This is a genomic window from Vibrio sp. 2CM40D (assembly GCF_023161825.1).
GTDB lineage: Bacteria > Pseudomonadota > Gammaproteobacteria > Enterobacterales > Vibrionaceae > Vibrio > Vibrio alginolyticus.
In genome coordinates this window covers 229,571-278,075 of the sequence record NZ_JALNTL010000007.1, presented here as the reverse complement: position 1 = coordinate 278,075, position 48,505 = coordinate 229,571, and the positions used below count along the sequence as shown (strand labels likewise).

Below are 48,505 nucleotides of genomic sequence, written 5' to 3'. Positions count from 1 at the left end.
AATTGACGTAAACACTCTCAATCTAAACAACACGTGGACCATTGAAGCAGAAGTGTTGGATGCCGCCGGCAACCACGTGGTCGATACCATGCCGACAATAGTGCTACCCGGTTCAACGGTATTTTCTGAAAACATCGTTGGATTTTTTGGTGAGCAAAGCAGCTCGGCAGCCATCAACATAGAAAATGGTGTGCCAGCACTGCATGCAGAGCAGCCAAGTTTGAGCGCGCTTACATCGGTCGGTCAATCTATAAATGTTGTTGTTGCAGAAGATGGGTTGAGCTTACAAGGAACATCGACTGACGACCGATTAGTTTTCTCTGCAGAGGTCAATGATGATGGTACGGTTCAAATTACTTTTTATGAAGCGATTGATCATGGTGTAGGTCAAGATGAGCTGGTGACTAACGTATTGGTTGAAAGCATTCAAAGTGATGCTGACGGTACACAAGAGACGGTTGTGGCACCGTTAACGATTACTATTTATGACTCTGATCCGGTGATTAGAGATGACACATACTCAGTCGTAGAAGATCAAACAATTACGGGCAATCTACTTGAAAATGATATTGATCTTGATGGAACACTTTATGTGAAATTTGTAGAGGCTGGCGGGGAGCAGAAGTCAATTCTAGAGGGGGGATCCGTAAGTTTTAGTTTAGAAAAAGGCGAATTAACCGTATTTTCTGATGGCTCTTGGCAGTTTGATGCAGGTCGAAACCTAGATCATTCGGTCGAGCAAAGTGTTTCTTTCAGCTATTTAGCTGCAGATGACTCCCAAGACTATGGCTTGGCTAACGCGACGATTGATATTAGTGATGGACAAGCAGGTTACGTAGGCAATGCGACTATAGACGTAACAGAAGTCCCTTTGGATGGCCCGATATTGAACTTTGAAGGAACTGTTAATATTGTCGCGGGATCTGACAATCCGGATCCGAGTAGTTTGTATTTCGGTGGGTCATCTATTACTAAGTTAGAAGCATTAGGGCTTACAAGCTCAGTCTCTGATAATGAGCTTAGCTACACGTTAAGCTCTAGTGGAAAGCAAATTACAGCATTTGCCAATGGTGTCACTGTATTTACGTTAACATTGAGTGGCGTTGAATCGGGTAACGATGTATTAGCTTCAATTTCGCTTACTCTTGAGCACCCTATCGATCAATTCAATAGCAGTGATACGGTCACTTTCCCGTTGACCATTGGTGGCGTAGATTTAGATGCCACACCGCTTGTAGAGAATGAAATTGACTATGTTCTAAAGGATGGCGCAGACCCAACTTTAAATAATTTGAATGGGGTAGAAGTAAAAGAATCTGATCTCGCAAATGGAGGTGTGTTGAGCTCAGGGAATTTTCAAGTTGAGGTTGGCAGCGATTACCTCGAATCTTTGTCGTTCATCGTCTCTGAACAACCCTTGTTGACGAGTGGTGAACAAGTTGTGCTTTATCAAGTCTCTGCGGATGGCAAAACACTTGATGGTTATATTCTTGACGAAGATGGGCAAACTCAGATTCCCATCTTTCAAGCTATCCTCAATGCTTCATTACCTATTGATGCAAATGGCGACATTACCTACTCCTTTGAGCTTTTTCAGGCTCTCGACCAACAAGAAAATACTGATCCAAACGTACCTCTCGTTGTTACTGCAATGGACTCAGACCAAGATAACACGTCGGTCGTTTTAGACATTAATGTGATAGATAACGACAATGGACAAGCGCTAATCAATAGTGGCAATGTCGAGTTGACCGAAACACCTGTCGATACAAACATTGCTCCTGATGGTGTTTCAGCCATAGCGAATACGGATGTGATAGTTACGTCATCATTCGATCCGATTGTGTATCTGGGTGTTGACATAAATGATGGAGATACTGTCAAAACTACGCTTGGTGATGCTGTTACTTATAACGGAGAGGCTGTCACTTGGTACGATAACAATGATGGAAGCTTTGACGCAATTTCAGACACTGGAGACGTTGTATTTAGGGTCACGTTACCTAGTGACTTCTCTTTGCCATCAAATGATACGTCTACCGTTAATGTAACTGTAGAGCTTTATCACTCGCTTGACCATGTTTTAGGTGATGGGACGCAATTGTCGATCTCTATGCCCATCGTGGCGAGAGATTCTGATGGAAGCGAGATCTCTACGGAGTCCAACATACTGGTCTATGATGGCTTGTTTCCGGAACTAGTAATTACAGAGGGAATCACAGTCAATGAAAGTGGGTTGAATGATGATTCGCTTGATTCTGGCATCGAGGGCTCGTCACCATCCATTACGCTATTACAAGGTTCAGACTCTATCGCCAGTGTGAGCGTGAATATCGATATGTTCAATGTGCTCGGCTATAAAACAAGTAGTGGTAGCTTGGTTTCGCTTGATTCACCGGACTCGAATGGTTGGTTATATGCAAGAGATGAAAGCGAGCAAGACGTCTTTAGAATTAGATTTAATACCGATGGGACTGTCGAGTTTGATCTATACCGTGCACTTGAACACGATGAACCTGACGGTGTTCCAGCGGACGAGAACACATTAGAACTCAGTTTTTCAATTTATGCCGTTGATAAGGATGGCGACCAGTCTGAAGCTGAGACATATACCGTTAGTGTAGTAGATGATATCCCTGAAGACACAAGCTCACCAATAGAAATTGAACTTACCGAGGGGGATGAGTTTTCGGGAAACTGGTTTAGCAATAATGCCGACTTAATCAGTTCAGATGGCACGTTGATTTCAAGTTTGACCTATGTAGGTGAAACATACGATACGGCGAGTTCGGTATTTAGCAATGATGCTTGGACCATCGATTTAATCAATAGTAGTGATGGTAACTTAAAATATGGAACGCTGACTATTGCTCAAGATGGGACATTTACGCTAACTACCGAGCTTATTGTTAATACGCCTGTAGGTGGTTTGCTTGATGATCTAACGATAACTGTGACGGATGCAGACGGTGACCAAGCAAGCAGTGAAGCTCAATTAATTCTTGATGATGCTAGGGGCTTTATTCGAACCGTTAATGTAGATACGTTAGAAGATAATGGCGCGAATAATAGTGGAGACCCTACGCCAGTCGCGTTACCGATTAGAGTTTCTCCTGGGGATACGGAGAATAATGAGCGTGTTGAAGCGATAAGGATCTCTGTTGAATCTCTACAAGGAGGGGCTCTGTTTTTAGACGGAGCGCGCCTTGAAGATGATGATAATGACGGATTTATTAGTCTTTCTGGTACAGAGCTAATGGGGGTGGGTATATTCACTGTTCCAAATGGTGATCTTACTTATCAACCAGCACTAAACCTGTCGGGCAACACTATCAAAGTTTCGTTAGCAGTGTCTGCATTAATCGTATCTGATGTCGAACCAGATGGTTTTGTATTACAAGGCAATAACACGTTAAATGTTAACGTTTTACCGGTTGCAGATTTGCCAGAGTGGTCTAATGATTCGGACTTTTCTTATCAAAGTGTTGAAGATTCCGCTGAATCACTTTCACTCAATATTGTTGCTGAAAAGTTTGACCAAGACGGTTCTGAAACGCTCCACTACCAAATTTCGAATATTCCAGATGGACTTGTATTAACACTTAACGGAAGTGCTATTGAGGAAGGGAAAGCGTATAGCCAATCCGAGTTAGATCAAATTGAAATCACATCTAACGAAAACTTGGCCGGAAGATTTACTTTTGATGTAACGGCAGTAACGACTGAGTCGGGTAGTGTGTTTGCCGATGAGCAAGATAAAACAGCGGAGATCACTGAGCAAGTTGTTATCGATATATCTCCAGATGCCGATGTGCCAACGCTGACCGTTAAAAACATTCAGGGGCTTGAAGACCAAGCGATTGACTTAAAAGAGTACATCCTAGGGCGGCTCACTGACACAGATGGCTCGGAGTCTCTGTCTTATCGCATAGAAGTTCAAGATGGTTGGACACTGCCTGTCGGAGCTGGGATCACGCTTATCGGTATTAATACCTACCTAGTGACCTCCAATGCTCTAGCCAATTCAGAGGCGTTACTTCAACCAAAATCGGATATCAGCTCATTTACTGAATCTCTATCCCTTCAAGTAACCGCCATTTCAACAGAGTCGACTATTGATGGCTTAGCACCTCTTAATGAAACCGCCGAGAGCCAATCTGCAACCATTGACATTAAGCTAAAAGGTGTGGTCGATGAACCAATTGTCCTAGATGGTGGACAGGGGAATTGGCAATATGATCAAGCGACTAAAGTAATTAGTAATCTCTCTACGTTAGACGAAGATAACCTGATACAACTGGATTTTATCATCCAGACATCAGATGACGATCTATCAGAAGAAATTAATATCTTGCTTCAGAACATCCCTTTGGGAACACAACTGACAGATGTAAATGGTGACCCTATTGTTCTTCCAATTGCTTACGTGGACCCAATAACGGGGCCAGTTTATCAGGTCTCAAACGCTGTTCTTGAAAACACTTACCTCAAAACAGAGCAAGATTTTAGTGGAACACTGAGCATGGATGTTATCGTCGTTTCAACAGAGCCGGATGGTGATTCTGCTGAAACCCCTCTTAAAGTGGAAATGGAAATCTCACCTATTGTTGATCAAACTGACGGTCAAGAATTACAAAGCAATGGTATTGAGGACAATTTCATCACACTAAATCTTGAGCCTGTCGTTAATCAAGATATAGATTCTAGTGAGTCCTTGACAGGATACACCATTGTATCCATTCCAGATGGCTTAACGCTTTACTTTGATGGTAATGCAGTAGAGGAAAGTAACTTACCGTTAGAACTCAATGAACTACTTGATGGTAGCTCGGCAACATTATCTGAGTTGTTAAACAGTGGACGAATCACTGTAAAAGCTAATGAAGACCTAAGTGGGACATTTAGCCTGGAAGTTCAGTACGAAGTGACAGACACGTCTCCGACGATGGAGACTGATGTAAAGGCAATCAATGGCTCTTTGAGCGTCGTGGTTTCTGGCAAAGTGGATATTGGTAATGAAGATATTGACAAAACACGTTTAGAAGGTGCGACTGAAGTATTCACAAGTACCGATGGGTCTGCTGTCGACGTGAGTGGAGGCATTACATTTACAGAAGCGGATATTGATGGTTCAGAGTATCTCGATTACATCGTTTTACAGATACCGCAGGGTCAAGACCTCATTGTTACTCATCCGAATGGTGCTTCTCAAGATGCCGATGGGAACTGGCTGATTCCAATGGAAGGAATCACAAGTGATAGCGTGTTGGAAACCGCTCAAGATTTGCTTGCTAGCGCATCGATTTATAGCCCATCTAACACAGAGATACTTGATGTGAATGTGTTAGCGTATGTTCGAGATGAAACGGATGCTCAATACATCACAGGTCAGTTCCAAATTCAAATTACTGGCCATGAAGGAGATGGAGACCAGTGTGCTGATCCTGGTGAACCAGGAAGCGTTCAAAGTGGGGATATTGTAGGTAAAGAAGGTGAAGATGTCTCAATTGGGGCGTTTTTAAACCCTGATGTGGCGAGTAGTGATGATAACTTAGTTTCCTTCTTTGTCGCCGCAGATTCTTTACCTGAAGGAGTCGAGCTTACTGGCGAAGGGGTGATACCTGCTTATGATAATGCGGGCAATCTGTTGGGTTATTCAATTTCTAGCGCTGGATTGTCTTCCTTGACGCTTACTGGCGTGGATGAGGACTTTGCTGGATGCATTACTTTCAATTTAGAAGTGACAGAAACGGCCCCATGCGATGGTGACTCGAAAACAACCTCTCAGACCATTACGGTACAAATCTCTCCTGCTGTCGATGATATCGCGATAGCACCAAGCCAAGTTACGGTTCAAGAAGATACTATAACCAACCTGAATCTTGCTCTTGTATTGGGCGATAGTGAAGGGCCAATGCAGTCCATTACTGGAGAAGGTGACGCAGCGACTGGTCTTGAAAGTGTCAATTGGGTTTCTTTATCGGTGTCTGACGAGAATGCGCGGTTTACTGCCGTGGACCCGAGCCTACTCATTGACAACGGTGATGGAACATGGGTAGTGACAGATGTTACGCGTCTAAACGAAATTCAGCTAATCCCACCTGAAAACTACAGTGGAGAGCTTGTTATTTCCGTTGACGCAAACATTACTGATGAAGTCACGGGAAGTTGTTTAAGTACTGACAGTGCGAAAGATACTCAAACTAAATCAACAGAAGTTACCGTTACCGTTGCCCCAGTGGTTGATAAAGCGGTTCTGGAAACAGAAGACGTAGTTGGTGATGAAGATAATTATATTTATTTAGGAAACTTATCTGCATCATTAATCGATCAAGATGGTTCTGAGTCGATGTCTTTGGTCATGACAGGAGTGCCAGACGGAGCCGTGTTGGTTTGGGACAATAATGGGACGTTCGAATTACTCCCTGATAACGGTTCAACGGATGGTGAGAGCAAGGAGTGGCAGCTAACTCAAGCACAACTTGATAAGGTTTACTTTCTACCGCCACTAGATTTTAGTGGGGATATTTCACTAACACTGCAAGCTATTACCCAAGAGTCTGGATCAAACGACTATAACTATACCACTTCTCAGTTCAACGTCGGCGTAAAACCGATTGGCGATGATGTATCGTTGAATACAACCTCTAACACGTTCACTGGAGATGAAGGTGATTCCATTTCGATTGACTTTTTAGCGAGCGGTTTTGAAACAAATAGCAACGAATATATAGAAGTGTCGATGTTGATCAAAGCAAGCTCTGAACCCTCTGCATTGGAAGGCTTAGGTAGGATTCGTATTGGAACTCAATTCTCATCCTTTACCTTCGATGACGCGGGCAATGCCGTGGCGACGGTATTAGTGCGAGCAAATGAAGTGTCAGGTTTGGAGTTCGTTCCGAAGGATGCATTTGGAACGATGGGTGTTGCTCTCAATGTTAGAACGTTTGATCAAGCGATAGTGTCAGGGACACTCGAAACCGATTTTGGAGATGTGCAAACCACCGATCTAACCATTGTTGTTACCCCTGAAGCTGATGAGCCAACACTAACGGCCGATTATCAGTCTATTGTGTCTGAAGCGTCTGGGAGTATTCCTTTAGGGTTGAGCATGAATTTAGTCAACCCTGCACCCGAAGAGTTTGGAAGTGTGGAGATTCGCGGATTACCAACAGATCTAGAGTTGAGTCATGGTGAAAGATTGAACGGCATTTATGCTGTTGATCAAGAGGATGTCGCTGATCTTTCCATCGTTGGCGGGTTTAGCGGTGCAAGTGATTTTACGTTGTCGATAAAACCGATTGCAACACTGGGCGCCACTGTCGCAGAAGGTTCTGCTCAGGTAGTCAATGTTGCCTTAGTGGAAGAGGGGGGCCAAACATTACTTGCGACAGATGCTAATGATTTGCTTATTGGAGGAAGTGGCAGCGATGTATTCCAGTTTGACAGTTCAGGGCTCGGTAACGAGTTAAAGCCCTCGTACGATGTGATCAACGATTTCCAAATATCCGTTATTGGTGATGATAATGACACAATTGACATCGCCTCGATAATCACCGCTACCTCGATAACAGAAGTCGATAATAAGCTCGATTTAACAGAGAATGATGATGGCGTAACGCTTCACATAAAACCAGAAGAGACGGGGACAAAACAACAGATTCTTATGCAGGGCGTCACTCTCGATCAGCTTTACAAAGGTGACTCGACTGGCGTAGCCGAAGAAAATGTCTTACAGAAGATGATTGATGACAACAACTTGCTAGTAGGTGGTATGTCATGAAGCATCACTCATCCTCATCAAGTGAGCTAACTAACGATCCTTGGGGGCAATCGTTAACTTGGTTGATGCGTTATTTTGAGGTTAGACACCATACAAAAAAGGTGCTTTCTGGATTACCTCTTGTTGAGGGTAGATTGGATAGTGACTTATTCATCAGAGCCGCTGAGCGAGCCGATCTTGAACTCACATTAATCGATTTAAAATCCACCGCAATGTTGAGCTTTCCATTGGTGGTAATCAATAGGAAGACGTTACAACCCGCTATTATATCTGAGCGACATAACAGCGATTATCAAGTCACGTTATTTAGTGAAGATCAAGGTGAAACGCAATACGTCACGAGCGAGGAACTGCATAATCAATTCCAGCCTCAAGCATGGCAAGTTTCTATGCGTCCAGAGCTGGACAAACGGATAAGTTCTATTCAAGCGGATTATAATGAACATTGGCTTTTCGCCGTAGTGAAAGAAATGTCTCCGTGGTATCGAGATCTTTTGATTGCCTCTTTCCTTATCAATACGCTAGCGCTAGTTATTCCGCTTTTCACTATGAACGTTTACGATCGTGTAGTGCCTAATCAAGCTTTCAGTACATTATGGGTTTTGGTCGCTGGTGTCTCCGTCATCATTATTTTTGATTGGCTATTGCGTAAAGCAAGGGGAGTTGTCACTGATACCGCGGGTAAGTACATCGATAACAAGCTTTCTTCGATACTTTTTTCTAAAGTTATGGGGATGAAACTTGAACACCGTCCTGCATCAGTCGGTGCATTCGCTCGACAACTACAAGATTTTGATAGTGTTCGCGATTTTTTTACTTCTGCATCTCTTGTGACCTTAGTTGATCTCCCATTTACGTTGTTATTTTTAGTCTTAATAGGTTGGCTAGGTGGGGCAATGATGTTCATACCTATTGCCGTCATGTTTACCCTGCTGATCCTTGGCTTTGCGGTAAAAACAAAAATAGAACAATCACATACGGAAAGTGCTGCACTATCCATGAAGCGACAAGCTCACTTGTTTGATTCATTGTCCTCTTTAAAAGAGATTAAGCAAAATAACGCTACGGGAGAAGCACAAAAGCGTTGGGAGCAAACGGTATCCATGCTTTCTGATTGGCAAAATCAATCGCGAAACTATTCGAATATCGTTGCTTACTCCATTCAATCTAGCCAGCAGATAATTACCGTAATGTTACTTGTAACAGGCGTGTACAGAATTTCTGAGGGATTGCTCAGCATGGGGGGGCTCATTGCTATTGTCATGCTTAGCGGTCGTGCTGCAGGGGCGATTAACCAGTTAGCTATGCTGTTACTTCGCTATCAACAGACAAAAACAGCGGTTGAAGGCTTAAATTCTATCATGTCTTTACCTCAGGAGGTGCAACGCAGTCAGGTCATTACGTCTGCCGAATTTACAGGGAATATACGTTTAGAAAACGTGAGCTTCCAATACCCAGATGTTGATATGCCATGTTTGAGAGATATTAATCTTACTATCAAGCAAGGCGAACGCGTTGGCGTTATTGGTAGTGCAGGAGCCGGAAAGTCTACACTCCTTTCTATTATTACCAATCAACTCAGTACCTTACAGGGTAGCGTTTATTTTGATGACATTGACAGTCAGCTTTGGCCCGCCGAATTGATAAGAGAGAAAACGGGTTGGGTTGGCCAAGATTCGCATCTTATATACGGCAGCATTATGGAAAACATAGTATTAGGACATCATGTTATTGATCAAGAACGTTTACGCCGTGCGATAGAATTATCGGGTTTGAACCAGTACATGAGTCGCCTTCCTCATGGTCTAGAAACGCAAGTCGGAGAAGGAGGGCGTTATTTGTCGGGGGGGCAAAGGCAAGCTGTAGCGATTTCAAGAGCTTTTTATCGAAACCCAGCAGCATTAATTTTAGACGAGCCAACCAGTTCCTTAGACCAGCCTGCTGAGAATGCATTGTTTAATGCTCTCAAATCGTTGCCGCACTCGACGACGATGATTATTAGCTCTCATAAACATTCCTTATTATCGCTTTGTGATCGAATTGTTGTGCTTGATAAAGGCACAATTTTGAGGGAAGGATCGCCCCAAGAAATTTTTGCTAAACAACAGTCTAACGCGAAAACGAACAGAGTACGCGCAGTATCAATTGTACGCGAAGGAGGTCAATGATGAGCACAGTTCGTTGGAGTAATGCTCATTTAGCAAACCGTTCGAGAACGTTGATTTGGTTGTCTGCCGCGTTAGTGCTAAGTGTGATTATTTGGGCCTCGTGGGCGAGGTTAGACGAAGTGGTTGTCGGCGAAGGAAAGGTTGTTCCTACTTTGTCTGTTCAGACGATTCAGAGCTTAGAGGGAGGCATTCTAAAGGAGTTACTTGTCATGCCTGGTGAAAGCGTCACTAAGGGGCAAACCATCGCTATTCTGGATGATACAAGGTTTAAGTCGACCTATTCGGAGACCTCTGAACAAGTTGAATCTTTGCTCGCCAGAAAGCAGAGGCTTCAAATTGAATTAGAAACGGTAAAAGTGAATAGCCTCCAACTGGATTGGAAACAACAAGTGAGTATCGAGCCTCAGACATTTGATATTTCGATGACCGGCCACTCTGCCTATCTGAATGCCAAAGCAAACTATCTTGAGCGGTTGAGCCAACTGGAGTCTGAGCTGGAGGAGGCTAAATTGCGAATTGAGCAACAATCGCAAGCTTATCTAGATACCTTGAATACCATTCAAACACTAAAAAGCAGTCTGGTTATTGTCTCGAAAGAGCGAGATATGCTGAGAGAGGTGGTTTCTAGTGGCGCGGTAGCTGAAGTGGAATTATTAAAACTGAATAGAGACGTTATAAAGCTCAAAGGAGACATCGCGAGTTCACAAGCTGCTGTCCAAAAGCAAAGGGCTGTGTATTCTGAATCCATCGCAGATTATCGTGGTACTGCGCTTGCTTTTAGGGCAGAGGCACAAGGGCAGCTCAATGAAGTTGTGACGCAACTAGCGCAGCTCAATGAAAGTCGTCAGGCGATTGCGGATCAGTTGAATCGAACGCAGTTACTTTCTCCGGTCGATGGAACCATCAAAGATGTTTTTGTCAGAACCATCGGAGGTGTGGTTAAGCCGGGTGAGCCTATTTTAGAAATAGTCCCTCGTAATAGCACGTTAATCGTTGAAGCGAGAATTTCTCCTCAGAATATCGCCTTCATAAGGCCTGGCCTGCCGGCAACGGTAAAGTTGTCTGCCTATGACTTTGTCATTTACGGAGGCCTAGAAGGAGAAGTGACCTACGTAAGCGCCGATGCACTTCAAAATGAAGAGGGCAATGCCTACTACCGTGCCAACGTTACTTTCAAGGTTGATGATAAGTTTACGATCATCCCGGGAATGCAGGTTGTGGTAGACATTCTTACAGGAGAAAAAACAGTACTGAATTATTGGTTAAAACCTATATTACGTGCGAAAGAGAATTCGCTCAGAGAAAGATAGACATAAGGATATAAGATGCGGCTTAAATCAACGTTATTGGTCTTGTTTGCAGTATCATCGTCGCCAAACGCTTTGACTTTAGAAGAGTCAGTTACGTTATCTCTCGATAGCTCCCCCAGTTTGCTTGCTCGCTATTCTCGCTATGAGTCGATGGTACGAGACCGAAATGCCATAAATGGTTCATTTCTTCCTCAGGTTAATTTGTATGCAGCAGCAGGGTACGAAGGTACTCGATATAACAACGGAAACTACATCGACAGTGAAGATAGAACATTAGAAAGAACGGAGATGGGCGTAAGAATCTCCCAACTGTTATTTGATGGATTTAAAACAAGTGCTGATGTTGATCGCCTATCTTACGAGGCTGAAGCTGAACGCTTAGGCTTATTGGCATCTGCGGAAAATGTCGCATTAGATACTGTCAGAGCGTATGTGGACGTTTTACATGCCCGAGAGTTGATGAAACTGACAGAAAGAAACCTAAGTGAACACCAAGAGATCTACCGTTTCATTCTAGATAAAAAAGAAAAAGGTTTAACCAGCAACTCCGATTTAGCACAGGTTTCTTCGCGTGTCGCGACAACACAGTCCTCATTGATTGCCGCCCAAAACAATCTTTCCGATGCTAGAACAAGATTTGTACGTTTAGTTGGTCGAGCGCCGCAAAACTTAGTTGAGCCTGTTTACCCGCAGGAATTGCTTCCGAATAAGCTTGACGAAGCACTCAAACAAGCGGTTAGGCTGCACCCATCCATACAGTCGGCGATGAAAGATTTAGAGGCGGCTCGACATGAAGTAAAAAGAGAAAAGGGGGATTACTACCCAGAGCTCAAGCTTGAGCTGTCAGCCAACAAAACAGACAACGTGGATAATATTGAAGGCATTAACGAAGATGCAAAGGTTATGCTGACGGTCAACTACGATCTTTTTAACGGCTTTTCTACAGACTCCCGAGTGGAGTCATCTGCCTGGCGAGTAGAGGAGGCGAGGGCTATTCGAGCAAATGCAGAACTAGATGCGAATGAAGGTGTAAGGCTGGCATGGGACGCACATACATTGCTTCAACAGCAAATGGAGTTTTTAAAAGTCAACGTTGATGCGGCGAAAGTAACTGAATTAGGGTACATCCAGCAGTTCAATGTAGGGCGACGCAGTTTGTTAGATGTATTAGATGCCAAAGTTGAAACGTTTGTTGCGAGACGGAACTACACCCGAACAAAGTACGATCATTTGGTTGCCACTTACCGTTTATTCAACTCGATGGGGATTCTGACTTATGCGTTGCGAGTTGAGTATCCAGAGAACTGGAAGGAGAACAATAATGGATAAATTCGCAGTGACGAGTCTTCTAGTTTTCATGTTAGCAGGCTGTGCTGAATCACCGAATACGACGTTGACCACATACCAGTACAACGACCTTAAAGATAATGATAGTGATGGCGTGATAAACCAACGAGATAACTGCGCAGATACGCCAAAAGGTGTGGTTGTTGACAGTGAAGGCTGTGCGAATTGGGTCAACGACTCGCAGACACACCTGATCAGCTTTTTCTTTGCGATGGATGAGCATCAGGTAACGCCATCTCATGATATGCCGCTAAGCGAGTTGAAAGCACTGCTTCAGAGTAACCCAAATGCGCAAGTCATACTGATAGGAGACACAAGCCCTGAAGCGTCACTCGAATACAACAAAGCGTTGGCAAAGAAAAGGACGGCAGCTATACGAGAATTGCTAGTGAGAAACGGCATTCAAGATAATCGAATTGAAGAGCAAGAGTTTTATCAGAATACGGCATTGACGGTACAACTAAAAAAACGGGAAAGGCGCACAATTGCTGTTGTAAACACGAAAGCTGAAAGTACTGAACAAGCGTGGACTATATTTAGTTCGGACAGCGAGTTGACACCTAATTCGAAGTTGGAGCTGAATTATGAAAATTAAAGTCTTGCCTTTCCTTGCTCTAACTTCATGTTTGATTTCACCGCTGGCATTTTCTGACTCTGAGGCTCGAACATCGATTTTTGTCGAGCCAGAGATACTAGAAACGATAGAAACATTGATAGATGAGCCAAGTGTAAATGTAGCGCTTGCATCTCAGTCTGTTGGTTTTAACGACATGCTAAATGACGGAACCTCTATTGCGATCACATCTAAGAAATGGTCAGATGAAAACATCTCCCGATTTCAACGAGAAAGAGGCCACAGGCCTACACGTTTGTTTTTAATGGCAAACGCTATTGTCGTAATCAATAGTCAAAAGAGTACGGTAGATAGTGTTTCCGTTAGTGAATTGAAACGCTGTGATGCAAATACGTATGCTTTCGGGGAGATGCGTTTAAGTAACCCAGATGTGAGCTCTAATGGTTGTCAATTATCGATTCAAATGCTTGATGAAGACCGATTGAAACGGGCTTTAAGCGACGACTTGTCAGCCAAAGCTTATATGCGATACTCCGATTTTAAATACTCAGAACAGTGGTCGAGCTACAAGGCTCTCTCTGTTCATCATAACGATGACTCATGCTCTTTGAGCACAGATTGCATCTATTCTCTTCGCTATCCATTTTCCGTGGTCTATTACGTTTATATAAATAAACAATTCGACACTAATCAGAAGATCAAAAAATCAAAGCTATTTGAACTCCTTACAACCGACAACAATACACAACAGGTACGAAATGCTGGGTTTATTCCACTACCAAAAGCGCTTATTAAAATAAATAGGGTGAAGTTAGGGCTAGATGAGCCAGTTGTTTTAAACGGGTATAAATAAACTTCATACGCCTAACTATGTGGGCTTGAGTGAACGTACCGCTCTAGGAAGTTTGCCTTGCTGCTCATTTATCTTTGGTTAACCTTTGGTCAATTGAGTTGGTTGTAAGTGGTTTTGTTGGTAATTTTTCTATCATTGTGGCAAGTTTACTTAAAACTACTTAAGTGAATTTAAGTTATGACACAAGAAGAAAGACTCGTAGCGCTCAGAGCGAAGCTGGAGCAGCAAAACAAAGTAACGTTGTCTGAAGTTTGTGAGTACTTTGGTATCTCGCGAGATTCAGCTCGCCGAGACTTAGTTAAGTTGAGTCAGCAACCTGGGTTACAAAGAATACGAGGTGGTGTCATGCTTGCGCCGATCTCTTCCCATACCGAGGCATACGCGAGTCGACCCGTGAGTGACGTTAAACATCGACTAGCTCAAGCTGCCACAGCGTTGTTGGATGAGCGCGACCATCTTGTTATTGATACCAGCACCATTTTGTCTCTGCTCCCACTCTATGCAGGAAAAGCGCGTTGTGGAGAAAACAAGCTCAACGTCGTTACTAACAGCATTGATGTACTGACCGCTGCTGAAACAAACGACACAATGGACGTTCATTTCTTAGGCGGACACTTTGACCCTTATGCCAGAGCAGTTTTAGGGGCGCAAGCAGAGCAGCAAATGCAGCAGTATCACGTGAACAAAGCGTTCATTGGCGTGTGTGCATTGACATCCCGAGGGCTGACAACAAATAGTTTGTTAGAAGCTACAATGAAACAAGCGATGATTGCTCAAGCTCAGCAGGTCATCGTCGTTTGTGAATCCCGAAAAATTGGTAGCGACAATTTCCACCACGTATGTGATTTGTCAAAGATCGACATCATTATTACCGATCATCCCCCTCAATCAGATTTTCAACAACTCCTCGATCACAATGATATTGAATGTATTGTTGTGTCACCGAAATAAGGAATCTTAGAATGGCTTACGATCCCGTAAAAACCGCTGTGATTGGTTACGGATATTCAGCAAAAACGTTTCATTTACCCTTCATTAAAGCGCTACCAAATTTAACGCTGAGCGCGATAAGCTCTCGTCAACAGGAGGCGGTTCAAAATGATTGGCCAGATGCCAAGTGGTTTTCTGATGCGAATACTTTACTCGATGATAGTGATGCAGAGCTCGTAATCATTACTGCGCCAAATGACGTACATTACGAACTTGCAAAGCGTGCGTTGAACAATGGGAAACACGTCATCGTCGAGAAACCGTTTGTTACTCGTATAGAAGACGGTAATGAACTTATCGCCTTGGCGGAAGAGAAAGGTCTAGTGCTGAGCGTTTTTCACAATAGACGTTGGGATGGAGATTTTCTCACGGTTAAATCTCTTATCGAACAAGGTAAGTTAGGTGATATAAAGCTGTTTGAGTCACACTTTGACCGTTACCGCCCTGAAGTTCGTCAACGATGGCGAGAGCTAGCTCAAGATGGTGGTGGTATTTTATTCGACCTTGCTCCTCATCTTCTCGATCAAGCATTGGTGTTGTTTGGCTTGCCAGATGCGATAGACGCACAATGTCGAATGATGCGTCCGGGCGCGACGACGATTGATTACTACAACTTGGTGCTTCATTACCCAGACCATATTGTGCATTTACATTCAAACTTGTATAGCCCAGAGCCGAACCTCCGTTACAAAGTATTGGGTACGGAAGCTAAATATGAAAAGTTCGGATTAGATCCTCAAGAGGGCTACTTAAAAGAAGGCCGTTTGCCGGAAAACGATGCTTGGTCGGAAGAAGATGAGGCGTTATACGGCGTCCGTTACGACGAAGACGGTGCGCAAACTATCAAAACGGAGAGAGGCGCGTACCAAGCTTACTTTGTTGGTGTGGCAGATGCCATTCGTTTGGGTACTGATAACCCGGTTCCTGCCGCTCAAGCAGTACAGAATATCGCTTTGATTGAGATGGCATTGGAAAGCAGTAAAACGGGTAAAACGATTCAGGTGAAACCATGAGTTTGACGCTTGAACTCGTGGCCCGGCAAGAGCATGAACTTCAGTTGGCGGAATTTAATCACCATATTGCGTGGTCTATCGGCCTTGCTCTAAAAGAAGAGGCTGAAGCTCGCGGCGCGGCTGTTGCTATTGAGGTTTACGGCTTTGGACAAACGCTATTTCAATACGCGATGGCAGGAACCTGTGCTGATCATGTAGATTGGGTCCGTAGGAAGCGAAACTCAGTATTAAGGTATGGCCACAGCTCTTATTATCTTTCTCTGTACAACAAGCAAAAGCAACGTGATTTCGAAAATCAGCCTCATCTCGATGCTCGTGAGTACTGTGCTCATGGTGGCGCGTTCCCAATTCGGCTTTCTGGGTCTGGTTTGGTTGGGGTTGTGACGGTATCGGGTTTACCGCAGTTAGATGATCATCAGCTAGTTGTGGATATATTAAAAACGATGACAGAGACAAAACCCTCTTAAACGCCAAATATGAAAGTAGCACGGTTCTTTATCGTGCTACTGAATTCTCTTTTTAGCTCATAAAGTGTTCTTTAATGTGAGCAAATATTAACATTGATCCCAACTTACTACCTGAAAATCAAATCAATTTCATATAACCTATACGCTCATTCATATAGAAAGCCTTCAAAGTTGGCCATTGGCAATGTCTTTTAGAAGAAAAGAAAAACTCAATCTTAGAAATCTTATTGTCACCCTATGTGTGTTCAGTGTGCTTGTCACTTTGATCAACGCATTCTACTCGATTTATCGTGTTCAAAGGGATCTCATCATCAATAACACGTTAGAATCAAACCGTGTTTACGCCCAAAAAATGTCTGAAATGACAGACTCTTTCATAGAAAGCTCAATGTCGCAGCTAAAATACAGTGCGAACGTGCTAAAAGACAAGATGCATGACGCTCAGCTTCTTGATAAAGAGGCTGAGAGATTAAGAACGCAAACCAAATCATTTAACTCTGTGGTTGTCGTTAATGCAAAAGGGGTTATTATTTCTGTATCCCCTGAAACACTTCAGGTGAAAGGTGTAAGGTTAGTGGGTGAAAGAAAACGCCAGTCTTTAAACGCTCAAGCACCGGTTGTTACTGAACCATTTATATCGCCAGCTGGAAATTACTTGTTAACCATCTCATACCCTATATTTTCTCAATCTAATGAATATTTAGGTTATATCGGCGGCACTATTTATCTAGAAAAAGAAAATATTCTTGCAGAGTTACTCAGCCAGCACGCATACAAAGATGGTTCTTTCCTTTACGTTGTCGATGAGAGTAACACTCTGATTTATCACCCAGATCAGTCGAGAGTTGGTGAAGTAATCGACGATAATGAGGCAATCAAAGCGGTGACGATGGGGCAGAGCGGTAACAAAGAAATTGTTAACTCTCGCGGCGTCGAAATGCTTGCTGGTTATGCACCAGTAAAGTCATCAGGATGGGGAATTGTTGCTCAGCGCCCGAAATCGATGACGTTATCTGTGCTAGATGAACAGATGTGGAATGTTTTCCTTAAGTCGATTCCAATTGGTTTATTAACTTTGTTACTAATTTGGTTCTTGTCCCTTCTTATTTCTAGACCACTTTGGCAGTTAGCTGGTGCTGTGCGAGGTGTCGAAGAACATTCATCATCTATCGATGACCTCAAACTGGTTAAGTCTTGGTATTTTGAGGTCTCACATTTGAAGCTTAGTTTTCTTAAAGCATTTGGTATCGTGTCAAAAACCATTGATAAGCTGCAACTGGATACATTAACAGATTCGATGACTGGATTATTGAATCGACGTGGATTAGATAAAGTGCTTGGTTTGTTTAAGCAGGAAAATACCGCGTTCTCTGTTTTGGCGCTAGATATTGACCACTTTAAGAGCGTAAACGATAACTATGGCCATGACGTGGGTGACAATTTACTTAGAGAGTTTGCGCAGTTAATGAAAGACCAAGCTCGCTCTAATGATCACCTGTGTCGTTCTGGCGGTGAAGAGTTTATGATGTTTTTGGAAAAAACAGACGTAAACCACGCTATGGATGTTGCAGAGCGTATTAGACACAACGTGGAACAACATGACTTCCAGGTGGTTGGTAAGGTCACGGTTTCGTTGGGCGTTTCTCACTGGAAAGGCAATGACACACCAATTGAAGCGGTAATGAAAGACGCCGATAATGCACTGTATAAAGCGAAACATAATGGAAGAAATAGAACGGAGTTGGGTGACGACGCACAATAGATATTGCGCTTTATGCTGAACATAAAACGAGCCAGTGACTAATCTTTGCTGTTAATCGCTGGCGTAACCGCTACCAATTGCGCGAAACGGCAAGTTAAGCTCTAATTCTGGAATTTGTTTACCCACCCAAGCCGGGAATGTATTGCTATTTGGCCCTGGAAACAGCGTATATTCTTCAGCCCAAGGGTATTGGCTAATAACACTTTGTATTTTAGGGATAAGCTGGCGGGCCTTTTCACCTTGTATGGAGAGGATCTTTTCTGGTTTTGCACCATACCAATATCGATCTGGCGTCCCAGTTTGGTACTGATATAGAGCGGGTTGTCCGCGATTCACTCTCCAGCCGACTACTTCATACACTGTATATTCGTTCGCATTTTCAGGCTTTATTGCAAACCATGTATGAACGGCAAACCAGCCTCGCCAACCAAACGCGTCTGCGGCGTAAAACTCAATCACAGCATGCTTAACATTGGAAGGATCGGGTGCGATACCCGCAGGTTCTCTGCTAGCGGTATGCCAATCTCCTTGAGTGCATCCACCCAGCATAACCGCGATTGACATGAACCCAATTTTTACAAGGTGAGTAAAGTTGAGAAGGTCTTTCATTTATTGCTCCTAGACCAACCGATGTTGGTAACGCTCTACTGATTTTAGCTATAAAAACGTGGCAAGCCTGATTGTTGAAATCCTCTCCTTATTAAAAGAGAGAGGGAAGTTAGTGCCATAATTCCAGTTCATACGTAATAATAAGGTAAGCCGATTTGTAACATGTGGCATAGACGATGCCGTATTTCTCGAACGATTCGTCTAGTTGCGTATGAAAAAGTAAGAGGTTGTATGTATTCCTTACACGGCTACATAAATTAAAAGCATTAAAAACAGAGGTTTACAGTGGGTTTTGACTGATTGAGTGAGTTTGGGACCCTCACATTGCCTCACATTTGCTTGTTTTGGGCGGAATTTTCATCGCTCATCTTTTTGCGCGTTTAGAGTCAGCGTTCAGCTATGGCACAATAGGCGCTCACAGAACAAGTGCTGTTTGGTCATGCAAATAGCAGAAAAATAACTAGAAATAGAATAATTAATGTTTAAATCAAAAAGTATACTCGCATTAAGCGTGTTCGCATTTGGCTGTTTTGCCAATCAAGATAGCGAACCAACGTCCGTTGTGCTGAACTATGGTGATTCCTCCATCAGTACTGATATTCAAGCCAATCGAAAATTTCATGTTGTCCGAGACAATGAAAGTGAGCACGTAGAATTTTCCGGCGGAATCACAAAGGAGTATTCCGATTATATTGTGAATATTCATATCATAAGAAAAAGCAATATACGCAGATCAAGCCGTGAGCTGAATACTACCGTATTGATGAACAGTGATCAGATTGGGAAGCCTTTAGTGATTGGCATTGAAAATGATGAGTTCACTAGTATCACTTTGCGTTAATGCTTAGTATTTATTGAATAGGAATGAGGAAATTGATGCTCTCAATACGCTGCTATCGCACCGAGGATGCCCCAACACTGTGGGCACTCTTTTACCATACTGTGCGAATCATTAATCGTCGCGATTATACGGAATCACAAGTTTCCGCTTGGGCACCATCAGATTTTGACCTCGATGTGTGGCAACGAAAAATGGACGATATTCAACCATACGTCGCGGAGATAGAAGGGCAGGTCGTTGGCTATTGTGATTTGCAAGGTGGCGGCTTGATTGATCATTTCTTTTGCCATCATGAATACCAAGGACAAGGTGTTGGTCGTGATTTGATGTCTTTTCTTTTTTCACAGGCGAAAGTACAGGGGATAAAACGACTGTATTCTGAAGTGAGTATTACCGCCCGACCTTTTTACGAGAAAATGGGTTTCACAGTTAAGTCTCGACAACATGTTGAGGTTAGGGGAGAAACCTTAACTAACTTTATGATGGAAAAGTATATTTAACTTAAATAGTGAGCATTTAGTGAGCTTGAACACAGATATAAAATGTTTTCCAATGTGAAAACGAGTTCATTGATCTCGCACCAACGTTTTGTTTGAAAACAGTGTACATAATCTTCTCTGGAACGCCATTACCGCATTTCGTCTCTGAAGGCTTAAAAACAGTCTGAAAGTTTTGGTTTTGCGGCGGGTAATAGCGTTCCAAACGCCAAATGTGTCTGGCTAACCATCTCAGGAAGAGAAGTAGTACTATGCGCCCTTATCTCAAATACGTTGTTCCAACATTGATACCATTGCTTGTTTGGTTAATGCCTCTCTCTGCGTTCCCATTTGATGGCATTACTATCGTCCAGCAAAGAGTGATTGCAATCTTCTTGCTTGCCGCACTTTGCTGGGTATTCGAGCCAATTCCAATCTACGCCACTTCGGTTGTGATCATTGTCCTAGAGCTATTGCTTGTATCAAATAAAGGTATTGTGCTCTTTCGTTTGCAAGAAGGGCAGCCACATTTTGGTGAGCTATTACAATACAACGAGATAATGGCGACCTTCGCTAGTCCGATTATCATGCTCTTCCTCGGCGGTTTCTTTTTGGCTATGGCGGCGACAAAGTACAGGTTAGATGTCAACTTAGCCCGAGTGTTACTCAAACCATTTGGACAAAAACCAAAGTTCGTTATGCTGGGGTTGATGCTGATCACCGCTGTTTTTTCCATGTTTATGTCAAACACCGCAACAACAGCGATGATGTTGTCCATTTTAACCCCTGTGATAGCGGTTTTCGGGCCTAAAGACCCAGGTCGAATTGCATTCGCCTTGTGTATTCCTGTTGCAGCCAACATTGGTGGCATTGGTACTCCAATCGGCACGCCACCGAATGCCATCGCCCTAAAATATTTGGTTGGTGACAACTTAATTACGTTTGGTGAATGGATGGTATTTGGTGTGCCATTCGTTATTGTGATGATGGCGTTAGCTTGGTTTCTGATTGGCTTTTTATATAAAGCCGAACAAACCACCATCGATCTGAACATTAAAAGCAAGTTTTTGAAAACACCCAAAGCAATAATGGTTTACGTCACCTTTGCCGGCACGATTATTCTTTGGTTGATGGGTTCTGCACATGGAATGAATTCTTACACAGTAGCATTAATTCCGGTCGCAGTGTTCTCATTGACGGGCATCATCAACAAAGAAGACTTGAAGAAAATCTCTTGGGATGTGCTTTGGTTGGTGTCAGGCGGTATTGCTCTGGGCCTTGCTCTAGATAAAACCGGGCTTGCGAAGCTGGTGGTACACAGCATTCCGTTTGATCAGTTCTCGCCATATGTTGTCTTGTTTGGTGCGGCTTTCTTGTGCTTGTTAATGGCAAACTTTATGTCGCATACAGCCACCGCAAACTTGCTGATGCCGATTATGGCTGCGCTGGGTACTTCTATGGCTTCGCTAACGCCTCTCGGCGGTGAAGTTACTCTGATCTTAGTCGTGACATTTGCTGCTTCACTCGGTATGTCGTTACCAATCAGTACGCCACCAAACGCGTTAGCTCATGCAACAGGGCATGTCGAGAGTGGCCAAATGGCTCGTATCGGTGCCGTGCTAGGCGTGATTGGCGTATTACTCAGTTTTGTGATGGTGTGGATTTTACATACTGTTGGGCATATTGGATAACCCATGTACGAAACGAAGTTAGACGCGTTAGTACAACGCTACTTTAATCACCTTGAACGCCGATTAACGGTTTTATCCGGGTCGGTGCTTATTGAGCAAGCTGGCTACAACGATCGCTTGTACTATGTGCTGTCGGGAGAACTGGCGGGGTATTACGCGGAAGATGACAAGAAACCGATTCAGGTATTTTCTGCGTCTCAAGGTGCGTTTATTGGCGTACACAGTTTCTTTTCTGGTACGTGGACTGCCTCTTCGACAGTGATTGCTCAAACCGATGTTGAATTGGCTTGGATACAGCGCGATACGCCCGCCGTGGAAGAGGCGACATACGGACCATTGACGACACAATTTATGCCTGTGATGGTTAACGAATTATCTCGTCGTCAACGGCGCGCAATGCAAGAGGCATTGGCTAAAGAAAAAGCACTACAAAAGCTTCATACCGCAGAGCAAATGACAACGTTGGGGCAGCTTGCAGCGGGTATTGGTCATGAGTTGAACAATGCGATAGGCGTTGTAAGCAGTAAATCAGAACGGCTAGAGACAGTTATCATGGAACTGCTTGAAGAAGTTCATCCGGAAGCGAGTCAATTTTTTGATTTTGGTTTAATGCAAGGGCAGAAAGTCTCTTCTAGCGAAGCGAGAAAGCGGGGGCGCCACTTCGAAAAATACTACGGTTTAACCAAGGAGGTTGCTCGTGATCTTGCACGTGCCGTTCCAAACAACTTCCTTTCAGAACATTGGCTAAAAAGACCAGAAGAAGCGATACGTTTCTGGCAAATGGGGCGAGATCTGCATGACTTACGCATCGCCTCTAAACATACCGTTGGCATTGTGCGATCCGTAAAACAATTGGGGCGCACGGATATCGACTTGGATGAAGCGATTAACATCAATGATTCAATCAATCGCGCCTTGGCTCTATTGCAAAGTGACTTAAGACGAGTGAGTGTTCGTTTTAGCCCTGCGGATTTACCTGCTTTTATTGGTTCTCAAACCGAACTCGTCCAAGTTTGGGTAAATATATTAAAGAATGCGTGCGATGCACTTGGTGAAACGGAGAAACCCGGTATCGAAATACATACTCGGGAGAGTAAGGGTAAAATTTTGGTCACGATTGCTAACAACGGACCAGAAATTGATGAAGCGACACGTAGAAAAATTTTCCGGCCAAACTTCACCACTAAAAAGGGGGGATTGTCGTTTGGTTTAGGGTTAGGTCTGTCGATTGTGAAGCGCATTATCGCCGGATATAACGGCTCTATTGTGGTAAAGAGCGACAGTGAAAAAACGATTTTTAGAATCAAGTTACCAGTAGAGGGTGAACATGGAGAAGCTTAATGTAATTTGCGTTGATGACCAACGAGAGGTACTAAGCGCGGTTCTACAAGATTTAGAGCCGTTAAATCAATGGTTGAATATCGAAGACTGCGAATCAGCAGGTGAGGCTCTAGAACTGATGGATGAATTTGATGCAGAAGGCGAGATGATCGCATTGATTATTTCCGATCATGTGATGCCAGGTAAAACGGGAGTAGAGCTGCTGACCGATGTATCAAAAGACGGTCGTTTTGGCTTTACGAGAAAAGTGCTTCTTACCGGGCAAGCGACGCACACCGATACGATTAATGCGATCAACTCCGCAGGCATTGACCGCTACTTTGAAAAACCATGGCAAGCAAGCCAATTAATAGAGTGCGTTAGAAACCTGGTGACCCAATATATCTTTGATGTGGGCTTAGATTACACTCAGTATCACGAACATTTAGATCAGAGTGTGGTGTTTGAACGCCTACGTTAATAGGGGGCATTAAGCTTTGTTTTCGTCACGGCCAGTTAGTGTCTGAAATCTATAGTGAATAGTTCAGCATGTTTAACGTGGCCGTGCGGAATATTGCTCTAGTATGCTTAACTCAACGAATAGCGGCTTGCACTGGCAACAGAAAGTGGCTTAGAGAACCAATAACCTTGCAGATAATCGACGCCCATTTCGGTAAAAAATTCACACATTTTGGCGTCTTCAATTCCCTCAATCACTACTTCAATATTATTTTCCTGGCACATAGTGATAAGAAACTTCAGATATTCTTGTGAAGAGCGGTTGGTTAGTGTTTTCCACGCCATCGACCTATCAATTTTGATTTGTGTCATCGGGAGGTCGAAGAAGCTATTTAATGAACTGTAACCCGATCCAAAGTCATCCAGAGAGAGTGCAAATCCTAGTTCCCTGAGGGTATTCAGAGGGGCAATGGCTGTCTGATTATTATCCAAAATAAACGTTTCTGTTAGTTCCAAAACAATAGACTCAGGATCGACACCAACCTCATCCGCCATGGCTTTAATTCGCGCAGGGAATTCACTGTTCATTAACTGAAGTACAGAAACATTCACGTTGACGCGAACTTGGTTTTGGTAACGCTCACGGTAGTTTTTGATAAATTCACACGCTTTGGCAAAGACTTGATATCCGAGCTCGACAATCAAACCTTTGTTCTCTGCGACGGGGATGAATTCGTCTGGATAAATTTCGCCAAACTCTTTGCTACGCCAGCGAACCAGAGATTCGAAGCTCACTACTTTTGAGCTTTTGGCGTCAATAATTGGCTGAAACTTAACGCTTAATGTCTGTTTTTCAAGTGCACTTTTTAGACCTTGCTCAATAAAGAAATAACGGTCTACGGCATGCTGAGTTTTCTCACTGTAAACCGCAACACGGTCTTTATTCTGTTCGCTTGCGTACTGACAAGTTCGTGCTGCTTTACGTAATATTTCCTCTGCTGAGTGACTTGGATCTATGCAAGGATACAAACCAATACTAATGTTACTTCCTAAGTATTGGCCCTCTTCAATCACTGCCTCGTGGTAGGTTTCCTTTAAACTTTCGGCATAACTTTGCAGCGTTTCTACCGAGCATTCATCGTGAATCAAAATCGCAAAGTCATCATCATGTACGCGATATACAGAACTATTTGGAGAAGGTAGGTGACTGAGAGTTTGTAGCAATTTTTCCACTAACCCATCGACCAACTCGCTGCCATATTGATTTAAGTAAGATTTAATCTCTTCTATCTGAATGTAACAGATAGATGCACAAGAATCGGTGGCTCGCACACTATCTTCAATATCCAGCAAGAGATGGGCGCGATTAGCCATACCTGACGCATTGTCATGAAATGCGACTTGATGAATGTAGCTTTCCATCAGCTTGCGTTCAGAAATATCACGGTGGCTACCAACCATATAATGACCATGTTCTGTTTCTTTGGTCATGGCTACGCCTTCAATCCAGACGTACTGTCCATTGGGTTTACGCACGCGGTAGGTCGTTGTGACTCTCGTGTTGTTGGTAATGATGTGAGCATCGACCCGAGTGGAGAGTCTTTCTCGATCGAGAGGGTGAACAAGGTCTAACCATTGCTCTAAGCTGATTCGACCAGCGTTGATACCAAGCTGCTCATAAAAGCCCTTGTTATAAAATACCATGGTGCCAAACTCATCCATGTAAAAGAGGCCTTCGTTAAATACATCGAAGATATGAATGAATCGTTCTTCGACGATTTTTAGGAACTCTCGGTCACTATCTGAGACTTGTTGGTCAAATATGGTGGTCAAGATATTTCCTCCTCGAGCCTTTTAGCATCAGAGATGAGTGTTGGGGTTGATAACATAGAGTTGATCTGCTGGCGTACATTACAATCACAAAAGTGTCAGTTCAAATTGTTTGGCTATCATTTTATGCGCTACTAGGTTAATAACATACTAAGATTAGGCGGCTAATCATCGACATTTATAAAAAATAGTCAACAGTAAAAATCATTTATAAAATACAGTTATTGATGCCGTCCGCAATCTATAAATATTTATGAATAATTATCCTAAAGTTATTTTCAGTTGTGTCGGTATCAATGTGCTGTTTTCTAACGTCATTTGTATATATGTTATCTTGGATAAAACCATAATAACAAAAAGGACTTAATGAGCGCGACCGATTATTAATTGACAGGATGCTCATTAATTGTAATCAATTCAAATTTATTATCACGCCAAGTAATCAAATCTCTTATAATGCGGACGTTAATATCGAGTAAGCCTTCTTTATATGCAGTACGATCCGAAAAATTCAATCAAAATTGCGCTCGCTGATATCGGCGTTGGTATGTTTGTTACCGCGATAGAGCACAACAAGCGCGTCAATTTAGCCAATGCAGGGCGGATATCTAGCCCTGAAGGCATTAAGAAGCTTGCTACAAGTGGCGTAAAGTATGTTTGGGTAGATCAAACATTATCTTCGCAGCAGTGTGTCTTCAAGCCTGTAGATGAATCAACTGATGCCACTAAAGAGACGCGAGAGCAGAAACACTCCGATTTTAAGAGGGATCAACGAGCTTATCGTTCGAGAGACATCCAACACAAGCGAGCCAAAAGGCTGATCGCCGAAGCAAAAGATTTGGCGCAAAAACTATTGAATCAAACTTTTGAAGGAAAAATCATAGAAGTTGATGAAGTAGAAGCTTGGGCTGACGATGTCATTGAAAGTGTTTTTATTGACTCAGATGCGTTGCAGTGTGTCTCTGCACTCCGAAAAAAAGACTCTTATTTATTGGAACACTCCGTCAATGTCGCTTGTCTTTTAGTGTCATTCGGTAAGTACTTGGGCTTGGATAAACCAACGCTAAAACAGCTTGCTGTAGGTGGCATTATTCATGATGTAGGTAAAATTAAAGTCGATGATAAGATCTTGCACAAGCCAGCGAAGCTAACGCCTGAAGAATTTGAACATATGAAGCTACATCAAGTGTTCGCAGGTGAGATTATCCTTCACGTAAAAGGGCTTAGTGCAGTAAGCCGTGATGTTTGTTTGATGCACCACGAGAAGTTAGATGGCAATGGTTATCCTAGAGGCTTGAAGGGGGATGAGATTCCAATTCACGGCCGTATGAGCTGTATTGTAGATATCTACGATGCGCTAACGGCTGATCGCTGTTACAAAAAAGGCATGAGTTCTGCGGAAGCGTTTAAAATCTTGTTGAGTCTAACGCCATTTCATTTAGACGCAGACTTAGTTTACAAATTCATTAATTGCATTGGGATGTACCCCGTAGGCTCCATTGTCGAGTTGAACGATGGGCGTGTTGGTATTGTTTGGTCTTCAAATGAATCTCAAGCATTAAAGCCAGAAGTGAAATGTTTCTACTCCCGCAAGTATAAACGATACATTGATGTCACGATGGTGGATTTAAAAACGAGTGCGTACAAAATTGAAAGAGCGATCGCGCCTTCATCGTTAGAGATCGATCCTAAGCCTTTTTATGATTAAGAGAAATAGATAAGCTTATACAACAGGCTTTACATCCTTGCATGTAGATCGTATTTTATTTGCATAACTATCTATTAATTTTTTCTAAGTCATTTAGATGCAAGATGGTTATTAAGACCTCGGCTTCATGGATAGAAACCGGGCGATAAAATAGTTCTATACACAATGGGCTATAAACCTCATTTTGCTGGAAGGGATGCCAATGCAAATAGATACATGGATTTTTTACACTCTTGCCATTCTCGTGCTCACAGCTTCACCAGGACCAAGCTCACTGTTGTGTTTAAGTAAAGGAGTGAGTAGTGGGTTTCGTATTGCTTTCATGACTGCACTTGGCAGTTTGTCTGCGATTACGAGCATCCTTACGCTCTCATTTACCGGGCTGGGAGTTGTCATTGCTTCATCTGAGTTAGTTTTTAATATTATCAAATGGTGTGGTGCCGCTTATTTAATCTGGTTAGGTATTCAAGCGTTGCGCTCATCTCAGAGAGATTTTAATAAAACGGCAACGACTCAAAGTTCCGCGACAGCGTTCAGCGCGTTCACTAGTGGTTTCATTGTTGGCGCTAGTAACCCCAAAGCGATAGTCTTTTTCACCGCTTTGTTTCCTCAATTCATTGAACCTTCCGCACCGCTACTGGCTCAATACGCGATTTTCGCGTCTACATTTGTGGTTTTTGAGCTTAGCTGGCTAACATTTTATGCATTGTTAGGGGTAAAAGCCTCCGATTGGTTGTTTGTCGCTGGAAGGGCGAAGTTGTTCAATCGTTTGACTGGTGGAGTATTTATTGGTGCAGGCGTGATGTTGTCGACGGCAAACCGATAAGTAAGACAGATTTCGGTACGCAGTTAGGTTTTCCCATATAGTAAGTTGGAATGCGCTAATTTAGCTTTGTCTTATTTCCAGAATGGAAATAGACGTTTTGTTTATTTTCATTAGTGGCAACAGCCAAGCAGGAGTAAAATCACGTTACTCTTTAGGGGTAGAGCTCGTATTTTGTCTTGTGGGCTTGTGGTTACTTTGTAGGAATATCTTAGATGACAAGCCTTTCTAAACTACAACAACGTTTTCTAGATATCGCGACCGACGTCCGTCTTTCTCCAAAACAGAAGTCGAGTTGTTTAGCTTTAGAGGCTGAAGCGTGCATTCCTTACATGACCGTATCTCCATCACTGAGACAAGCAATGGATGAAGGCATCATCTGCGATATGTTTGAAGGTCATGCACCGTTTAAACCTCGCTATGTGTTGCCTGATTACGCTAAATTTCTATCGCAAGGCTCAGACTATTTAGAGTTGTCTCCGGCTGATGATTTCGATGATGCGTTGAACATGCTGACCATCATTTACCATCATGTTCCTTCGGTAACGAACATTCCGGTTTACTTAGGCCAGTTAGATGATGTCTTGTTGCCTTACATAGGCGACCTAACAGAGAGCCAGATTTACAAAAAGTTAAAACATTTTTGGATCATGCTGGATCGCACATTGCCAGATGCGTTTATGCATGTGAATGTCGGACCGACAGACAACATTATTTGTCGCACTGTTTTAAAAGTAGATGCGGAGCTCAAGCAGATCGCACCGAATCTCACCTTTATGTACGACGAGACAGTTACACCTGATGATTTACTTCGTCAAGCGACACAGAACATTTGTGAATGCAGTAAACCGCATATCGCCAATTACCCAATGCACACGAAAGCCTACAACGGCTCACGCTTTGGTATTGTAAGTTGCTACAACTCGCTTCCATTAGCAGGTGGCTCGAACACATTGGTGCGAATGAATTTAAAAGAAGTTGCAAAACGAGCATCAGACTGTAACGACTTCTTAAACAGTGCGTTGCCTTCTTACCATCGATTAATGGTCGAGCTCATAAACGCAAGAAGCACGCACTTGCATGAAAAATCGAACTTCTTTCAAGGCTTTTTGACGCAAGAAGGGTTGATAAAAGAGTCCTATTTCGCGCCAATGTATGGCGTTTACGGCATGGCCGAAGCGGTAAACCTTCTATTTGAAAAAGAAGGGCAAATAGGGCGATACGGAAAAAATGATCGAGCAAATACTTTTGCTCATGATGTTTCAGCAACACTGGCTAAACTGGTGGACTCAACCCCGGTGAAATATGGTTTAGATGGCAAAGCGCTCTTACATGCACAAGGCGGCATTAGCTTAGATCATGATGTTACGCCAGGTGTACGTCTGCCTTATGGTGCAGAGCCAGACCCTGTCACTTATGTACAAGCAACGGCGAAGCATCATCAGTATTATCGTGCGGGTATCAGCGATATTTTGACGATTGATGAAACGGTGAAATCTAACCCAGAAGCGATGTTCAATTTATGTAAAGGGGCACTAAATGCTGGTTATCGTGAGTTTACCGCGAATGTCACTTCAAATGACTTAATTCGCGTGACAGGCTACATGATCAAACTTTCAGATGTCGCGAAATATGATAAAGAAGGTTCGAGAACCAACACGACGTTTCTAGGTGCGGAAGCAGCAAAAAATACCAAAATTTTAGAACGCTCACCACGTGTGGTGAGTCATGAAGTAACACCGACTTACACGCAGGCATAAGTTCGGTTTAGGAAAGAACAAGATGTCTAGACGAAGTGGAAGCCTTTTGGCAAAAGTCACTCATATCCTTCCTTTCTCTTGTGTTGATGGGCCAGGAAATCGTCTAGTCATCTTTCTACAGGGTTGTAACTATCAGTGTTTGAACTGCCACAATCCTCACACGATAAACCATTGTAATCATTGTGGTGAGTGTGTGAGTGAATGTTCAGCAGGCGCATTGAAGTTCGACGAAAACAACAACGTTGTTTGGCTTAAAGAGGAGTGCACCCACTGCGATCATTGTATAGAGATATGTCAGAACCAATCTAATCCAAAAATTACTGACTACTCTGTAGTAACAATGCTCGATTTGATACGCAAACATCGCTTTTTCATCAGTGGTGTTACTGTATCCGGTGGGGAATCTACCTTACAACTTCCTTTCATTATTGAGCTGTTTAAAGGGATAAAACAAGATCCTGAATTACGGCACCTTTCTTGTTTCATCGACAGTAACGGTTCTTTAGCGGTTGCTGGTTGGCAGCGTATTCTCCCTTTTCTGGATGGCGCAATGATCGACTTGAAAGCGTGGCAGACGGAGACGCATCAGTGGCTAACTGGGCGTGATAATCATCGTGTATTTAAAACCCTTCATTACCTAGCTGAACACGAAAAATTGTACGAGGTCCGCTTACTGCATATTCCCCAAAAAAGTGATTTAGATATAGAAATCGTAGCAATTGGACGTTACTTGAGTACTCTTCCTGAATCGGTGCTTATCCGTTTAAATGCCTTTCAGCATCACGGAGTAATGGGGGAGGCGTTAACTTGGGATATGTGCTCTCATCATGATATCGAACGCTTAAAATCAGAGCTTCGATGCTACGTGAGTAACCCTATCACCGTGCCGACAGTACTCACGTAGTACCGTTGTTTATCTATGCTTACGCATCACAGGCATCTAAATCTAACATGGCGCAAGCGTCGAGTAATTGTTGCTGTAACCATTTTAAAGCGGGATCGTTTAAGCTCGCTTTGTTCCAAACGAGGCTGTAGGCTACTTGCCCGTAATCGAATGGAAGAGCTTGCTCAACCAAACCTTTTGCTTGCATTGCCGCTCTTGCCCAAAGCTTGGAGCATGTGAACAAGTAATCCGAGTGCTGACACATCACCGCAGCTGAACCAAAGTCGGCTACACGCATGGCCAAGTTTCGCTTTGAATGCCTTTGGGTGAGATTTTGCTCAAAATAAGGTTGTGACAGATCTTTATCATGAATACCGATGTGTCTTGCACAAAGGTAACTTTCAACAGATAAGGGTTGCTCAGCGAGTGGGTTCGATGCTCTCATTAAGCAAACCATTTCGTCTTTCAAAATGGTTTTCCATACCAAGTCTTTATTTTGTGTGGGTGGTTGGCTGAGATCGTGAGGAAGCAACAAAAAATCCACTTGACCTCTTGCTAATGCATCGAAACTCATTTCCTCTTTCGCATGGACATTCAAGTGCGCGTGATTGCTCAGTTGTTGGGACAAGTGCTGTAGAACTGGCGCAAAGAGCTCAAACGAACTTTCACGCATTGCTAATGAAAAACTACCTTGATAGTAAGCCGGATTAAAAGAGCCTTGATGTAATAACCCATTCATACTGGAGAGTATGCCATGGATTGATGGGCCTATATGCAGCGCAAATGCTGTCGGCACTAAGCGAGTGCCATCACGGTAAAAAAGGTCATCCTTTAGCGTTTCGCGCAACTGTCCGAGCGTTTTACTGACGCTCGATGGTGTTACACACAAGCGTTCTGCCGCAAGTGTGACGCTGTGAGTGGTTAACAACATATGTAAAACAGTTAGATGTTTAAGGCTTATACGCGAAAGAGCAATGTAGTCCATAAATAGCATGGTTTCTTATGATTTTTGGCAGTATATCAGCATGAAACAAATTTTTACTATTGTTTATCTCGGAAATACGCCTGTTTCTCTTTGAGCTCAATGCATTTGATGGGTTGCATAAGGATTGATGGTGCTTATAAGTCTAGAAATTTATCTTAGTTTTGTTGGACTTTAATGCTTTCATTTATTCAATTCTAAAGCTTCTATGTAATTTTAATCAATTTGGAGGAGTTGATTGATTTGTACACGAATTAAACTTGTTCCTTGTTAATTAAAATAGATATTGTTTTGTTGATTGTTTGGTGATTTACTCATGATCCCTCAGTAACAAAGGTATAAATAATTAATGGACGACCCCTTTAGTCGACAAAACCCTTCACCATATGTCTTCTTATTATTGGAGACATGCTCATGCTAGAACTTTTTATGCAACCAGAAGCTTGGGCTATTTTCGCCACTTTGTTTGCGCTTGAAGTTGTCTTAGGCGTTGATAACGTCGTTTTTATCTCTGTCTTATGTGAAAGACTGCCGCTGCACCAACGTAAGCTGGCAAGAAACCTTGGTATTGGTCTTGCTGTTATTGCTCGTATTGGTTTAGTGTTTTCAATCTCTTGGATCATGCAACTGACTCAACCACTATTTTCTTTGGCGAAACAATCGTTTACCGGAAGAGACATCATCATGATTGCGGGTGGTGCATTCCTCTTGGCTAAAAGCCTGAAAGAGTTGTGGAGTTGGTTAAATCACAACGAGTCTGCTCACTCAACTCACGCCCGTACTGGTTTAGCGGTAGTTCTGTTGCAGATTGTTGCCGTGGATGCTGTATTCTCGATGGACTCGGTGATAACCGCCGTTGGTTTGACAAGTGATGTCCCACTTATGGTCGCAGCGATTGTTTCGTCAGCTATCGTGATGGTCATGACAGCCGAAAAAATAAATAACCTGGTGTCGTGTTACCCTGGTTTTAAGACACTTGCTTTGTTATTCCTCGTTTTGTTAGGTGGTTTATTGATGGCAGAAGGCTTCGAAATTCATATCAACAAAGGTTATGTGTACTTTGCGATGGCATTCGGCTTAATTCTGGAACTTTGTCATATCCAGTTAAAAAACAAACAACGCCCGACTATTAAACGTCTTAGTCCGTTGCGAGTTCATCCAACGAGATTAGAAGCTCGTCAATAATAAAAGATATTGCCGCTCATATGAGCGGCATTTTTATATTCGTCATCACCTATTTTTGCTCTCTTTTTATTTTGTTGTCGTTTCGACAAAAAATCGCATTTGTTGTGAGGTTGAAGATTTTTTATATAGACCGCCCAACTAATATGAGTGAACGACAATAATGGATAAAATGATCGATGCGTTAGCAACCCATGGCTACTACATCTGGGATGATTTTCTTTCTGAACAAGAAGTGGCTCAATTACGAGACTGCATTCCAAGTAACTGGAAAAAAGCGCGTATTGGTCGTAATGACGATGTGACTCGTATTGAGTCAATTCGAAGTGACAAAATTCAATGGTTATCGCCCAATATGGGGCACGCGGTTACTTCTTACTTAGATAAGATGGAAGAAATACGCCAAGAAGTGAACCGTCACTTGTTTCTGGGGCTTTTTGAGTATGAAGCTCACTTTGCCAAGTACGAGGAAGGGGATTTCTACCAAAAGCATCTAGATTGTTTTAAGGGCAATGAAAACCGTCGATTGACAACCGTTTTTTACATGAACGAATCTTGGACGGAAAAGGATGCAGGTGAATTGGTGGTTTACGATCTAAATGATAATAAGATAGCAACCATCCCTCCTCAATCGGGACGCTTACTTTTATTCTTATCTGAGCAATTCCCGCATGAGGTTTTACCGACCAATGCTGAGCGTTTCAGTATTGCAGGTTGGTTCAGAATCAATGGTGTGCGAGACAATGTACTTGATATTGCAAAATGATTGGTTTGCAACCTGCACAAAATCAGCAAAGGGCGTAGATACGCCCTTTGTCGATTAAACATTAGTTGATAGCTCGTAACACTCGGTCATGTTTCGCTCTAGCACTGCATAGACGTCAGAACAAAGTTCTTGTTTAGCGACTTGCTCGCCCATAATCGCGGCGATTTGTGCTTGCGCCATTCGTCCTCGGTAGGGACGGTCCTGAGACAGAGCTTGAAAAACATCGGCAACCGCGACAATACGCGAAGGTACATCGAGTTCGTCTCCTGTTTTATGATAAGGATAGCCAGAACCGTCCAAACGCTCGTGATGATTAGAGGCCCACTCCGCTATTTTAGCGTTGGGAAACACTTTGTGTAATGCGAGCTGAGTATCAATTGTATGGCGTTTAATACGCGTATACTCTTGTTTATTAAGAGAGCCTTCTTTATGAAGAATCTCATCTGGTGTTTTTAACTTTCCGATATCATGCACCAACCCAGCAATAAATAACATCTCTTGGTCGTGCTCACAGAACCCAAGCTTGATGGCTAGATACCGAGATAACTCCGCCACTTTTTGCGAATGTTGATAAGTAAATGGGCTTTTTGCGTCAACAATTCGAGCGATAAACATTCCCAAACTATTCATATCTTGGATGGTGAGCTGTTTTTGAAGCCAATCAATGCTTTTAAAGTTTAATCCGATGGTTTCTATATTTTCAGACTCCATCGCGAACCAAAATGCGTCGGTCATAACGAGCTTAACCATTGCCTTAGCCATGTCTGGATTAAACAAAGTTCCAGCGTTTGCCATGATGCATTCTGCAATTAGTTCTTCATGAAGTGTGACAATGTCACAGTGGCAGTTCATGACGTATTTGGAACGCATAAAATCGAGACGATCGGCTAAATAGAGTAGGGCAGCGACCTCTTTTTCAAAAGGCGGTAAATCAAGATATTTTAGTTCACTCCAATGTGTATGGTGGTAAAGAACAGGTGTAGCAAACTGACGTAACAAACGACACTGCTTGAGGCTTCGGTATCCTCTTAAGCAATGTGTTTTTACATCTTGTGGCACCAACTCCTCAAGTAACATTTTATGTTCTTGTGTTTCGGAGACCCCACAATCGTGGATCATCCCTGCGAAGTAGCAAAACTCCGCTTTTTCTGGTTCCCAGTTCATGACCCGAGCACATTGGTAAGCGATGTAAGCGACACGATGGCTATGGTGCGTATCATCAACACCGACATAGTCGAGTGCTCGAGCAACCCAGATAAGTGCTTGTTTCAGATCGACTTCAAAGCCCATGTCCGTATGGGAATGGCAAGAATGATTCATGGTTTATACCGACATTGCTAATTAGCCCACGCTAAACCCAAATCAGAAGGTGATAGGAAAAATTGGGTACGACAGCGAATAGACCCCAAAAAGGTGGGCGTTTAGACATAGTTTTGATTATGGGCGGGATAATAATCCTAGTTGCATAATAATATCACCTGAAGCTCATGGTTAAGAGTCAGATATTTGAACTAAGTATAAGTTTTGAAAGATTATTGTTGCTCTTGTTGACTTATTTGAAAACGACAATAAATCATGATGTAACGCATTCTTATTTTTATTTTTGTAAATCGTGTTCGGGCTTAACCAGAGACACACGGTATTGATGTGTGATTAACAGAATTCATATTGTTGCTTTTGAAGGCAAAAAATAAGAGGACTTCTTCGAGGCTTGCTCTGTAACTAACAGAGTAATAGGGAAAGCAGCTTGTTAACTACATGACAATAGAGCGTCGTTGAAAACATTTTCTCTGTAGCTCATGTCGTTGAGGAAAGATAATAAAATGGTACGGTTTCCCAGCGATGCTAGCCCTTTTAGTGAGATAAGTTTATTGAAAATGTGTGATTGCAAAGTAAGCATAGGTAGTAAAAGTAGCTAGAATGATAGCTCTAAATGAAAAGGATTTCGTATGTTGAAGCATCGTTTATATCGGAGTTACACCGCAGGGTTAAAAATAGCAGCCCTTATCCTTCCTATGCCGAGACCAACCTTGTTTTCCGGCCCTGGTTCGATGAATGAGCTATTAGAATCGATGGCCGAGCTGGGATTTAAACGCGTTTTGTTAGTAACCGACGAAGGGTTAGTCCAAGTCGGTATTGTAGATAAGGTGCTTGAGGCAGCAGCACAACTCGATTTACAGTTAGATGTTTTCTCGCAAGTTAAGCCCGATCCTACCTATGATCAGGTTGAGAGCGGTCTAGAGGCTTATCATCGTTTTCATTGTGAGGGCATATTAGCTTTGGGTGGCGGCTCTGCAATGGATTGTGCAAAAGTTATTGCTGCGAAAGTTACCAATAAACGGCCAATAAAAAAATTAGCTGGACTATTGAAGGTATGGCGAATGCCAGCACCGCTTTTTGCTATTCCAACAACGGCTGGAACCGGAAGTGAAGTTACTATCGCTGCGGTCGTGTCAGATCCCTCCTCACACATTAAAACCCCTTTAATGGATCCAAAGTTGGTGCCACTAATGGCAGCTTTAGATGCGAATTTAATGATTGGTTTACCTCCTAAGATCACGGCTGATACTGGCGTTGATGCATTAACCCACGCTATTGAGGCCTATGTATCGAAAAACGCTACTCAAGAAACGATGGCTTATTCGGTTGCCGCTATTAAACTCATTTTTAAATATCTTCCTAGGGCTGTGATGCAAGGGGATGATGTCGAAGCTCGTCATAAAATGGCTATGGCATCCTATTACGCGGGTTTAGCATTTACCAAAGCGAGTTTGGGTTATGTTCATGCCTTTGCTCACACATTCGGTGCGAGATATGGAATACCTCATGGTATGGCAAACGGATTAGCCTTGTTGCCTGTGCTGCGCTTTTCATTATCAGAGATTGAGCCTCAACTAAGAAAGCTCGATGAGTTGACGGCCGAGGGGCAGTTAGGTAACGCAAGTGCTCAGCATTTTTTGGCGAATCTGGAGTCCTTGTTTTCAACTATTGATATTGAGCAAACCAGTGCGCTCATTCAACGTGAAGATGCTGATGCGCTTGTTGATTTAATTCTGAAAGAGGCGCACTGGAATTACCCTGTTCCCAAGTTCATGAACAGGGAAGAATGCACACAGTTATTGTTAAATATCAGTAAGGTGTAAATTATAGTTTACACGTGTGGTTTTTTATCCTTACACTTTGCTTGATCTTCTGCTAAAGATCCTACAATATCGACGGCAATACAAATATGGTGTTGGTTTCGGTCCGCCGTTGCCCGATCTAATACTGATAATTTCTAATAAAGTGTAAAGATTAATATACAATGAGTCGTTCTAAAGTATTCGGTAGTACGCTAATTATTGCGGGCACTACAATAGGCGCTGGTATGCTAGCGCTTCCACTTGCCTCTGCCGGCATTGGTTTTTCAACTTCTATTATCATCATGCTAGGCTTATGGGCTCTGATGGCTTTCACTGCCTTGCTTATGCTTGAGCTTCATCAACATGCGGAGAGTAGTGCTACACTTCATACTTTGGCGAAACAGATCCTAGGTCAAAAAGGCAAGTGGGTGGCAAGTTTTGCGATGTTGTTTCTTTTCTACTCATTATGTGCAGCGTATATCGCTGGCGGTGGTGCTCAGTTCGGAGACCGCCTTGCACAATGGTTTGACCTCGATATTTCAGGGCCTACATCAACGATAATCTTTACCTTGATTGTGACTTTAGTTGTGACAGTGGGTACCGGTACGGTCGATAAAGTAAACCGAGTTCTGTTCGCGATGAAGCTCATTGCGATGGTTGCGGTGCTTTCTTTTCTTGCTCCAAACGTTACGGAATCTTACTTGTTAGGTATGCCAATCGAACAAGGCCTTGTTGTAGCGGCGATTCCGGTGATCTTTACTTCGTTTGGTTTCCACGGAAGTATACCTGCAATTGTGAATTACTTAGACGGTGACACTTCTTCTTTACGCAAAGCCGTTATTATTGGTTCGACGATTCCACTCGTTATTTATATCTTTTGGCAAATCGTGACGTTGGGTGTGGTTAGCCAAAGTACGCTTGTTGAGAACGGAGGGTTGAGCGCACTGATTGGTCAACTATCCCAGACAGTACACCAATCAAATTTGGGCAGCATTGTTGGTGTGTTTGCTGACTTGGCATTGTTGACATCGTTCCTTGGCGTGAGTTTGGGTCTATTCGAATTTTTGGGTGATACCATCAAAGGAAGTAACGATAAGCCTAATCGTTTGATTGCGGCACTAGTGACGTTTACTCCACCGCTAGGCTTCGCACTTTTCTATCCTCAAGGCTTTATTATGGCTTTGGGCTATGCAGCGATTGCCTTAGCGATTTTAGCCATCTTTTTGCCTTTGGTTATGGTGATCAAGGTTCGTAAATCGGATGATTTTACTGGGGAGTACCGCGTCGCTGGTGGTCAAGGTGCGCTAGTGATAACGGGCATTGCTGGCACTGGCATCGTATTAGCTCAGGTGTTAATTACGCTAGGTGTGCTTCCTGCTCTAGGCTAGTTGTTTAGAACGTTCTTTGAATAACCTCTAGTTACTGAATCCATCGTAATCAATCAGTATTGTTAGGCCAACGAGTTTTGCTCGTTGGCTTTTTTAATCTGGATCAAATTACCGTAAGATATCCGGTGAAAAAATTGGTAGAAATGTGCTTTTATTTCGTACACTTAAGTTGTGGTATATCGATAATTTAAGTGGAGAAAACCGCTCAAAATACCATTGAATTTGCAACACAATGAGCTTTTCTTGTTTCTCTGCTTTGGTGTGGAGGTGAAGCATGGCGCACCGGAGTTTTTACCCGTTTGCAAAACCGCTTAACGAGCAACTGCAAACGCTAAAAGGCAGGATGCAGGCGCACTTGCCATGTATTGATAGGGTGTCATTTGCAAAATATCACCCAGACCAAGATGTGCTCAAATCATTTGCAGAAAGTGAGTTTGACACTTGGTGTTTAGCCCATCACGAATCAGCATTCCGTAAACTCCACCACCTCAATATTGCCTCTAAAAACGCGGTTCCTCGTATCGTCGAAGACCTTCATGATATTAATCACTGTCCTCGGGTTCAAATTTTACTCAAACACGGATATCAGTCGTCGGCTGCTATTCCTTGTTATGACAACAAAGCTTTTACTGGTTTTGTATTTTTGAACTCCACTCAACGTGATGCGTTTAGTTTAGAAGCGCTGAATGGTCTTAAACCTTATTTCGAAATGATTCGATTTGCGGTTGCATCAGAGACTCAAGTAGTCAATGCGATAGAAACGCTAGCGAACCGAATGCAATGTATGATGCCAGGCTATTCACCTGAGTATTACGCGCATACCAAACGCATGAAGTACTACAGTCAAATTATCGCAACGCAGTTAGCGGATCGTTATCACCTGAATGACGAAATGGTCGAAGATATTGGTATTTTTGCTCAGTTCCATGCGCTCGGTGATAGTCAGCTGCCAGTTGAAATTGCTAGCCGCCGAACAAATTACTCTCAAGAACAAGAGGCGATATTGATTCAACATATTGAGCGTTGTATCGATTCAGCGGATGACATAGTTGCCCGTATCGGAAATCCGGTTCACCCGAGTGTGACTTTGTTTTTGCAGATGGTTACTTATCAGTACGAAAACTTAAATGGCACTGGTTATCCTTATGGTTTAACCAATGATGATATACCAATCGCCGCGCAAATTACGGCTGTCGCGAATGCCTTTGATTTTATGACGACGCACCATCCGTACAGACAAGCGTGGTCCATCCCATACGCATTGTTAGAACTTGAAAAATGGGTATATCAGGGATGGTTATCTCGAGAATGTGTTGATGCTCTGCGAGAGCATCAAGGTTATATAAAGCAAATCATCCACAAATATCCCGAGCACTATACAGGCTTGGGGTTAATGTGAAGAGCAGTAACAAAGTTGAAATGTTGACGAGGAGGAATATTTAAACAATACTGTTTTTATATACAGTAATGAGTTTGGAGGTGAAGTATGTTGTGGGAAACCCTTGAAAGAGTAAACCGCTTACGCCAACAAGCACTTGCAAATCCTGAGTTTGTTGAGTCAGCAAAAGAGCACGAACAAGCACTTCAGGAGCAAGAATACCATTATCAAACTAAGAAAAAGCGTTCAGCCAAAGACAAACAAGGTAAAAAGTCGCTGGCCGATATCTATAAAGAAGTAGAGTTTGGCGCTGACGCTCGTCATTAATGTATTCACTGCGGCATTTTTCATTTCTTCATACGCTGCAGTATTCGTTCAAATTTATGCGAGAGCAGTGGGAGACCGCTGCTCTCGTTGACCTGCCTATAATTTACTAATGAAGTTCAGCAGAGCAAATTATCACTAACACTTAGCAATTCTCTCAATGATCTTGTTGATGTAATGATAATGACAACGGTTTGCATTTGTATCTTTGTTGTTATATAAAACCTCCCTTATTAATCGTTCTGTTGAATAAGAACGGCAAACGTGATCAACGAATGAGAGCTCTGAATAACTGTTATTCGTAAATGGCTATTAGGTGAAGTAGGGATGTTGGAAGCTAAAGCACTCCAGTTTGAGATTGAAGGCAAGTCATTGCTAAAAGCGTTTGATGTGACATTTGAACCCGGAAAAACATACGCTCTTGTTGGACACAATGGTTCAGGAAAATCCACATTGTTAAAGTTGCTGGCACAGCAACAGCCATACACCGCTGGTGACGTGGTTCTGCATGGAACGAGCATTAACGATCTCTCAGCGAAAAAATTCGCCCAACACATTGCCTACTTGCCTCAGCATCTTCCGGTGACCGACAGTATTTTAGGTCGAGATTTAGTCGGTTTTGGTCGTTATCCATGGCATGGTTTACTTGGACGTTTGAGTAAGAAAGATCACGACATTGTTGAAGAAGCAATGGCGATGACAGGCACACTAAAATACGCAGATCGCTTAGTGGACACGTTATCTGGAGGAGAGCGTCAACGTGTGTGGCTAGCTATGCTGTTAGCCCAAAAAACCGAGTATTTGCTTCTTGATGAGCCTTTGTCTGCGCTAGATATCAGCCATCAAGTCGATATGTTGAAGCTTATCTCTAAACTCAGTCAAGAACTGGGCTTGGGCGTTATTATCGTATTACACGACATCAACTTGGCTGCACGATTTTGCGACTACATCGTTGCATTACATCAAGGTGATTTGATTGCACAAGGCAATGTTGAACAGGTGTTTACTGAACCTAAGTTGAGGGACATATATGGGATAGAGATGATGATCTCTGACCACCCTGCGGGTTATCCGGTGGCGATGCCAAGCTAAAGGTTGGAATAATGAGCAGTACAAACACTCGACTTAAACATTTCTCTTTCGCTCTCTCACTTAGTGCGCTTTTGGTCAGTTCTTTTCAAGCACTAGCTGACGCATCACCTCGGGTGATGTCGGTTGATTGGACACAAACTGAAACGATGTTGGCTTTAGGGGGCGTACCTGTAGGCGTTGCTCAAGGGCAAGATTACGATGCTTGGGTAAAATCGCCACCGTTACCACCTCAAACGAAGGATGTAGGGTTAAGAACTCAACCCAATATAGAGCGCATTTACGAGCTCAGACCTGAGCGTATTTTTATTGCCCCGTACTTCTCCTCAATGAAGCATCGCTTAGTTGATATCGCCCCGGTTACCACCATTGACTTATATGAAAGCGGGATTACGGATTGGTCGGTACTTACCAGTTTCACTCGGAGGTTTGGTGAAGAGCTGGGAAGAGAGGCGGAAGCAGAGGCGCTTATCCAACAATATGAAAAACGTTTGTCTTTATTAAAACAGCGTATAAATAAAGGCCAGCCGCCACTTCTAATGATTCAGTTTATGGATACAAAGCACGTACGTGTTTTTGGTCAAAATAGTCTTTACTCCCAGGCTATCGAAAAGATTGGGCTGAGTAATGCATGGAATGAAAAGACGAATAGCTGGGGCTTTAGCCTAGTTGGCATCGACAAGTTAGCTGGCATAAAAGCTCAAATTGTTATCGTAGAGCCATTACCTTACGGTGGAGCGGAGCAGCTCTCTCAAGACCCATTTTGGCAATATGTTGTTCAACAATCTGGTGAAAAGGTCATGCAAGTCGCACCCGTTTGGAGTTTTGGTTCTATGCCTTCAGCTCTCCGTTTCGCAGAGTTAGTTACGGCGAGTAAGGTCGAGGAGTTAACACAATGAAAACGATGCCTTTAAGCTTTGTGGTGTTACTTTCGGCATTTACCTTTTCTATTGGTGCTTTCCAATTGTACCAAGTAAGCTCATTTTCGTTGGCTCTAATCAGTTTATGGGAGCCTAACTTTCAATCTATCGATTCTGTTTTACTTCACTTTAGCTGGTGGCCTCGAGTCTTCACCACGATTATATCTGGTGCTGGATTAGCGGTTGCTGGGGTATTGATGCAGCAAGTGCTGCGTAACCCTCTCGCTTCACCCACGACACTTGGTGTGGCGAGCGGTTCAAGTTTTGCTTTGATGTTAGCTACGCTATTCGCACCTTGGATGTTGGATATCGCGCCTAATTTGGTTGCTCTCATCGGCGGTGTGATATCGATGGGGCTGGTGATGCTGTTGTCATGGCGACGAGCGTTATCTCCAACGGTTGTCGTCGTTTCTGGGTTAGTGATAAACCTGTACTTTGCATCATTAAGTACGGTTATTCTGATGATGAATACCGAAAAGCTGAATGGGTTAATGATATGGGGAGCCGGTTCGCTTGTTCAGAGTGGATGGGGAGATTTCTCGTATCTTGCCCCTCGAATCGCACTTGCTACGGTCGTTGCATTTGTGATTGCAAAGCCGTTAAGTCTGTTGGAACTCTCCGAGCAAGGTGCCAAGAGTTTAGGTGTCTCGCTAGCTAAGTTGCGTTTTGTCTGTCTTGGGCTTGCGGTGTTAATCACTTCTTGGGTGGTTTCTGCCGTAGGAATCATCGGTTTCATCGGGTTAGCGGCGCCAGCGATTACTCGATTGATAGGTATCAATAAAATCCAGCATAAGCTTTGGGTATCAATGCTGATTGGTGCCATGTTATTGACTTTAACCGATTTGGTTATTCAGCAACTGCCAGGGCTAATGGCGAGTTTTATACCAACGGGAGCAGCAACCGCTGCACTGGGCGCTCCGCTACTGTTATGGCTGTTACCTCGTTTATCACAAAAGACGCAGGGCCATACTCAAACAGTGTTAACTCGACACCGTCAACATGTTTACAAGCTAAACCCTAAAGCGATCTCATTGGCGTTGATCGGCACGTTAATTTCTGTTGTTCTTTTTGCCACGGTTGCTGTGCAAAATGAAGGGTGGACAAACTTATTTGCTAGCCAAAATTGGATTTTTTTGGAATGGCGCGCACCTAGGTTATTTGCAGCAGCAATTGCGGGGGCAATGTTGGCGATTGCTGGAACCATGATTCAACGCCTAAGTGGAAACCCAATGGCAAGTCCTGAAGTGATCGGTATCAGTTCAGGGACAGCGATGGGATTGATCATCGCGATGTTTACTGGGTTTGGTTCGTCAATTTTCACTCTTTCTCTAGGCGGGCTCGTAGGCGCATTAGCGACGGTATCAGTCATTGTGCTGCTAAACCGTAAGTCAGGCTTTCAGCCGGAGCGTATTTTGTTGACTGGTATTGCGATTACCGCACTGATGAATGCAATACAGAGCTTTATTCTAGCCACTGGTGACCCAAGAAGTTATCAAGCATTGGCTTGGTTGTCAGGGTCTACCTACTATGTCTCGGTTGAAACGTTACTCCCGTTGTCTTTATCTGCGCTTGTCTTTATAGGGTTGAGTTTTCTCTGCGTAAGATGGCTAGATATTCTTCCTGTCGGTGCCGCTTCCTCTAAAGCGCTTGGAATTCGAGTTGATCGTTCACGCGCAACACTGCTTCTTTTAGTTGCTTGTCTCACGGTCAGTGCGACATTGGTTGTTGGTCCGATTAGCTTTGTTGGGTTGTTGGCTCCGCATTTAGCTCGCTTATTTGGTTTTAACAAAGCGTCACAACACATGTTATGCGCCGCGATACTGGGGGCAGGGGTGATGTTGTTGGCTGATTGGTTGGGACGACAGGTCCTTTACCCGCAAGAAATACCAACAGGGCTTATGGCGTCTCTCATTGGCGGTTTGTATTTAATGTGGGGTTTACGCCGCTTATAGAGATGAGCTAAGCCTCAACCAAGAAAGTACTTATACAAATAAGCACTCGTAGTGGCATTCGTAACCTATGCGAGTGCTTTATGCAAAACCTCTGGTTTGTCTTTTACGGAAACAACTGGCGATGCCGTAACTCGCTTTTCTTTCAGCGGTCGCTGAAGTCATGAAGGGTTGGTTTGGCTGCCGACAAAAAGGAGAGAATATGACTCGGCAGTTTATGCTGACACCAACGTCGATGGCGGTTGTATTAGCTGTATCAACGCCAAATGTCTTGGCTCAGGAAGATGAAAATATAGTTGTGATTGGACAGCAGCAAGACAGTGCAGTTGGTCCAGATTTTAGTTATCTCGGAGCGAAGAGTCGGGCAGCGACGAAAACTGATATTGCTATCAATGAGACTCCAAGAGCGGTGTCTGTTGTTACGCGAGAGCAAATGGATGATCGTGCCTCTATTAGCATTTCTGACGCACTACAGTACACACCAAGCATTCAAACTAATTATTTCGGCGAAGATAACAAGCAAGATTGGTTTATTATTCGTGGTTTTAAACAAGCGAACAGCGGGTTGTATCAAGATGGTACCCGTTTATATTCTTCTGGCTTCTATAGTTGGCAAATAGATCCGTTTGCGTTAGAGAGGGTTGAAGTTTTACGTGGTGCAGCGTCTGTTCTTTATGGGCAAAACCCTCCAGGTGGGGTTATCAATGTTGTCAGTAAGCGACCTCAATTTGATGGGGGGTCAGGACTTGTATCTTTGGAGTACGGTTCTGAAGACCGTAAACAACTTTCTCTTGACGTAAACTCTGAGGTGAGTGAGCAGTTAGCTTTCCGCTTTCAAGGGTTAGCGAGAAAAAATGGGACGAGAATTAGTGGGGTAGAAGCAGAGCGCATTCTTCTCTCTCCATCGATGACGTACAAATTTAATGAGACGTCTGAAATTACCTTTCTAACGAGCTATCAAAAAGACGACTCAGATCCTTATCTGCAATTTTTGCCAGTTGAAGGAACGTTAACGCCAAACAAAAATGGAAAGATCAGTGATAGTTTAGCGATAGGCAATCCTAACTGGGAGACGTTTGAGCGTGAGCAGGTGTCTTTAGGCTATGAGTTTTCTCATGCATTTAATGATACCACTTCATTTGTTCAAGCAGCTCGTTACAGCGAAATGGATGTTAAGCTAAGACAAATGTATTCGTACGTTTACTCGGCTGACGTGCCTGCGTTGGGGCCGGCTTTGGACCCATCAAATGAACGCAAAACCATACTTCGGGGTGCTTCAACAGAAGATGGGTCATCTGATGCTTTTAATATCGATAATCGTTTGATGCACCAAGTAAATTGGGGAAGTGTTGAGCATAACTTGATGTTGGGCATAGATTTTCAAATGATCAGTATCGATGGTAAAGATTTTGCCAATGACCCTATCGTTGCTAATGGTAATGCATTATTAAACACACCAATGGGAGCTTTGCCCGATCCTAGGTTTAATGTATTTAATCCTACTTATTCGGATAACATAATGTTACTCGATCCGAATACGCTACAACCATTGAGCGAAACCGATAAGCAAAGAACGAAAATCGATAATCAGCAGCTCGGCGTCTACTTTCAAGATCATATGCTGATCAACGATAAATGGGCGATGTTATTGGGGGCACGTTACGACGATACAAGTAATGAAGTACATAATGTTACCACGGGTGCTCGCACGAAAGTCGATAATGGAGAGTGGACGTTTAGCGTGGGAACGGCTTATATTTCTGATTCTGGCTTCACGCCATACTTTAGTTACTCTCAGTACTTTGATCCAATTATTCAAGAAGACAGCAATGGTAAGCCAGCGAAGCCTGAAAGCGGTGATCAATTTGAAATCGGTATGAAATACCAACCGGATTCATTTGATGGTTATTTCAATATTGCAACGTATCGGGCAACAAAAGAAAACTTGGCTCGTATCTACTTGAGTGAATTAACGCAAATAGGAAAAATAGAAAATAACGGCGTTGAGTTTGAAGCTGTAGCTAATGTGACACCATCCTTAACATTGATCGGGAACATTGCGTACGTTGATGCAGAGATAAAAGAAGACATCAATAAGGAATGGGTTGGCAAAACACCTTCCCAAGTGGCGAATACCGTATCATCAGCTTGGGCACATTATCGTTTCTTTGATGGACCTCTTGATGGCTTTGCTGTTGGCTTAGGCGCGCGCTATACAGGTGAGTCATACGGAGACAATGAAGAGAGACTAAAAGTACCAAGTTATTTCTTAATGGATGCGACGGTCAGTTATCGAATCGGCGATTACAAGTTACAAGTCGCAGCTAAAAACATCGCGGATAAAAAGTACATAGCGACATGTGATGGCTTTTGTTGGTATGGCGACCGACAAAATGTTATTGCAAGTTTAACTTACGACTGGTGAGTTAACGTATAAATAAACACCCCTAACTTTAGGGGTGTTTATTTAGAAATCGGCTTTACGGACAAAGTGCGGGTTTTTGTACTTTTTCTGCGGACCAAACGATGATACGACAAGTTTGTTCCATAATGTTTTGTCAAACTCACCCTTTGGAATCGAAGGGTAGAGGGTTTCCTCTTCTTCTCTTGCAAAGTTCATATATTGTTTCTTTTTAATTTGATTGTACTTTTTGGCGATCTGGTTATGTTTTCTTACCCACTCCAGCTTGTAATTGTGGAGCACTTTTTCACCATCTTCGAGACTCATTCGAGATAGGAACAGTCGCTTGTATGAGACCTTTCTGTCCAGCATTGTGCGCATAACGGTTTGGATATATTTACCGTGATGCGTAATGGTAATGTCGTTTTCATCAATAGGAGTGACACACCAGCCTTTAGGTAAAAAGTCTGGCTTCTTAAATTGCTTATTACGCTCCATTAGCGCCTGATGTAAAACTAAATCAGAGGTGCCGCGGAACGTCTTTTGCCATTTACCGATACGAATTTGAATCGAACCAGGCAAGCGATAGATGTTAGTAAACTTATCTTTGTCCATGGACTTGTGTCATGAGATTAATGTGCATAATTAGAAAGCGGAATTCAGCCCAATGCCACAGGCAGTAGACTTAAGTACCGTACGATTTTACAACGACCTTGCGTGATATAGCGAGGGGTTATGTCAATAATAGGTAAGAAATAGAAAATTAGTTCACATTATGAAGAAATTGGAAGCTTACAAGGCTAAATTTTGAAGTTACACCAATTATGCCCATGCCGACTAAATAAAAGAAGGCACGGGCATAAAATCACACCGCTTCTTCGAGTTGCTTGGTGTCTTCTTCAATCTGTTGTAGGTGTCGGTTTGCTTGCTGTAACTGATACATTTGAGCATAACGACCATTTTGCGTTAAGAGTGCTTTGTGTGTACCTTTCTCGACTAACTCCCCATGATGAAGAACAATGATTTGGTCTGCATCTAGGATAGTTGACAGCCGATGAGCAATAACAACGAGCGTCATGTCTTGTCTGAGTACCGCCAAGCTCTTTTGGATTAAAGCCTCTGTTCCTGAGTCAATATTTGCGGTTGCTTCATCTAATATCAATATCTTAGGTTTTACCACAAGCACACGTGCTAACGCCAAAAGCTGTTTCTGACCCGCAGATAAATTAGTTTCGCCTTGACCTAACTGCGTGTCTAGTCCGTTAGGGTAACGATGAATTTGTTCTGCCAAACCTATCTTGTCTAACGCATCCCATATTTGATTGTCATCAACCGCCCGACTGAGAGAGATGTTTTCTCTGACTGAAGCAGGGAGAATATGTGGATCTTGTTGGACCATTGCCACATCTTTGCGAAGTACGTCTTTCCCTAATGTTTTAAGTGGACGACCATCTATGAGCAGTTCACCACATTGCGTTGGATAAAAGCCCATTAACAGTGACGCTAATGTGCTTTTACCGCTTCCTGTATGCCCGACAAGCGCGATAAAGTCTTGGTGGTTGGCCTTCAACGAAATGTCTTTTAATACGTCCTGTTTACCATCGTAGCTAAATGTGAGGTCTTTAAGTTCGATAGCACCTGACCTTAATGGTTGATGATCGTCCCCGTAAGTTTGTTCTTTCGCATCAATCAATTCAAAAACACGTTCGCTTGATACTAACGCCTGCTGAAGTAGAGCAAGTTGCTGAGTCATCTCAATTAGTGGTTCAGTAACTCGCGCAAGATAACTGATAAATGCATACAGTACCCCCACACCAATCAACTCAATACCATTAAAACCAAAGATCGCAACCAAGCAAAGCAACGCAAGACCAGCGAGCAAGTCCATTAATGGTCTTAGCAGATAGCCGTTTAGCCGAATCACTCGTTTAGATGCCACCAGATGCTCTGCGGTTAGCTCGTTGAACTGTTTATTAAAACGCTCTTCTTGTTGCATTAATTGGATGACACTCATCCCTTGAATGGATTCACTCAGATTCGCATTTATATCGGTCAATAGGTCACGCATCTTTCGGTAGCTTTCTGTACTTAGCTGCTTAAACAAGTACATAAAGCCGATGACGATCGGCAGCAATACAAGCACAACGAGTGTGAGCTTCCAACTCATGAAAAACATAACTCCAAGCATTACGACAATCATGACCACGTTTTTCACCACGGTCGCGATCAAAAGCTCATAAAATTGCTGTAAAGATTCCGTATCGTTGGTGATTCGCGACACCAATTTTCCAGCAGGAGTGTAATCAAACGCAGATAACGGCTGCTTAATCACGCCAG

General features: G+C 43.1%; 35 protein-coding genes (1 of these 35 only partly in view). 29 read left to right on the top strand and 6 right to left on the bottom strand.

Annotated features, from left to right (window positions below):
* Positions 1 to 52: 52 nt before the first annotated feature.
* The 10 genes from MTF70_RS17715 to MTF70_RS17670 all read left to right on the top strand — a co-directional run bounded on the left by MTF70_RS17715 (position 53) and on the right by MTF70_RS17670 (position 18,267).
* Positions 53 to 7,783 carry an Ig-like domain-containing protein gene (locus MTF70_RS17715; protein ID WP_248394180.1) on the top strand — a complete coding sequence of 2,577 codons (7,731 nt, stop codon included), beginning with the start codon at positions 53 to 55 and terminating at the stop codon, positions 7,781 to 7,783.
* A complete protein-coding gene (locus tag MTF70_RS17710) occupies positions 7,780 to 9,951 on the top strand; it encodes a type I secretion system permease/ATPase (RefSeq protein WP_205460936.1) in 2,172 nt (723 codons plus the stop codon). Before MTF70_RS17715 ends, MTF70_RS17710 begins: the two co-directional genes overlap by 4 nt.
* Positions 9,948 to 11,261, top strand: coding sequence for an HlyD family type I secretion periplasmic adaptor subunit (locus tag MTF70_RS17705; protein WP_132936631.1), 1,314 nt, complete (start codon positions 9,948 to 9,950; stop codon positions 11,259 to 11,261). Before MTF70_RS17710 ends, MTF70_RS17705 begins: the two co-directional genes overlap by 4 nt.
* Before the next feature lie 15 nt (positions 11,262 to 11,276).
* On the top strand, positions 11,277 to 12,590 hold the full coding sequence (locus MTF70_RS17700) for a TolC family outer membrane protein (RefSeq protein WP_064368370.1): 1,314 nt from the start codon (positions 11,277 to 11,279) through the stop codon (positions 12,588 to 12,590).
* Positions 12,583 to 13,203, top strand: a complete 621-nt coding sequence (locus tag MTF70_RS17695; protein ID WP_053303115.1) for an OmpA family protein — start codon at positions 12,583 to 12,585, stop codon at positions 13,201 to 13,203. The genes MTF70_RS17700 and MTF70_RS17695 overlap by 8 nt, the downstream gene beginning before the upstream one ends.
* The gene (locus MTF70_RS17690) at positions 13,193 to 14,035 is read left to right on the top strand and encodes a phosphate ABC transporter substrate-binding protein (RefSeq protein ID WP_132936632.1); all 843 of its coding nucleotides are present in this window, start codon (positions 13,193 to 13,195) and stop codon (positions 14,033 to 14,035) included. Before MTF70_RS17695 ends, MTF70_RS17690 begins: the two co-directional genes overlap by 11 nt.
* 177 nt (positions 14,036 to 14,212) lie before the next feature.
* The gene (locus MTF70_RS17685) at positions 14,213 to 14,986 is read left to right on the top strand and encodes a DeoR/GlpR family DNA-binding transcription regulator (RefSeq protein ID WP_132936633.1); all 774 of its coding nucleotides are present in this window, start codon (positions 14,213 to 14,215) and stop codon (positions 14,984 to 14,986) included.
* 11 nt (positions 14,987 to 14,997) lie between these two features.
* A complete protein-coding gene (locus tag MTF70_RS17680) occupies positions 14,998 to 16,038 on the top strand; it encodes an oxidoreductase (RefSeq protein ID WP_172563283.1) in 1,041 nt (346 codons plus the stop codon).
* Positions 16,035 to 16,505 (top strand): heme-degrading domain-containing protein, encoded by a 471-nt coding sequence (locus MTF70_RS17675; protein ID WP_205460937.1) that lies wholly within the window; start codon positions 16,035 to 16,037, stop codon positions 16,503 to 16,505. Before MTF70_RS17680 ends, MTF70_RS17675 begins: the two co-directional genes overlap by 4 nt.
* A 184-nt stretch (positions 16,506 to 16,689) precedes the next feature.
* Positions 16,690 to 18,267, top strand: coding sequence for a sensor domain-containing diguanylate cyclase (locus MTF70_RS17670; RefSeq protein ID WP_005389121.1), 1,578 nt, complete (start codon positions 16,690 to 16,692; stop codon positions 18,265 to 18,267).
* A 51-nt stretch (positions 18,268 to 18,318) separates the two neighbouring features.
* Here MTF70_RS17670 and MTF70_RS17665 read toward each other — a convergent pair whose 3' ends face one another.
* Positions 18,319 to 18,876 (bottom strand): DUF3750 domain-containing protein, encoded by a 558-nt coding sequence (locus MTF70_RS17665; protein WP_170893813.1) that lies wholly within the window; start codon positions 18,874 to 18,876, stop codon positions 18,319 to 18,321.
* Between the two features lie 478 nt (positions 18,877 to 19,354).
* Here MTF70_RS17665 and MTF70_RS17660 point away from each other — a divergent pair, with 478 nt between their 5' ends.
* From MTF70_RS17660 to MTF70_RS17640, 5 genes are all read left to right on the top strand, one after another.
* Complete coding sequence (locus MTF70_RS17660) at positions 19,355 to 19,717, top strand: hypothetical protein (RefSeq protein WP_053350584.1); 363 nt, start codon at positions 19,355 to 19,357, stop codon at positions 19,715 to 19,717.
* 35 nt (positions 19,718 to 19,752) lie between these two features.
* Positions 19,753 to 20,217 (top strand): GNAT family N-acetyltransferase, encoded by a 465-nt coding sequence (locus tag MTF70_RS17655; protein WP_132936636.1) that lies wholly within the window; start codon positions 19,753 to 19,755, stop codon positions 20,215 to 20,217.
* Positions 20,218 to 20,465: 248 nt separating this feature from the next.
* The gene (locus MTF70_RS17650) at positions 20,466 to 21,884 is read left to right on the top strand and encodes an SLC13 family permease (RefSeq protein WP_017634015.1); all 1,419 of its coding nucleotides are present in this window, start codon (positions 20,466 to 20,468) and stop codon (positions 21,882 to 21,884) included.
* Between the two features lie 3 nt (positions 21,885 to 21,887).
* Entirely contained in the window at positions 21,888 to 23,225 is a 1,338-nt protein-coding gene (locus tag MTF70_RS17645) for an ATP-binding protein (protein ID WP_170893811.1), read from the top strand.
* On the top strand, positions 23,212 to 23,685 hold the full coding sequence (locus MTF70_RS17640) for a response regulator (RefSeq protein WP_053303110.1): 474 nt from the start codon (positions 23,212 to 23,214) through the stop codon (positions 23,683 to 23,685). Before MTF70_RS17645 ends, MTF70_RS17640 begins: the two co-directional genes overlap by 14 nt.
* Before the next feature lie 107 nt (positions 23,686 to 23,792).
* On the opposite strand, the gene MTF70_RS17635 is transcribed toward MTF70_RS17640, so the two are convergent.
* Entirely contained in the window at positions 23,793 to 25,496 is a 1,704-nt protein-coding gene (locus MTF70_RS17635) for an EAL domain-containing protein (protein WP_005377743.1), read from the bottom strand.
* Between the two features lie 487 nt (positions 25,497 to 25,983).
* Here MTF70_RS17635 and MTF70_RS17630 point away from each other — a divergent pair, with 487 nt between their 5' ends.
* The 4 genes from MTF70_RS17630 (at position 25,984) to MTF70_RS17615 (ending at position 30,688) form a co-directional block, all read left to right on the top strand.
* Entirely contained in the window at positions 25,984 to 27,201 is a 1,218-nt protein-coding gene (locus MTF70_RS17630; protein WP_042522873.1) for an HD-GYP domain-containing protein, read from the top strand.
* 202 nt (positions 27,202 to 27,403) lie between these two features.
* Positions 27,404 to 28,027 carry a LysE family translocator gene (locus MTF70_RS17625; RefSeq protein ID WP_021033866.1) on the top strand — a complete coding sequence of 208 codons (624 nt, stop codon included), beginning with the start codon at positions 27,404 to 27,406 and terminating at the stop codon, positions 28,025 to 28,027.
* A 212-nt stretch (positions 28,028 to 28,239) separates the two neighbouring features.
* Complete coding sequence (locus tag MTF70_RS17620) at positions 28,240 to 29,784, top strand: YjjI family glycine radical enzyme (protein WP_042522875.1); 1,545 nt, start codon at positions 28,240 to 28,242, stop codon at positions 29,782 to 29,784.
* 22 nt (positions 29,785 to 29,806) lie between these two features.
* Positions 29,807 to 30,688, top strand: a complete 882-nt coding sequence (locus MTF70_RS17615; RefSeq protein ID WP_042522877.1) for a YjjW family glycine radical enzyme activase — start codon at positions 29,807 to 29,809, stop codon at positions 30,686 to 30,688.
* A 19-nt stretch (positions 30,689 to 30,707) separates the two neighbouring features.
* On the opposite strand, the gene MTF70_RS17610 is transcribed toward MTF70_RS17615, so the two are convergent.
* Entirely contained in the window at positions 30,708 to 31,652 is a 945-nt protein-coding gene (locus MTF70_RS17610; protein WP_042522879.1) for a LysR family transcriptional regulator, read from the bottom strand.
* A 411-nt stretch (positions 31,653 to 32,063) separates the two neighbouring features.
* Here MTF70_RS17610 and MTF70_RS17605 point away from each other — a divergent pair, with 411 nt between their 5' ends.
* Positions 32,064 to 32,834 carry a TerC family protein gene (locus tag MTF70_RS17605; RefSeq protein WP_042522881.1) on the top strand — a complete coding sequence of 257 codons (771 nt, stop codon included), beginning with the start codon at positions 32,064 to 32,066 and terminating at the stop codon, positions 32,832 to 32,834.
* 160 nt (positions 32,835 to 32,994) lie between these two features.
* A complete protein-coding gene (locus MTF70_RS17600) occupies positions 32,995 to 33,597 on the top strand; it encodes a 2OG-Fe(II) oxygenase (RefSeq protein WP_005377733.1) in 603 nt (200 codons plus the stop codon).
* A 54-nt stretch (positions 33,598 to 33,651) separates the two neighbouring features.
* On the opposite strand, the gene MTF70_RS17595 is transcribed toward MTF70_RS17600, so the two are convergent.
* On the bottom strand, positions 33,652 to 34,917 hold the full coding sequence (locus MTF70_RS17595) for an HD domain-containing phosphohydrolase (protein WP_025766702.1): 1,266 nt from the start codon (positions 34,915 to 34,917) through the stop codon (positions 33,652 to 33,654).
* A 629-nt stretch (positions 34,918 to 35,546) separates the two neighbouring features.
* Between MTF70_RS17595 and MTF70_RS17590 the strand changes: the two genes are divergently transcribed.
* The 8 genes from MTF70_RS17590 to MTF70_RS17555 all read left to right on the top strand — a co-directional run bounded on the left by MTF70_RS17590 (position 35,547) and on the right by MTF70_RS17555 (position 46,192).
* Positions 35,547 to 36,740, top strand: a complete 1,194-nt coding sequence (locus tag MTF70_RS17590; RefSeq protein ID WP_042522883.1) for an iron-containing alcohol dehydrogenase — start codon at positions 35,547 to 35,549, stop codon at positions 36,738 to 36,740.
* A gap of 161 nt (positions 36,741 to 36,901) precedes the next feature.
* Positions 36,902 to 38,107, top strand: coding sequence for an aromatic amino acid transport family protein (locus tag MTF70_RS17585; RefSeq protein ID WP_042522884.1), 1,206 nt, complete (start codon positions 36,902 to 36,904; stop codon positions 38,105 to 38,107).
* 274 nt (positions 38,108 to 38,381) lie between these two features.
* Positions 38,382 to 39,506 carry an HD domain-containing phosphohydrolase gene (locus MTF70_RS17580; protein WP_042522887.1) on the top strand — a complete coding sequence of 375 codons (1,125 nt, stop codon included), beginning with the start codon at positions 38,382 to 38,384 and terminating at the stop codon, positions 39,504 to 39,506.
* 87 nt (positions 39,507 to 39,593) lie between these two features.
* Positions 39,594 to 39,812, top strand: a complete 219-nt coding sequence (locus MTF70_RS17575) for a hypothetical protein (protein ID WP_005377723.1) — start codon at positions 39,594 to 39,596, stop codon at positions 39,810 to 39,812.
* 324 nt (positions 39,813 to 40,136) lie between these two features.
* Entirely contained in the window at positions 40,137 to 40,901 is a 765-nt protein-coding gene (locus tag MTF70_RS17570; protein ID WP_005377721.1) for an ABC transporter ATP-binding protein, read from the top strand.
* Positions 40,902 to 40,912: 11 nt separating this feature from the next.
* The gene (locus MTF70_RS17565) at positions 40,913 to 41,797 is read left to right on the top strand and encodes an ABC transporter substrate-binding protein (protein WP_042522889.1); all 885 of its coding nucleotides are present in this window, start codon (positions 40,913 to 40,915) and stop codon (positions 41,795 to 41,797) included.
* On the top strand, positions 41,794 to 43,770 hold the full coding sequence (fhuB, locus tag MTF70_RS17560; protein ID WP_042522891.1) for a Fe(3+)-hydroxamate ABC transporter permease FhuB: 1,977 nt from the start codon (positions 41,794 to 41,796) through the stop codon (positions 43,768 to 43,770). Before MTF70_RS17565 ends, fhuB begins: the two co-directional genes overlap by 4 nt.
* A 199-nt stretch (positions 43,771 to 43,969) precedes the next feature.
* Entirely contained in the window at positions 43,970 to 46,192 is a 2,223-nt protein-coding gene (locus MTF70_RS17555) for a TonB-dependent siderophore receptor (RefSeq protein ID WP_205460939.1), read from the top strand.
* 42 nt (positions 46,193 to 46,234) lie between these two features.
* Here the strand turns inward: MTF70_RS17555 and MTF70_RS17550 are convergent, their stop codons facing one another.
* Together MTF70_RS17550 and MTF70_RS17545 are read right to left on the bottom strand one after the other, a co-directional pair.
* Positions 46,235 to 46,783 carry a hypothetical protein gene (locus MTF70_RS17550; protein WP_005377712.1) on the bottom strand — a complete coding sequence of 183 codons (549 nt, stop codon included), beginning with the start codon at positions 46,781 to 46,783 and terminating at the stop codon, positions 46,235 to 46,237.
* Between the two features lie 250 nt (positions 46,784 to 47,033).
* On the bottom strand, positions 47,034 to 48,505 hold the 3' portion of the coding sequence (locus MTF70_RS17545; protein ID WP_025766695.1) for an ABC transporter transmembrane domain-containing protein. The gene runs 304 nt beyond the window's last position; 1,472 of the gene's 1,776 nt are visible here — the last part of the coding sequence; the start codon falls outside the window, past its right edge; the stop codon is at positions 47,034 to 47,036.

Bases quoted from the DNA above. Each gene is read 5' to 3' on its own strand.
- MTF70_RS17710 (WP_205460936.1), top strand. From the start codon at position 7,780: ATGAAGCATCACTCATCCTCATCAAGTGAGCTAACTAACGATCCTTGG.
- MTF70_RS17705 (WP_132936631.1), top strand. From the start codon at position 9,948: ATGATGAGCACAGTTCGTTGGAGTAATGCTCATTTAGCAAACCGTTCG.
- MTF70_RS17700 (WP_064368370.1), top strand. From the start codon at position 11,277: ATGCGGCTTAAATCAACGTTATTGGTCTTGTTTGCAGTATCATCGTCG.
- MTF70_RS17695 (WP_053303115.1), top strand. From the start codon at position 12,583: ATGGATAAATTCGCAGTGACGAGTCTTCTAGTTTTCATGTTAGCAGGC.
- MTF70_RS17690 (WP_132936632.1), top strand. From the start codon at position 13,193: ATGAAAATTAAAGTCTTGCCTTTCCTTGCTCTAACTTCATGTTTGATT.
- MTF70_RS17685 (WP_132936633.1), top strand. From the start codon at position 14,213: ATGACACAAGAAGAAAGACTCGTAGCGCTCAGAGCGAAGCTGGAGCAG.
- MTF70_RS17680 (WP_172563283.1), top strand. From the start codon at position 14,998: ATGGCTTACGATCCCGTAAAAACCGCTGTGATTGGTTACGGATATTCA.
- MTF70_RS17675 (WP_205460937.1), top strand. From the start codon at position 16,035: ATGAGTTTGACGCTTGAACTCGTGGCCCGGCAAGAGCATGAACTTCAG.
- MTF70_RS17670 (WP_005389121.1), top strand. From the start codon at position 16,690: ATGTCTTTTAGAAGAAAAGAAAAACTCAATCTTAGAAATCTTATTGTC.
- MTF70_RS17665 (WP_170893813.1), bottom strand. From the start codon at position 18,876: ATGAAAGACCTTCTCAACTTTACTCACCTTGTAAAAATTGGGTTCATG.
- MTF70_RS17660 (WP_053350584.1), top strand. From the start codon at position 19,355: ATGTTTAAATCAAAAAGTATACTCGCATTAAGCGTGTTCGCATTTGGC.
- MTF70_RS17655 (WP_132936636.1), top strand. From the start codon at position 19,753: ATGCTCTCAATACGCTGCTATCGCACCGAGGATGCCCCAACACTGTGG.
- MTF70_RS17650 (WP_017634015.1), top strand. From the start codon at position 20,466: ATGCGCCCTTATCTCAAATACGTTGTTCCAACATTGATACCATTGCTT.
- MTF70_RS17645 (WP_170893811.1), top strand. From the start codon at position 21,888: ATGTACGAAACGAAGTTAGACGCGTTAGTACAACGCTACTTTAATCAC.
- MTF70_RS17640 (WP_053303110.1), top strand. From the start codon at position 23,212: ATGGAGAAGCTTAATGTAATTTGCGTTGATGACCAACGAGAGGTACTA.
- MTF70_RS17630 (WP_042522873.1), top strand. From the start codon at position 25,984: ATGCAGTACGATCCGAAAAATTCAATCAAAATTGCGCTCGCTGATATC.
- MTF70_RS17625 (WP_021033866.1), top strand. From the start codon at position 27,404: ATGCAAATAGATACATGGATTTTTTACACTCTTGCCATTCTCGTGCTC.
- MTF70_RS17620 (WP_042522875.1), top strand. From the start codon at position 28,240: ATGACAAGCCTTTCTAAACTACAACAACGTTTTCTAGATATCGCGACC.
- MTF70_RS17615 (WP_042522877.1), top strand. From the start codon at position 29,807: ATGTCTAGACGAAGTGGAAGCCTTTTGGCAAAAGTCACTCATATCCTT.
- MTF70_RS17610 (WP_042522879.1), bottom strand. From the start codon at position 31,652: ATGGACTACATTGCTCTTTCGCGTATAAGCCTTAAACATCTAACTGTT.
- MTF70_RS17605 (WP_042522881.1), top strand. From the start codon at position 32,064: ATGCTAGAACTTTTTATGCAACCAGAAGCTTGGGCTATTTTCGCCACT.
- MTF70_RS17600 (WP_005377733.1), top strand. From the start codon at position 32,995: ATGGATAAAATGATCGATGCGTTAGCAACCCATGGCTACTACATCTGG.
- MTF70_RS17595 (WP_025766702.1), bottom strand. From the start codon at position 34,917: ATGAATCATTCTTGCCATTCCCATACGGACATGGGCTTTGAAGTCGAT.
- MTF70_RS17590 (WP_042522883.1), top strand. From the start codon at position 35,547: ATGTTGAAGCATCGTTTATATCGGAGTTACACCGCAGGGTTAAAAATA.
- MTF70_RS17585 (WP_042522884.1), top strand. From the start codon at position 36,902: ATGAGTCGTTCTAAAGTATTCGGTAGTACGCTAATTATTGCGGGCACT.
- MTF70_RS17580 (WP_042522887.1), top strand. From the start codon at position 38,382: ATGGCGCACCGGAGTTTTTACCCGTTTGCAAAACCGCTTAACGAGCAA.
- MTF70_RS17575 (WP_005377723.1), top strand. From the start codon at position 39,594: ATGTTGTGGGAAACCCTTGAAAGAGTAAACCGCTTACGCCAACAAGCA.
- MTF70_RS17570 (WP_005377721.1), top strand. From the start codon at position 40,137: ATGTTGGAAGCTAAAGCACTCCAGTTTGAGATTGAAGGCAAGTCATTG.
- MTF70_RS17565 (WP_042522889.1), top strand. From the start codon at position 40,913: ATGAGCAGTACAAACACTCGACTTAAACATTTCTCTTTCGCTCTCTCA.
- fhuB (WP_042522891.1), top strand. From the start codon at position 41,794: ATGAAAACGATGCCTTTAAGCTTTGTGGTGTTACTTTCGGCATTTACC.
- MTF70_RS17555 (WP_205460939.1), top strand. From the start codon at position 43,970: ATGACTCGGCAGTTTATGCTGACACCAACGTCGATGGCGGTTGTATTA.
- MTF70_RS17550 (WP_005377712.1), bottom strand. From the start codon at position 46,783: ATGGACAAAGATAAGTTTACTAACATCTATCGCTTGCCTGGTTCGATT.